Origin of the sequence: Cohnella fermenti, assembly GCF_004801405.1 — a bacterium.
In the GTDB taxonomy this organism is placed as follows: domain Bacteria; phylum Bacillota; class Bacilli; order Paenibacillales; family Paenibacillaceae; genus Cohnella; species Cohnella fermenti.
In genome coordinates this window covers 1-56,389 of sequence record NZ_SSOB01000040.1, presented here as the reverse complement: position 1 = coordinate 56,389, position 56,389 = coordinate 1, and the positions used below count along the sequence as shown (strand labels likewise).

At 59.4% G+C, this 56,389-nt stretch carries 56 protein-coding genes, 2 rRNA genes and 1 riboswitch (1 of these 59 cut by a window edge); of the genes, 5 read left to right on the top strand and 53 right to left on the bottom strand.

Going from position 1 to position 56,389, the window contains the following annotated elements:
• Positions 1–343, top strand: partial view of a sigma-70 family RNA polymerase sigma factor gene (locus E6C55_RS25140; protein ID WP_136372584.1) — the 3' end only. 623 nt of this gene lie to the left of the window's left edge; 343 of the gene's 966 nt are visible here — the last part of the coding sequence; the start codon falls outside the window, past its left edge; the stop codon is at positions 341–343.
• Positions 344–397: 54 nt separating this feature from the next.
• On the opposite strand, the gene E6C55_RS25135 is transcribed toward E6C55_RS25140, so the two are convergent.
• The 10 genes from E6C55_RS25135 to E6C55_RS25090 form a co-directional block, all read right to left on the bottom strand.
• Positions 398–1,150, bottom strand: coding sequence for an MgtC/SapB family protein (locus E6C55_RS25135; protein ID WP_136372583.1), 753 nt, complete (start codon positions 1,148–1,150; stop codon positions 398–400).
• Between the two features lie 17 nt (positions 1,151–1,167).
• Positions 1,168–2,076: an N-acetylmuramic acid 6-phosphate etherase gene (gene murQ, locus E6C55_RS25130; protein WP_136372582.1), complete on the bottom strand. Its 909-nt coding sequence runs from the start codon at positions 2,074–2,076 to the stop codon at positions 1,168–1,170.
• Positions 2,060–3,079, bottom strand: coding sequence for a BadF/BadG/BcrA/BcrD ATPase family protein (locus E6C55_RS25125; RefSeq protein WP_136372581.1), 1,020 nt, complete (start codon positions 3,077–3,079; stop codon positions 2,060–2,062). The genes murQ and E6C55_RS25125 overlap by 17 nt, the downstream gene beginning before the upstream one ends.
• A 4-nt stretch (positions 3,080–3,083) precedes the next feature.
• Positions 3,084–3,863: an HAD family hydrolase gene (locus E6C55_RS25120; RefSeq protein ID WP_168735872.1), complete on the bottom strand. Its 780-nt coding sequence runs from the start codon at positions 3,861–3,863 to the stop codon at positions 3,084–3,086.
• Entirely contained in the window at positions 3,860–4,678 is an 819-nt protein-coding gene (locus E6C55_RS25115; protein WP_136372579.1) for a carbohydrate ABC transporter permease, read from the bottom strand. The genes E6C55_RS25120 and E6C55_RS25115 overlap by 4 nt, the downstream gene beginning before the upstream one ends.
• A gap of 2 nt (positions 4,679–4,680) precedes the next feature.
• Complete coding sequence (locus tag E6C55_RS25110) at positions 4,681–5,589, bottom strand: carbohydrate ABC transporter permease (protein WP_330999662.1); 909 nt, start codon at positions 5,587–5,589, stop codon at positions 4,681–4,683.
• 22 nt (positions 5,590–5,611) lie between these two features.
• A complete protein-coding gene (locus E6C55_RS25105) occupies positions 5,612–6,643 on the bottom strand; it encodes a serine hydrolase domain-containing protein (protein ID WP_136372578.1) in 1,032 nt (343 codons plus the stop codon).
• A 40-nt stretch (positions 6,644–6,683) separates the two neighbouring features.
• Complete coding sequence (locus E6C55_RS25100; RefSeq protein WP_136372577.1) at positions 6,684–8,006, bottom strand: ABC transporter substrate-binding protein; 1,323 nt, start codon at positions 8,004–8,006, stop codon at positions 6,684–6,686.
• A gap of 69 nt (positions 8,007–8,075) precedes the next feature.
• Positions 8,076–8,924: a MurR/RpiR family transcriptional regulator gene (locus E6C55_RS25095; protein WP_136372576.1), complete on the bottom strand. Its 849-nt coding sequence runs from the start codon at positions 8,922–8,924 to the stop codon at positions 8,076–8,078.
• A gap of 221 nt (positions 8,925–9,145) precedes the next feature.
• A complete protein-coding gene (locus tag E6C55_RS25090) occupies positions 9,146–10,027 on the bottom strand; it encodes an SDR family oxidoreductase (RefSeq protein ID WP_136372575.1) in 882 nt (293 codons plus the stop codon).
• Between the two features lie 616 nt (positions 10,028–10,643).
• On the opposite strand from E6C55_RS25090, the gene E6C55_RS25085 reads away from it, so the two are divergent.
• Entirely contained in the window at positions 10,644–11,720 is a 1,077-nt protein-coding gene (locus E6C55_RS25085) for a helix-turn-helix transcriptional regulator (protein WP_136372574.1), read from the top strand.
• A 127-nt stretch (positions 11,721–11,847) separates the two neighbouring features.
• Here the strand turns inward: E6C55_RS25085 and E6C55_RS25080 are convergent, their stop codons facing one another.
• The 15 genes from E6C55_RS25080 to pth all read right to left on the bottom strand — a co-directional run bounded on the left by E6C55_RS25080 (position 11,848) and on the right by pth (position 30,257).
• Positions 11,848–12,393 carry a cupin domain-containing protein gene (locus E6C55_RS25080; protein WP_136372573.1) on the bottom strand — a complete coding sequence of 182 codons (546 nt, stop codon included), beginning with the start codon at positions 12,391–12,393 and terminating at the stop codon, positions 11,848–11,850.
• Positions 12,394–12,613: 220 nt separating this feature from the next.
• Entirely contained in the window at positions 12,614–15,082 is a 2,469-nt protein-coding gene (gene spoIIE / locus E6C55_RS25075; RefSeq protein WP_230986847.1) for a stage II sporulation protein E, read from the bottom strand.
• Positions 15,083–16,262: 1,180 nt separating this feature from the next.
• Positions 16,263–16,700, bottom strand: coding sequence for a S1 domain-containing RNA-binding protein (locus E6C55_RS25070; protein WP_136372571.1), 438 nt, complete (start codon positions 16,698–16,700; stop codon positions 16,263–16,265).
• A gap of 147 nt (positions 16,701–16,847) precedes the next feature.
• The gene (locus tag E6C55_RS25065; RefSeq protein ID WP_136372570.1) at positions 16,848–17,156 is read right to left on the bottom strand and encodes an FtsB family cell division protein; all 309 of its coding nucleotides are present in this window, start codon (positions 17,154–17,156) and stop codon (positions 16,848–16,850) included.
• A gap of 146 nt (positions 17,157–17,302) precedes the next feature.
• Positions 17,303–17,896: a spore cortex biosynthesis protein YabQ gene (gene yabQ / locus E6C55_RS25060; protein WP_136372569.1), complete on the bottom strand. Its 594-nt coding sequence runs from the start codon at positions 17,894–17,896 to the stop codon at positions 17,303–17,305.
• Positions 17,893–18,174, bottom strand: a complete 282-nt coding sequence (gene yabP / locus E6C55_RS25055) for a sporulation protein YabP (protein WP_136372568.1) — start codon at positions 18,172–18,174, stop codon at positions 17,893–17,895. The genes yabQ and yabP overlap by 4 nt, the downstream gene beginning before the upstream one ends.
• A 709-nt stretch (positions 18,175–18,883) precedes the next feature.
• Positions 18,884–19,156 carry an RNA-binding S4 domain-containing protein gene (locus E6C55_RS25050; RefSeq protein ID WP_136372567.1) on the bottom strand — a complete coding sequence of 91 codons (273 nt, stop codon included), beginning with the start codon at positions 19,154–19,156 and terminating at the stop codon, positions 18,884–18,886.
• Positions 19,157–19,159: 3 nt separating this feature from the next.
• The gene (locus E6C55_RS25045; protein WP_136372566.1) at positions 19,160–19,432 is read right to left on the bottom strand and encodes an HU family DNA-binding protein; all 273 of its coding nucleotides are present in this window, start codon (positions 19,430–19,432) and stop codon (positions 19,160–19,162) included.
• A gap of 192 nt (positions 19,433–19,624) precedes the next feature.
• The gene (yabN, locus tag E6C55_RS25040) at positions 19,625–21,106 is read right to left on the bottom strand and encodes a bifunctional methyltransferase/pyrophosphohydrolase YabN (protein WP_136372565.1); all 1,482 of its coding nucleotides are present in this window, start codon (positions 21,104–21,106) and stop codon (positions 19,625–19,627) included.
• Between the two features lie 26 nt (positions 21,107–21,132).
• A complete protein-coding gene (locus E6C55_RS25035) occupies positions 21,133–22,869 on the bottom strand; it encodes a polysaccharide biosynthesis protein (protein ID WP_168735871.1) in 1,737 nt (578 codons plus the stop codon).
• A 251-nt stretch (positions 22,870–23,120) separates the two neighbouring features.
• Positions 23,121–23,663, bottom strand: coding sequence for a stage V sporulation protein T (gene spoVT / locus E6C55_RS25030; RefSeq protein WP_136372563.1), 543 nt, complete (start codon positions 23,661–23,663; stop codon positions 23,121–23,123).
• Between the two features lie 556 nt (positions 23,664–24,219).
• Positions 24,220–25,287, bottom strand: a complete 1,068-nt coding sequence (locus E6C55_RS25025) for a peptidylprolyl isomerase (RefSeq protein WP_136372562.1) — start codon at positions 25,285–25,287, stop codon at positions 24,220–24,222.
• Positions 25,274–28,798 carry a transcription-repair coupling factor gene (gene mfd, locus E6C55_RS25020; RefSeq protein ID WP_136372561.1) on the bottom strand — a complete coding sequence of 1,175 codons (3,525 nt, stop codon included), beginning with the start codon at positions 28,796–28,798 and terminating at the stop codon, positions 25,274–25,276. The genes E6C55_RS25025 and mfd overlap by 14 nt, the downstream gene beginning before the upstream one ends.
• Before the next feature lie 432 nt (positions 28,799–29,230).
• On the bottom strand, positions 29,231–29,461 hold the full coding sequence (locus tag E6C55_RS25015; RefSeq protein WP_136372560.1) for an anti-sigma-F factor Fin family protein: 231 nt from the start codon (positions 29,459–29,461) through the stop codon (positions 29,231–29,233).
• Positions 29,462–29,684: 223 nt separating this feature from the next.
• Positions 29,685–30,257 (bottom strand): aminoacyl-tRNA hydrolase, encoded by a 573-nt coding sequence (gene pth / locus E6C55_RS25010; protein ID WP_136372559.1) that lies wholly within the window; start codon positions 30,255–30,257, stop codon positions 29,685–29,687.
• Between the two features lie 172 nt (positions 30,258–30,429).
• Between pth and E6C55_RS25005 the strand changes: the two genes are divergently transcribed.
• Positions 30,430–30,630, top strand: a complete 201-nt coding sequence (locus E6C55_RS25005) for an OTU domain-containing protein (protein WP_136372558.1) — start codon at positions 30,430–30,432, stop codon at positions 30,628–30,630.
• A 107-nt stretch (positions 30,631–30,737) separates the two neighbouring features.
• Here E6C55_RS25005 and E6C55_RS25000 read toward each other — a convergent pair whose 3' ends face one another.
• From E6C55_RS25000 to E6C55_RS24930, 15 genes are all read right to left on the bottom strand, one after another.
• Entirely contained in the window at positions 30,738–31,379 is a 642-nt protein-coding gene (locus E6C55_RS25000; protein ID WP_136372557.1) for a 50S ribosomal protein L25, read from the bottom strand.
• 66 nt (positions 31,380–31,445) lie between these two features.
• Positions 31,446–32,402: a ribose-phosphate diphosphokinase gene (locus E6C55_RS24995; RefSeq protein WP_136372556.1), complete on the bottom strand. Its 957-nt coding sequence runs from the start codon at positions 32,400–32,402 to the stop codon at positions 31,446–31,448.
• A gap of 54 nt (positions 32,403–32,456) precedes the next feature.
• On the bottom strand, positions 32,457–33,851 hold the full coding sequence (gene glmU, locus E6C55_RS24990) for a bifunctional UDP-N-acetylglucosamine diphosphorylase/glucosamine-1-phosphate N-acetyltransferase GlmU (protein ID WP_136372555.1): 1,395 nt from the start codon (positions 33,849–33,851) through the stop codon (positions 32,457–32,459).
• 156 nt (positions 33,852–34,007) lie between these two features.
• Positions 34,008–34,292 carry a septation regulator SpoVG gene (gene spoVG, locus E6C55_RS24985; protein ID WP_027092136.1) on the bottom strand — a complete coding sequence of 95 codons (285 nt, stop codon included), beginning with the start codon at positions 34,290–34,292 and terminating at the stop codon, positions 34,008–34,010.
• 118 nt (positions 34,293–34,410) lie between these two features.
• Positions 34,411–34,803, bottom strand: a complete 393-nt coding sequence (locus tag E6C55_RS24980; RefSeq protein WP_136372554.1) for a RidA family protein — start codon at positions 34,801–34,803, stop codon at positions 34,411–34,413.
• Positions 34,800–35,645: a pur operon repressor gene (gene purR / locus E6C55_RS24975; RefSeq protein ID WP_136372553.1), complete on the bottom strand. Its 846-nt coding sequence runs from the start codon at positions 35,643–35,645 to the stop codon at positions 34,800–34,802. The genes E6C55_RS24980 and purR overlap by 4 nt, the downstream gene beginning before the upstream one ends.
• Before the next feature lie 129 nt (positions 35,646–35,774).
• Entirely contained in the window at positions 35,775–36,635 is an 861-nt protein-coding gene (ispE, locus tag E6C55_RS24970; RefSeq protein WP_269145560.1) for a 4-(cytidine 5'-diphospho)-2-C-methyl-D-erythritol kinase, read from the bottom strand.
• 195 nt (positions 36,636–36,830) lie between these two features.
• Entirely contained in the window at positions 36,831–37,010 is a 180-nt protein-coding gene (locus E6C55_RS24965) for a small, acid-soluble spore protein, alpha/beta type (RefSeq protein ID WP_126958680.1), read from the bottom strand.
• 145 nt (positions 37,011–37,155) lie between these two features.
• Positions 37,156–37,431 carry a biofilm formation stimulator Veg gene (gene veg, locus E6C55_RS24960; RefSeq protein ID WP_136372552.1) on the bottom strand — a complete coding sequence of 92 codons (276 nt, stop codon included), beginning with the start codon at positions 37,429–37,431 and terminating at the stop codon, positions 37,156–37,158.
• 140 nt (positions 37,432–37,571) lie between these two features.
• On the bottom strand, positions 37,572–38,441 hold the full coding sequence (gene yabG, locus E6C55_RS24955) for a sporulation peptidase YabG (RefSeq protein ID WP_136372551.1): 870 nt from the start codon (positions 38,439–38,441) through the stop codon (positions 37,572–37,574).
• An 83-nt stretch (positions 38,442–38,524) separates the two neighbouring features.
• Entirely contained in the window at positions 38,525–39,421 is an 897-nt protein-coding gene (rsmA, locus tag E6C55_RS24950) for a 16S rRNA (adenine(1518)-N(6)/adenine(1519)-N(6))-dimethyltransferase RsmA (protein ID WP_136372550.1), read from the bottom strand.
• Positions 39,422–39,426: 5 nt separating this feature from the next.
• Positions 39,427–39,978, bottom strand: a complete 552-nt coding sequence (gene rnmV, locus E6C55_RS24945; protein WP_136372604.1) for a ribonuclease M5 — start codon at positions 39,976–39,978, stop codon at positions 39,427–39,429.
• A gap of 247 nt (positions 39,979–40,225) precedes the next feature.
• Positions 40,226–41,374, bottom strand: a complete 1,149-nt coding sequence (locus E6C55_RS24940) for a 3D domain-containing protein (protein WP_136372549.1) — start codon at positions 41,372–41,374, stop codon at positions 40,226–40,228.
• A gap of 274 nt (positions 41,375–41,648) precedes the next feature.
• Positions 41,649–41,846: riboswitch (cyclic di-AMP (ydaO/yuaA leader) on the bottom strand.
• 178 nt (positions 41,847–42,024) lie between these two features.
• Positions 42,025–42,798: a TatD family hydrolase gene (locus E6C55_RS24935; RefSeq protein WP_136372548.1), complete on the bottom strand. Its 774-nt coding sequence runs from the start codon at positions 42,796–42,798 to the stop codon at positions 42,025–42,027.
• Positions 42,799–42,836: 38 nt separating this feature from the next.
• Positions 42,837–44,129 (bottom strand): HD domain-containing protein, encoded by a 1,293-nt coding sequence (locus E6C55_RS24930; RefSeq protein ID WP_136372547.1) that lies wholly within the window; start codon positions 44,127–44,129, stop codon positions 42,837–42,839.
• Between the two features lie 354 nt (positions 44,130–44,483).
• Between E6C55_RS24930 and E6C55_RS24925 the strand changes: the two genes are divergently transcribed.
• The gene (locus tag E6C55_RS24925; RefSeq protein WP_136372546.1) at positions 44,484–44,738 is read left to right on the top strand and encodes an AbrB/MazE/SpoVT family DNA-binding domain-containing protein; all 255 of its coding nucleotides are present in this window, start codon (positions 44,484–44,486) and stop codon (positions 44,736–44,738) included.
• A 127-nt stretch (positions 44,739–44,865) separates the two neighbouring features.
• On the opposite strand, the gene rsmI is transcribed toward E6C55_RS24925, so the two are convergent.
• From rsmI to E6C55_RS24870, 11 genes are all read right to left on the bottom strand, one after another.
• Positions 44,866–45,810, bottom strand: a complete 945-nt coding sequence (gene rsmI / locus E6C55_RS24920) for a 16S rRNA (cytidine(1402)-2'-O)-methyltransferase (protein ID WP_136372545.1) — start codon at positions 45,808–45,810, stop codon at positions 44,866–44,868.
• Positions 45,807–46,679, bottom strand: a complete 873-nt coding sequence (locus E6C55_RS24915; RefSeq protein WP_136372603.1) for a tRNA1(Val) (adenine(37)-N6)-methyltransferase — start codon at positions 46,677–46,679, stop codon at positions 45,807–45,809. The genes rsmI and E6C55_RS24915 overlap by 4 nt, the downstream gene beginning before the upstream one ends.
• A gap of 1,093 nt (positions 46,680–47,772) precedes the next feature.
• Complete coding sequence (locus tag E6C55_RS24910) at positions 47,773–48,153, bottom strand: initiation-control protein YabA (protein ID WP_136372544.1); 381 nt, start codon at positions 48,151–48,153, stop codon at positions 47,773–47,775.
• Positions 48,154–48,193: 40 nt separating this feature from the next.
• On the bottom strand, positions 48,194–48,994 hold the full coding sequence (locus tag E6C55_RS24905; RefSeq protein WP_136372543.1) for a PSP1 domain-containing protein: 801 nt from the start codon (positions 48,992–48,994) through the stop codon (positions 48,194–48,196).
• A gap of 3 nt (positions 48,995–48,997) precedes the next feature.
• Positions 48,998–49,975 (bottom strand): DNA polymerase III subunit delta', encoded by a 978-nt coding sequence (gene holB / locus E6C55_RS24900; RefSeq protein ID WP_136372542.1) that lies wholly within the window; start codon positions 49,973–49,975, stop codon positions 48,998–49,000.
• 110 nt (positions 49,976–50,085) lie between these two features.
• Entirely contained in the window at positions 50,086–50,529 is a 444-nt protein-coding gene (locus E6C55_RS24895; protein ID WP_136372541.1) for a YaaR family protein, read from the bottom strand.
• A gap of 22 nt (positions 50,530–50,551) precedes the next feature.
• A complete protein-coding gene (locus tag E6C55_RS24890) occupies positions 50,552–50,881 on the bottom strand; it encodes a cyclic-di-AMP receptor (protein ID WP_136372540.1) in 330 nt (109 codons plus the stop codon).
• Between the two features lie 114 nt (positions 50,882–50,995).
• Entirely contained in the window at positions 50,996–51,643 is a 648-nt protein-coding gene (tmk, locus tag E6C55_RS24885) for a dTMP kinase (protein WP_136372539.1), read from the bottom strand.
• A 48-nt stretch (positions 51,644–51,691) separates the two neighbouring features.
• Entirely contained in the window at positions 51,692–53,170 is a 1,479-nt protein-coding gene (wsfD, locus tag E6C55_RS24880) for a glycan biosynthesis hexose transferase WsfD (RefSeq protein ID WP_136372538.1), read from the bottom strand.
• A gap of 46 nt (positions 53,171–53,216) precedes the next feature.
• On the bottom strand, positions 53,217–54,677 hold the full coding sequence (locus E6C55_RS24875) for an aminotransferase class I/II-fold pyridoxal phosphate-dependent enzyme (RefSeq protein WP_136372537.1): 1,461 nt from the start codon (positions 54,675–54,677) through the stop codon (positions 53,217–53,219).
• Between the two features lie 103 nt (positions 54,678–54,780).
• Positions 54,781–54,966 carry a sigma factor G inhibitor Gin gene (locus E6C55_RS24870; RefSeq protein WP_136372536.1) on the bottom strand — a complete coding sequence of 62 codons (186 nt, stop codon included), beginning with the start codon at positions 54,964–54,966 and terminating at the stop codon, positions 54,781–54,783.
• 152 nt (positions 54,967–55,118) lie between these two features.
• Here E6C55_RS24870 and E6C55_RS24865 point away from each other — a divergent pair, with 152 nt between their 5' ends.
• Complete coding sequence (locus E6C55_RS24865; protein ID WP_136372535.1) at positions 55,119–55,628, top strand: transposase; 510 nt, start codon at positions 55,119–55,121, stop codon at positions 55,626–55,628.
• Positions 55,629–56,065: 437 nt separating this feature from the next.
• Here E6C55_RS24865 and rrf read toward each other — a convergent pair.
• Both rrf and E6C55_RS24855 read right to left on the bottom strand, forming a co-directional pair.
• Positions 56,066–56,182: ribosomal RNA gene (rrf, locus tag E6C55_RS24860) — 5S ribosomal RNA — on the bottom strand.
• A 106-nt stretch (positions 56,183–56,288) separates the two neighbouring features.
• Positions 56,289–56,389: ribosomal RNA gene (locus tag E6C55_RS24855) — 23S ribosomal RNA — on the bottom strand; the annotation flags it as partial.

Genomic DNA, 56,389 nt, shown 5'->3' with positions numbered 1-56,389 from the left:
GATCGAGGAGCTCGCGGCCTTGCTGACGGAAGACGCCATTCTGCTGATGGACGGGGGCGGACGCGTTCATTCGGCGATCAACCCGATCTACGGCAGGGGCCGCGCGCTTGCCTTGCTCAAGGCGATGTTCTCCAACTCGCTTGCGGGAGCCCGCTTCGAGTTCGTCGACGCCAAGGAGGCAGGCCCCGCAATCGCCGCCTGGCAGGGGGACCGGCTTGCCGCCTTCCTGATGTTCGATTGGAGAGAGCGTGAAGAGCAGGGCGAAGGAATGCTCCTCCGCCATCTCTTCACGATTTACAACCCCGACAAGCTGGCGCTGCTCGGGCTTCCCCGGACGGAGTAGGCGGATACGGCAACGAGGAACGGCCTGCTCGGCCCGTTCCTCGCTGCTGCTGCGTTATTTGGCCGCGGCGGCCATCACCGCGCCCAGACCGAGCGCCTCGATCTTCGTCACGTCCTCCATCCGGCCGATCGACTCGACCGCTTCAAGAAGCGCTTCCTGACGGACGCCCTTCAGCTTGATCTCCAGCTTGTACTCCCGCGCCGCTTCATCCGGACCGCCCGCCTTGCGCGACGATTCGAGCTTCAATCGCGAGATCGGAAGGCTGCGCTCCGACAAGGCGGCCGTGATCGATCCGACCGAAGCGGTCCCGTTCGCGATTCTGATCTCGAGGCTGCAGATCCGGCGGTTGCGGAGCAGCCGCTTCTCCCACTTGTTCAGCATGTAGAGGCTGACCAGCACGAGGAACGTGCAGAGCAGCGCGGCGCTGTAGTACCCGGCGCCGACGCACAAGCCGATGGCCGCGACCGTCCAGATCGAAGCGGCCGTCGTGAGCCCCTTGATCATGTCGCCGTTGCGCAGAATCGCTCCCGCTCCGAGGAATCCGATGCCGCTGATGACCTGAGCGGCAAGGCGGGCGGGGTCCACCTGCACGTTCGGCTCCCCGACGAAGGCCGAGAAGCCGTACAGCGACATGAGCATGATCGTCGCCGAGCCGAGACAGACCAGAATGTGAGTGCGGAAGCCGGCCGCGTGATTGTGCCATTCGCGCTCGATGCCGATGAGGCCCCCGAGCACCGCGGCCAGAACCATGCGAATGGCCAGATGATCAAGCGAGAGCTCCCATATGCTGCTGCCCTGCGCCAGCATGAGCGTCCCCCCTTCCGCTATCGCTCGAGTCTGGCGAACGCCTTGCCGAAGTGACCGTTCGTCTCCAGCAGCGCTTGCTTCGCTTCGCCTGCGCCGACCCCGAACTTCAGCATCAGGATCGCGACCCTCGCATCGCCTTCCGCCGCCTCGGCATACTCTCTCGCCGTCGCTTCGTCGCAGCCGGTTCCCCTCTGAACGATGCGAACAACGCGTTCCCGCAGCTTGGCATTGGTCGCCTGAACGTTAACCATAAGATTGCCGTATACTTTGCCCAAGCGGATCATCAGCGTTGTCGTCATCATGTTCAGCGCCATCTTGGTGGCGGTGCCCGCCTTCAGCCGGGTAGAGCCGGTCACGATCTCCGGCCCGACGGGAATCTCGATCGGGAAGCGGGCCTCCTTGCTCATCGGAGCGTCGCTGTTGCAGCTCAGGCTGACGGTTGCGGCCCCGATCCGATTCGCCTCCCGCAGCGCTCCGATCACATACGGCGTACTGCCGCTGGCGGCGATTCCGACGAGCACATCCTTGTCCGTCAGCACGGCCGCGATCTCCTTCCGGCCCGCCTCCGGATCATCCTCCGCGTTCTCGATCGAACGCGTGATGGCCCGCTCGCCTCCGGCGATAATGCCGACGACCAGCTCCGGATCGACGCCGAACGTCGGAGGGCATTCGGAAGCGTCGAGAATGCCGAGACGGCCGCTCGTTCCCGCTCCGATATAGAACAGCCTTCCTCCGTTCTCAACGGCCTCCACGACGGCTTCGATTGCCGAAGCAATCTCGGGCAGCGCCCGCTGAACGGAATCCGCCACGGTTCGATCTTCCTCGTTCATCAGTTGTACAATCTCCGCGACAGACAGCCGGTCCAGTTGGCGCGAACGTTCATTGATCTGTTCGGTTACCGGTATATCGTTAACGGATGGTTTCATCACTGAATTCCCCTTCTGTTGCGCAATGTTGACTTACTCTATTGATAATGTCCGGCGATAAGGCGATTCCCGCCCGCATAAGCGCCATATAATAGCTTCCCGCCACGGGAAGAACCTTCAAGGATAGCAGCTCCAGTCCAATTCCGCGAAGCTCCGGCCGGTTCCCGAACCGGCTGCGGAGCCCCTCGTCCCGGAAGACGCCTCCGGTGACGATAAGCGGGAGCGTCTCCTCTCCGGCCCGCAGACTGGCCGCAACCGGAACGACGAGAGCCGCCAGCGCCGCGGCAGCCCCGTCCGCGATTCTCGACGCCGTCAAATCTCCGGCGCGGGCGGCCGCAAGAACAAGAGGCGCGATCGCGGCGATTGTCGTGCGCGGGTTATCCGCTTCGTATACGGACGTGATCAGTCCTTCCGGATGGGCTGCGCCGAACCGTTCCAGGATGAGACCGGTCAGCGCCGTCGCTTCTTCCCGGCCGTCGTGCGCCTTCAGCACGGCTGTCAGCGCCTGCCTTCCCAGGTCGAAGCCGCTTCCCTCGTCGCCGAGCAGATACCCCCATCCGCCGGAGCGGACATATCGTCCGGATTCGGGGTCGAAGCCGCAGCAGATCGACCCCGTGCCGGAGATGAGCACCATGCCCTTCGCGCCTTGGGTTCCGGCCATCAACGCCGTTGCGGCATCGTTGAACACATCGATGCGAACGCCGGGAGCAAGCTCGGCGGCCAGATGCTCCGCGACCCGCTTCTTATCCTCCGGGCGATCCCCGCCCGCAAGGCCGAGCGCGATTCCTGCGATGTCCGCAATCGGCCGCCCCGCACGCTCCAGCCCTTCGCGAACAAGCCGCGACAGCTCGGCTCTGACCTCATCCCACGGCCGCGACTTCAGATTGGAGCTCGATCCGCCGACAATGGACACAATCCTCCCCTCGCCGTCGCCGACGAGCAGCGTTGTCTTCGTGCCGCCCCCGTCGACGCCCAGGAACAGCCCGCTTCCCTTGCTCGCCATCGCGTCAGCTCCCTTCGCTGTCCGCCAGGCATTCGGCGAGTTCGCTTAAGTCTCGAATCGCGTACGTCGGAACGAATGGCGCGATATCTTGAACGGGAGCGCCGCTCTCCTTCTCCGCCAAGCTGTGCAGAACGGGAAGAAGCGCCGTGCTGTTCGCCCGCTCCTTCGGAGAGAGCGGGATCAGTTCCTCCGGCAGCCGACGGTGAATGAGCGCCGAAGGAACGCCGAGGCTCCGGGCGAAGGCGACATCGTGGTCCAGCCTGTCCCCGACATGCAACACGATCTTGTCGCCGCTTGGCAGCGCATCGGCCATTCTCGCGTCCGGCTTGGCATACCCCGAGCGGTCCGGCGTTACGATCTCGTCGAGTCTTGCGGCCAAGCCGAGCGCTTCCATGACGGGATACTGATACTTGTAATAGCCGTTGGTGACCGCGGCAAGCGAATAGCCCTCTCTCTTAAGCCGCTCAAGCGCAGGCAGGATGGTATCGTCCAGTAAAAAAATTTTCGGAGCAATGCTGTGCCGCACAACCATCTCCACAATATCGACCGCGCGCTTCACGCCCAGTTCCCCCAGCAGCCCCGCGACGATCGCGTCCCAGTCGTAGGCGTCCACGATTCGCCCGTCGGCCATCAGGCGCTCGTGCTCGGCCATCAGCTTCTCCTTCATTCCGCAAGCAGAGCCGGTCTCCATCGAGACCAACTCCTCCACTTCGGGGAATATGGCTCCCGCGAACGGATTCTGCATCAACGTGCCGTCCAGGTCGAACGTAATCCAGCGCCTCATGACTTCACCGCCCCTGCGGTCAAGCCTTCGATGAATTGCCGGGACGCGAACAGGAACGCGATAATCATCGGCAAGGAGGAGAGCGTCAGCCCGCTGAACAGAAGGTTCCATTGTGTGTCGAATTCTCCGAACAGGCTGAGCATGCCAAGCGGAATCGTCCCCTTCTCCGTCGTCTTGATAAAGATGAGCGGATAGAAGAAGTCGTTCCACACCTTGATCAGATCGGTGATGGCGACCGTCGCCATGGCCGGCCTCATCAGCGGCACGACGATCTTATAGTACACCTGGAAGTTGTTGCAGCCGTCGATGCGCGCGCTCTGATCGAGATCCTTCGGCAGCGTGCTGAAGAAGCCGTAGAACAGGAATACCGCGAACGAGATATGGCCGGCTACGTACACCACGATCAGCCCCTGCAGCGAATCGAGCATATGGAGCTTCATCATCTGCATGTAGAGCGGAGAGATGGCCAGCTTCATCGGCAGCATCAGGCCGAGCATGAAGAAGAACAGAACCGCGCCGTTCCAGCGGAACTTGAAGCGCGCCAGGTAGAAGGCCGCCATTGAAGAAATCAGCAGAATGACGAGCACCGAAGCGACGCTGACGATGATGCTGTTCAAGAGATATTCCGAGAAGTTCACTTTATGCCATACGTCGACGAAGTTGTCGAACTTGAAGCTCTTCGGCAAGGCGAGCGGAGAGGACGTAATCTCCTTCCTCGTCTTGAATGACGACATGAACATGAGGAAGATCGGATACAGCGACAGGAACGTGAACAGTCCGAGAACGACGTATTTGGCCAGTTGCTTCAGCTTCATGGTTAGTAGTCCACCTCTTTCCGTCGGAAAAGAAACATGGAGATGGCGGTCGCCCCGGAGATCAGCAGAAGCAGCACGACGGCAAGCGCGGAACCGAGTCCGATCGAATCGCCTCCTCCGGCAGTGCCGAACATGAGACGGTAGAAGAACAGGGCGAGCACGTCGGTCGAGTAATACGGGCCTCCGGAAGTGCCTTGCATCGCGTAGATCAGCTCGAACGATTCGAACGCCGAGATGAAGGTCAGGATCGTCATGATCATGATCGACGGCAGCGAGAGCGGCACTGTGATTCGGAACAATAAGGTAAGACCTTCGGCCCGATCGATCTTGGCCGCGTCATAGATTTCGCCGGAGATGGATTGCAGGCCCACGAGGAAGATGAGCACCGCGAAGCCGAATTCCGCCCAGCCGTCTATCAGGATGACGGACAGCAGCGCCGTGTCGGGATCGCCAAGCCACGGGCGGGCCAGGCTCGACAAGCCGACGGCTTTAAGCGCCGTGTTGAGAGCCCCATAGGTCGGATTCAGGATAAGGCTGAACAGATACCCGATGACGATAACCGAGAGAAGCTTTGGAAGGAAGAAGACGGTCTTGAAGAACTCCTTGCCCTTGAGCTTGCTGTTGATCAGCAGGGCGAGCGCGTAGGCGACGACGAGCTTGACCGGGATCAGAACGAGGAAGATCAGCACGTTGTGCCACAATGCTCTGTTGAACGTCTCCTTGTACGGAGATTCCGTGAACAAACGGACGAAGTTGTCGATTCCAATAAAGTCTCCCCGGAGCAGCCCCTTCCACGAGTAGAAGCTGTTCAGAAGTGCCGAGCCGATCGGGTAGATCATGAATCCGACATAGAACACGAGCGCCGGAAGCAGGAACAGATGAATCATGTGCTTTGAAGACAGGCCTCTCACCGGCTTCGCCTCCTTGTAGTAGTCAATCCCCGAGCAGGTCGGCCCGGATCTGATCGTGCAGCTTGCGGCGAAGCGCGCGAATGGGCGTCTGTCGGCCGTAATGGACGGCATTGGTCAGCCAGACGACGCTTAGTTGCGCCTTGGGATCGACCCACAGGCTCGTTCCCGTAAATCCGGTATGGCCGAAGCTTCCGGCGGACCAGTTCGTTCCGCAGCTTGGCGGAACGAGATCCGCGTCATGCAGCAGCTCCCAGCCGAGTCCTCTTCCCCCGAACGGGTCGCGGAAGCATTCCGCGACCCATTCGGGGGACAGAGGTCCCTTGGGGGATGGGTGAAGCCAGTATTGCAAATAAGTCGATAAGTCGGCGGCGGTGGAGAAGAGGCCGGCGCTGCCCGAGACGCCCCCGAGCGCGAAGCTCTTCTCGTCGTGAACCTGGCCGACCAGGAAGGAGGAGCCAAGCTTCTCCGTCGCGGCCGCCCGGGCGGGAAGCCCCTCGAGCTGCGTGGCGAAGCCTGTATTGTTCATCCCGAGCGGAGCGAATATCCGCCGGCGGGCAGCCCGATCAAGCGGCTCCCCGCCGGCTCGCTCAGCCAGTATGCCGAGCGCGATCATGCCGAGATCGCTGTATGTCGCCCGGCTGCCCGGCTCGCTTGTCAGTGGGGCCTCCCATACGGATCGGAGAACATCCGTGCCCGAGGCATCCCTCGGAACGGGAGCCAGGTCGGCCGGCAAGCCGGACGTATGCTGAAGCAGGTGGCGAATCGTCACCTCGGGGTGCCGGAACTCCTCAACGTGGCTGCCGACCGGATCGTCCAGACCGAGCGATCCTTCCTGCGCAAGAGACAGCACGACGGGAAGGGTCGCAACGACCTTGGTCAGCGATGCCAGATCGAACAGAGTCGCTTGCTCGATCGGCTGAACGGATTCGTTGTTTGAGTAAGCCCCGTACGACTTGGAGAACCGGAATCCGCCGGGAGCCGCAATATTCAGCACGCCGCCGGGCAGAAATCCGTCCCGAACCCAGTCGGCCGCAAGCTTGTCGAAGTCGAACACGCGATCAGCACCTCCAGGGAACTTCCCGACTCGTTGGCTTTTACGATTGGGGCTTGAACCACTTCGCCACGGAAGCCTGGAAGTCTTCCGCTACCTGCTGCGGCGTCAGCTTGCCCAGGTACATGCCCTGGAGCGAATCCTCGAACGTCGTCTTCGAGGTCGGAGCGCCCTGGTTGAAGCTCGCCAGGATGAGATAAGGAGTCGCTTGCGTCTCGTTCAGCTTGGCCATGCTCTGCAGAAGAGCGTTGCTCGGCTCGACGCCGGCGATCGGGCTGACGCGGGTGAGCTGCTCGCTGAAGGTCTGGCCGAACGACTTGGAGGCGACGAATTCCAGGAACTTGAGCGCTTCCTCCTGGTGCTTCGAGCTCTTCGCCACCGCGTAAGAGCCGTCGACCCAGGCGACGATATTGGCCGGCTCGCCCTTGCTCGGCGCGAAGCCCGGAATGAAGTCCACGTCGAAGTCGATCTCGTTCGCCTCGAATGTCTCGAGACGGTGGCTGCCGTTGATGTACATCGCGGCTTCGTGCGTGTAGAACATCGCCTGCGCGTCCTTGTCCTCGATCGCGATGAAGTCCTTCGGGAAGTACTCCTCAAGATCCTTCATGCGCTGGATGGAGTCGACGAAGCGGGAGTCGGTGAAGTCGGTCTTGCCGGAGATGACCTCTTCCGCGAATTCGTTGCCGCCATAGGCGCTGTTGCCGACGACCGCGTGCGTCATGGACAGCAGATAGCCGGCCTTGCCGGATTGGGCGATCGGCGTAATTCCCTTGGCCTTCAACTGCTCGCAGACGGCGAGGAATTCCTCGTACGTCTCCGGAACGGCGATGCCGTTCTCTTCAAACAGATTCTTATTGTAGAAAATAACCGCGTTGCTGAGCATGAACGGAACGCCGTAGACGTTGCCGTCGCTGCCCCTGGCCGCATCTAGGTACGAATCCGGGATCTGATCGAGACCGGCCAGACCGTCGACCGGCGTGAGGTAGTCCGCGTCGGCAAGGGCGATGGCCGCATCATAGGGGCGCAGTTGGAGAATATCGACGCCGGTTCCCGACTGCAGCGTGTTGTTCAGAATCGTGTTGTACTCGGTCGACTTAAACGGCTTGAACTCGACCTCGATATTCGGGTTCGTCTTGTTGAACTCGGCGATGATCGCCGCATAGCCGTCCGCATCCTCCGGACGCCAGCTGTACATCGTCAGCTTGACCTTCTCTCCGCTGCCGGAATCGACGGCGGCGGGACTGCCCTCGGAGCTTGCGCTTGCGCCGGGCGAAGCGGAATCGTTCGCATTGTTCCCGCCGCAGGCGGCGAGGACGACGCTCGTCGTCAACAACAGGCTGGTTCCCAACATCCACTTGCTCTTCATTTCGTTAGCCCTCCCTAAGATGATGTTATAGGTTAACATAAAGCGGTTGATGCCATAACCGGGAACGACCTACCTCTTGTTCCGGACTGCCTTGCGCGTCTTCTCGAGCGCCCGAACGTGGCGCTCGTGGTCGCCGCGGGCAATCCCCACATACAGAATGTCGATGACATTGAGTTGTGCGATGCGCGAAGCCATCGCCCCGCTGCGAATGCTGTTCTCGAGCGAACTGGTGAACAGGTTGATGTCCGCCGCCGCTGCGACCGGACTGCTGCCGAATCGAGTCAGCGAGATCGTGGTCGCCCCATTCTGTCTTGCGATCTCGAGCGAATCGATGACATCGAGCGTCTGGCCGGAATACGAGATTCCGAAGGCAACGTCGCGCTCGTCCATGTTGGCGGCAAGAGTCGTTTGCTCGTCAAGGCCGAGTCCGGTCTCGCACCAATAATTGATACGGGTGAGCTTCTGCTTCAAATCCATCGCGATGACCGCGGAAGCGCCTACGCCGAAGACCGCGATCTTCTTCGCGCCGCTCATCGCCCGAATCGCCTTCTCCAGCTCCTCGCTCGACAACACCGTTAGGGTGTCCTGAATCGACCTCATGTTGTTGTGAGAGATCGAAGCGACCAGATCGGAGACAGTGCCGTCAATGTGAATCTCCTGATAGGAATCGATCGGCTCCGAGCCCTCGGACAAATCCGCGGCTATTCTCAGCTTCAATTCCTGGAAGCCCTTGAAGTTGAGCGAGCGACATAACCTGATGATGGTAGCTTCGCTGACATCAGCCATCGAAGCGACGCGCTGAACCGACGAATTCACCACTTCCTCCGGATGTTCGACAATGTACTCGGCTGCTTTTTTCTCCGTTGGCTTTAAGCTCGAGATCGCCGACCTTAGGCTGACCAGGCCGCCTTTGAGCATAGTATCCCCTTCTCCCTGACCTCCGACATGAATGACAGAATTTCTTACATCATTATTATATAATAATATTTCATGATGTAAATATATTTTTGTAATTTTATTTCACGATAGGCGTGCAAAACCGTCTGCCGCTTCTATAAGACGCCCGAGAGGCTTATGCCGGACACGAAGCGGGAGCAGGGGCTCCCGCTTCGAATCCCCAGCCCGTCCGCCGCCGACGCTCAATCATAGAACCCTTGCTCCTTCGCGTACCGGCCCCAGTGCGGGCGTCTTCCGTCGACATCGGAGAAGCCGTATTCGTCGGACAGGTCCCAGGACGTCAGAGCCTTTCCCGACTTGGCCGCGACAGCCGGGTCGGCCGCCAGCTCCGCGATCGCTCTCCCCACGAAGTAAGGCGTCTCCGACATGATGAAGTTAGGATCGATCTTCGCCGCATCCCTCCAATTGCCCTCGGTCACGCCGAAGTGGTCCAGCATCGCCTCCGACCTCAGGAACCCCGGCGTAACGGCAAGCGCGGAGACGCCGGTTCCGCCGAGGTCGGCCGCCATCGCTTCCGCCAGATGGATCGCCGACACCTTCGCCAGGCTGTAGTAGAGATTGCCTCGATAGCGATAATCCCACCCGTCCGTCACTTCCACGATCAGGCCCTTGCCCCTGGCGATCAGAAGGGGGGCCGCATAGCGGCTCGTGATCATGTGTGTCCAGACGGACCGCTTCTGGATAAGCAGGCCGTTCGGCAGATCATGCTCCCAGAACTTCTTGCCCCAATCCGAGAGCGGGTCCCCGCCCCAGATATCGTTCACCAGCACGTCCAGTCTCCCGCCCTGCTCGTCCGCCACCCGCTCGAACAGCCGCTTCACTTGCGCCTCGTCGGTGTGATCGGTCCGAACCGCGATCCCCGTGCCTCCCTTGGCCGTCACCCGCTCCGCCGTCTCCTCGATCGTCTCGCTCCTCCCCATATCCGACAAGCCTTCCCTCGAGCTTCTTCCCGTACAGTAGACGATGGCTCCCGCCTCGCCCAGCGACTCCGCGATCGCCCTTCCCGCTCCTCGCGTCGCTCCGGCCACAACGGCCACTTGCCCTGCCAATGCCTTCGGCTTCATCCGTTCTCCATCTCCCTTCATCGGTGAACCATATTCCGTTACAGTCCCTATCATAAGCGGCCATATACGACATCTTCTGTCCTATTTGGATGCTATAATGGAGGGGCGATGTAGAGGCAGCGGGCGGTGCAGAGGTAGAGAGCGGTGTAGGGGTAGAGAGCGGTGCAAGGATAGAGAGCGGTGCAGGGGCAGAGAGCGGTGCAAGGATAGAGAGCGGTGCAGGGGCAGAGAGCGGTGCAAGGATAGAGAGCGGTGCAGAGCAGAGGGACGGTGCAGAGAACGATACGAGTTGTCGGCCGGCAGCCCCCCCTTTTTCCGGTTTTATATGAATTTTCACATTCGTCGGCTTGGATCGGCGCGAATCGCGGGGTTTTATGTGATTTTTCGCATACATAAGGGAATTCGAGCCGGGATTTCCTCCACGAATGTGATTTTTCGCATATAATCGCCCAAACTGCCCGTTCGAGCTGCGCCAATGTGATTTTTCACATAAAAATCCGCCATGCGGTGATTTCACCGGCTTTAATCGGCGGATGTGGGCCATCGGATGGGTGATGCAGCCCCCCAACCGAACAAAAAGTGGTGAATTTCCGACCATCGAGAAGGAGAGCCGATCATGAGAGCAGACCGACTGTTGACCATCCTGCTTGTTCTGCAGTCGAACGGCCGGGCGACCGTCCGCGAGCTGGCGCGGCAACTGGAGGTGTCCGAACGCACGGTCCAGAGAGACATGGAGGCGCTGTGCATGAGCGGGATTCCGCTCACGGCGGAGCGCGGCGCGGGCGGGGGATGGTCTCTCCCGGAAGGATACCGGACCCGGCTCACCGGCCTCACCTCGGCCGAGATTCAGGCGCTGCTCGTGCTGCAGACGTCCAGCGTCGTGCGGGAGCTTGCCCTGGGCGGCGCCAGCGGCTCGGCGCTCGCCAAGCTGCTGTCCGCGCTGCCCGTCGCCCAACGCTCGGAGGCCGAGCTTATCCGGCAGCGCCTGCACATCGACATGCAGGGCTGGCACGAGCCGCGCGCCTCCGCTCCCTTGCTGCCGATCGTTCAACAGGCCGTATGGGAAGGGCGCAAGCTGCGAATCCGCTATGGTTCTCCCGTCGACAACAATCGGGACGACAAGCGGGAGAAGGAGCGGATTGTGTGCCCCTGGGGGCTCGTGGCGAAGCTGAACACCTGGTACTTCGTCGCCGGGCCGGACAGCTTGGAGTCAAGCTCCGGGGACGGTCCGGGAGAGAACTCGAGAGCTGGCGAAGAGGGAGCACCGCCGTACGTAGAGGAGTTGCGAACCTATCGGGTCTCGCGGCTCCTGGAAGCGGAATGCCTGGAGGAGCGCTTCGAGGCGCCCGCCGGCTTCGATCTGGCCGACTGGTGGGAACGATCCACCGCGCGGTTCAAGGAATCGCTCCCTTGGCTCCCCGCCGTCGTTCGAATCAAGGGAGAGAGCTGGAAGCGATTCTCGGAGGAGCGATATGTGCGAGTCGGCAGCGTGCTCCCGGAAGCCGACGGGTGGAGGAACGCGCACGTCGAATTCCATACGCTCGATTCGGCTCGGGAGCTGTTGCTCGGCTACGGCGACTCCGCCGTCGCGCTCGCCCCGGCCGAGCTGGCGGACGCCATCCGGCAGACGGCGGCGAACCTTGTCCGGCTGTATGGAAGCGTTGATCCTGAACGAAGGGGAGAAGCGACCTAATGTTCTCCGAGCCCGCCTACTGCCTCCAACCCGACTGCCCTCCCGCAGCAGCAGCCCGAACAGCTTGAACAGGCCGCGAATGGGCGGCCTGCTCCTATTCGTCAACAGCGATGCGGCGAGACACTCGTCAGGCCGTCTCCTCATCGCCGACCGGCTGAAGTCTCCTTGCGGCGGATCGCCAATAATCAAGCAAGGGACCGTCCGCGCCGTGCACCGGGTCGGTGTCCGGCAGAGGAACCCGCGCGATCTCCGCCAGCGCAAGCAGCCTCTCTCCGTCCTCGGACGTCCATAGGTTCCACTTCATTCCGCGGGGATACGCCCCGACCACCTGGAAGTCGGCACTCGCCGAGATCCGCTTATGGCCTGTTCCCGCGGGGAGCGCCAGCACATCGCCGGCCCTCAGCTCCACATCGTGCCCATTCTCCCCGCCAAGCCTCAGAATCGCCCTCCCTTGAACGACTCCGAGCGCCTCGTGGGCATTCGTATGGTAATGATGGTATTCGTACACGCCTCCCTTCCAGCTATTCAGCCATTCATGCCGATTGAATACGCCTTCGATCCGGCTCGCATTGCCTTTGAAGGCTCCTTCATACAGGATCACCGGAAGCACGGGGTTGTTCGGTGCTGCCCTATCTTCCTTGAAGCTCATAATAAAGACATCCCTCATGCCCATCGGATCTCTCCCTCCTAATCGCGATATCCGCTTCCTGACAATTGTATTAAGGTCCCCGGGCCTGCATGCATTCTTGGCCGCAGGCGCGCAAGATAATGTGGAATTGCTCGTTCGACCTCTTGCCCAACTTCGGAACCGTGTACCCGCCCCAACTCTTTTTCCCCATATACTTGTTGTTCGTCCCATCCCGCTCCAACACAAGCCTGATCGTCCTCATCCTCTAGCTCACCGTCCTTGGTCGCTCTTGGCGATGGATTCCCGGCCAGCGGAAGGAAGCCCATTCCGGCTGATGCCGGGTCACGCGAGTCACGATAACCGTCATGTCGTCCCGAATGCCGCCGCCCCCCGGATATTGGCGAAGGGCCGTATCCAGAAGCGTGTCGGCCAGCTCCTGCGGATCTTCCGTGGCGATCTCCTGAAGCACCCTCTTGACCCACAGCTCCTTGTTGACGGCATGGCCCGGCGCATCCAGAATTCCGTCCGTCATCATAATCAGCGTATCCCCCGGCTGCAGGTCCACCTGCAGAACGTCGATCTCGATATCGTGCAGGATGCCGATCGGGAGATTGCCGGCGGAGACGGGGATGACCTCCTTCCCTCGCTTGATGAAGCTCGGCGACGATCCGATCTTCAGCATGGTCGCCTGCGCGGTATGAAGGTCGATGAGCGCCAGGTCGACCGTCGCGAACATCTCCTCCGGGGAGCGCAGCAGCAGGACGGAATTGACCGACTTGACGGCCAATCGCTCGTTGATGCCGGATTGGAGCAACTGTTCGAGCATATGAAGCGCTGCGCTGCTCTCCATTCTCGCCCTCGCCCCGTTGCCCATCCCGTCGCTCAGCGAGACGGCGAACTTGCCGCTCCCAAGCTCGATCATGCTGAAGCTGTCTCCCGACAGCCAGCCTCCGTCCTTGGCCGCCCCGGCGACTCCCGTCTCCACCTCGAACGCCTTCGCGGAGGCGAACGTCACCCACGTCCGCCCTCCTCCCGCAGGGTCGGTCCGCTCGCTCGTCACCGTGATGCTCTCGCCGAGAATGTCGCTCAGCAGAGGGGCGATGACCTTGCGGCACTCGTCGAAGCCGGGGCGGAACGAATGAATCAGTTCGATCTCGATATGTCCCTCCTCCAGACTGATCATCTCCGCACTGATAATGTCCAAGCCTAACCGATCCAACTCCTCCCGTATTTGTTCGTCGTGGCGGACGAGCTCCTTCGCTTCCCGCCGGATCTCCTTGACCAGGTCGTCCATGACCTGGGATACGCCCGACAACTGATCGGCCACGAGCAGGCGGCTGTCCTGCAGTTGCTTGTGCCATTGCAGGTCGTGGCGGTACAGGTCGTATTGCCGCTTCAGCACCTCCAATACTTGCGGGGTCTTCACGCAATGGCGGGACCACGCCTTGGGAATCTTCGAAGGAGACAGATCCGGCTCCGCCTCGATCGCGCTCATCATGTCGGTCATCAGCTTATACGTCTGGAAAAACTGGTTGTCCCAGCACTGGCCGAACCGATGGCAGCTCTTGCAACTGTTCTCGTGCACCGCGCTGACGAAGTGGTCGAAGTCCTGGCTCTGGCGGGCCGCGTCCCCTGCGTAGGTGATCTGGCGGAAGCTTCGGGAGAGCTGCCGGAACACCTCCGAGAACCGCTCGACCCGTTCGGCGGTCAGGTCCCTCACTTTCTTCGCGTAATCCTGCTGGTTGCGGGCATAATCCGCAGTGCCCGGAACATATCTTGCTATATAGTGAACGAGCGAGCGCGGAGTTGCGAGCAGCAGGACGGATGCGGCAACCGTCGCCCATACCGACAGCATGGTGTCCTCCGCGCGGCCCGAGTATAGCGCGAGCATGGACGTGCCGAGCAGCATCCCGAAGACGGTCGCCGCCTTGCCGCCTTCGCGGATCAGGCCGGCCAGCAGCCCTCCGAAGGCGAGCAGCCCGATCTGCCCCACAAGGCTGAGATCGGACAGGCTGAGGACAATGCCCGCCACCACGCCGGACACGCAGCCCATCAGCGGACCGCCGGCCAGCGCGAACAGCAGGACGATGTACCGGGAGAACGCCTGATCGACCCCGATGCCCTCGATCGTCCAGCCGACGAGCCCTGTCATGGCCGAAGCGAGCAGAATCATCGCCCCGATCCACTCCTCGCTCTTCAGCCCGATCTTCCGGTTCTTCTTCGAGAGCACCGGAATGGCGTGAAGCAGCAGCAGGGTAAGCACCGTCGACAGAGCGGCCTCGACGGCGGTAAGCGCGTAAGGCAGCCACTCCTTCGAATCCGTCATGACCGTATGGAACAGCCGGACAAGCAGCGTCGCCGCGAAGACGACGACCGGCGCGTGCACGATCTCGACCCGCTCGTACGCCTCCAGCCCCCGGTACAGCAAGTACACGATCGCGACCTCCGCGAAGATGACCGCCGGCGAAGGCGCCGGGGACCAGAAGCTGCCGGCGATCGCGGCAAGCGCCGCCCAGGTGGCATATTCCCTTCGCTTGTACAGAACGACCGCATAGAAAGCGACGGCGAACGGCGCCATTCCTTCCAGCATAACCGCCCTGCCCAGCAGGAACCCGATCATCATGACGCCAAGCAGCCACTGCTTCCGTCCCAGCCACTCCAGGCTGGCGGTCCAAGCTCCCTTCCATCCCCTCGCGCGGGGGTTCTCTCGATCGGGCTTTATCGCGGGCTTCATCGGCTCTCGTCTTTTTGCCCCGAACCAACGCCTTCTCCGGATGCGACTCTCTTCCGTAGAATTCGATTGCGGACGAGGAATAAACGGAACGACGGACGGCTTGACCATGGACAGGCACCTCTTTTTCCTTTTTTGAGTGTGCCTCTTATTATAGGAGCGGCATTTATGAAAGTTTGTCAGAAGCCGCCTGCTTGGCAGAAGTTTTTTCCGACAGGGAGCAGGGGGGCGGGACGACGCTATTCGCGAATCCCGAGATCCCTTGTCCGGCAAGGGCTCTCGCCGTTTCGCATACCGCTCGCGAAGCCGGATCGAGGGCTTAATCTGTCGGCATTACGTTCCATTCCGACAACAAGACTCGCAATCGATAAAGCGTTTGCAACACGTCCATTGCCGGAAGACCGCGAAACCTCTCCTCTTTTCTCCCCCTCCGAACGATCTATTTTTGCGCGCGGGATGTCCAGAATTGGGGCAGCGATCGACGAACGAGCGGCGGGCCGATGGTGGACGGGTTGGGGCGGGTGGTGGAAGGTGGCGGAAGGGTTGCGGACGAGGGGCAGAAGGGTTGAGACGAGATGCGGGAGGGTGGCGGACGAGTTGGAGCAGGTTAGAGCAGGTTACTGAAGGACTGCAGACGAGTTGGGACGAGCTGCGGAAGGGTGGGAACGGGGGCGGACTGACGGGGGGCTGCTGGTGGACTGGTTACGGACCGCTGGTGAGTTGGAGCGCGGGCCTGGCGGGAACACATCAGATGGAGCGAGGTGGCTCAGTTGCGGTTTGCCGCCTGGAATTTGGGATTTTATATGATTTTTCACATTCATCGGAATGGAGGAGGGGGCAATCGCAGCGTTTTATGTGATTTTTGGCATACATTCGGCAACTCGAGCCAGAATTTTCTCCATTTATGCTATTTTTCACATAGAACCGCCCAAACTGCCCACTATCGAGCCTCGCCAATGTGAATTTTCACATAAAACCCTGGACCCCCCGGCGGCTTCGGCAACCTTCGTCCCTCCGGTCATCGCTCGAACGGGGCGCCACGGCTCAGCCGACAACCTTCAGCGGCGGAAGCGGCCCTCGATAGGGCGGCGTTGTTGTACATCTGCGGCTATAAGCGCGACAAAAAACCCGGACCCCTTCCGGGCCCGGATCTTCCGCATTCTATATCGAAGGAGCACGCAGATTAGGAACGACGTCCGCCGCGGCCACCCCTCTTGGATTCGGTATTCTTCTTGTAGCTGGTCAATCTCTCTTCACTGTCCTTGAGGAACCGGGATAGCTTGTCATCGAAGGTAGCTCGGCCAGCTCCGCTTGGCTTGAAGGGGCGACCGCCCCGATCGCCGCGCGGTCCGCGTGGGGGTTGCTGTTGCTGCAATTCCGGAGGCTTATCCACCGCTTGACGGATGGACAGTCCGATCTTGCCGTCCTTGTCGACATTGATTACCTTGACAGTGACGACGTCATTAATCTTCAGATGCTCATGAACGTCCTTGACATAGCTATCGGCGATCTCCGAGATATGCACGAGGCCCGTAACGCCTCCCGACAGATCCACGAACGCTCCGAAGTGCGTGATGCCAGTGACCTTACCCTCCAATTTGGAGCCCACTTCAATGGCCATAAAAACCGATGTTCCTCCCTGAACATAAGTGTGCCGAGCGAATTATAAGTCCGGCTATGCCGATTATAACCGATCCGGAAAAGCAAGGTCAACCGACGTTCGCCCTCATCAGAGCCCGTCTTGCGGCATTAAGCCTTCATATGGCCATTATTGCTCGACCTGAATCGATTTCTCTCCGGGAAGCCTCATTCCTTGCTCCTTGCGGGCGATCTGGCCGACGTATTCCGGATCGTTAAGCCGAGCGATCTCCTGCTTGAGCGACAAGTTCTTCGCCTGGGCATCGCTCAACTGCTTCTTCGCTTCGACCAACTGTCCGGTCCGTTCGGTCGCTTGATTGTATTGAACAACCAAGGTGTACGCGGCCCAGCTCATAAAGAGGACAACAACCGTCAGGAGAAGCTTGAGCCGTCTGCGCAATCCAACCGATGCCGCCGATGCCGCCGTATTCGATGCCACGTTCCAAGCTCCCCCCTCTGTCCACCTTATTCCATAAATCAATCGCGAGATGTCCGATCGACGATGTAGGTGGAAATAGTATACCACAGCTCACAAGTCGAAAATATCCTTCTTGCGTCACGGTTACGCTCCGAATGTTGTCGATTCTAGGACTTGCGCCGGAATACTTCCTTGATCTGGCGCCACTTGTCCCGTGCCCTTCCCGCCCACCGGACGGCCGGACTCAGCATCCTCCGCACAGGCAGGAGCCTTGTCCATAGCCAGCGCCCCAGTCCTCCGAGAGGCTTCGCCAGCAGCCGCAACGTCCACAGCACAATCACCGCCGTCACGATGAACAGCGTCTCCATGATCCAGGCGAGCACGCGCGTAAGCCACAGCAGCGGAACGATAACGATCGCCCTAACCGTTCGCCACACCCCAAGCGCCGTTTGCTCCACAACCCGGAACAGGAAGCGGATAACCTTGAGGACTTTCGGGCTGAGCAGGGCGAAATAACCCGAGATCCCGATTCCGATCCCGAGGAACACGTATACCCGCACTTCGCCGAAGTTGCTGTTAAGGAGGGTGTGGAACACCATGAACGTCGCAAGCATCCAATAAGCGATATCGAAGCCGGGAATCATCCAGCGGCTCACCGAGAACCGATAACAGGCAACCCGATAGGCATCGAAGAACACACCCATGGCGAGTCCGCACAGGAGCATGGCCCCGATCGTATTCCAATGCATCGCCGCGTTCACTTGAACAACTTCCCGAACAGCCCCTTGGACTTCCCGGCCGTATTCCCGTCGAGGTAGACGAGGGAATGGATGAATCCTTCGATCGTGACCATCCCCTGCTCCAGGCTTAGATTCTTCATGTGAAGATTCTGCCCGCGCACCGTGAGGAACCCGCATTCCGTCTCCAGAAGAAACTCCTCATTGTCGAAGCTCTCCACGTTGCTTACGCCGGTGATGTCCATGACCTTGCGATTCAGCATCCGGATCTCCTGCCGCTTCGCGTTCTTGCCTTGCTCCATGGCACGTCCCCTCCTTATGAGACTAGCTTATGGAAGGGAGATCGGAATTAGAACAGACAGTCCCGTTCCCTTAATACCCCGTTGGAATAGAAGTGAAACCGAGCGTATGGGGGGAAAAGAAAGGCGTCGGAGCGGCCGCATTTTGCGCGGAGGGGCGGAGGGGATGGTGGGAGCGCGATACCCGAGAGGATAACGCGGCGCCGGGGCACAGCATCCGGGCGGGCGGTTGAGAGGAAGGCGCGGGCGCGATAATCGAGGCGGGAGATTGAGAAGATGGGAGATTGAGGGGAAGGGCCGGCGGCGGGACGCGATGTTCGAGGAGTGCCCTCGAGAGGATGGCCCGGCATGGAGGCCCCCGGAGGAAGGGACGAGGCGCGATATATGCGAAAAATCACATAGATTGGGCACGGGGAGTGGGTGCGAGGCGCGATATATGTGAAAAATCACATAGATTGGGCACGGGGAGTGGGTGCGAGGCGCGATATATGTGAAAAACCACATAGATTGGGCGCGGGGAGGGGGTGCGAGGCGCGATATATGTGAAAAACCACATAGATTGGGTCCGGAGAGGGCTGCGAGGCGGAATGTATGCGAAAAATCACATAGATTTGGCGCGGGGAGGGAACGAGGCCGGGGATAGGTGTGGAAAATCGCAAAAAACCCGCCTCCAAGCGGCCGAGCGGCCGGCTGGGGCGGGTTTCTCCTTCTGCTACAGCAGAGGCTCGCTCTTGCGAGTCTCCTCCTTCAGGATCGTGTACATCGCTTCCGCGTTTTCCTTCCGGGCCGAATCCGCGGTCTGCTCGATCCTTACGGTCAGAATTTTCTGGCCGAAGCCGATCTCGAGCGTGTCTCCGACTTTCACGACACTTCCCGGCTTCGCTTCCCTTCCGTTGAGAAGGACGCGCCCTTGATCGGACACGTCCTTCGCGACGGTGCGGCGCTTGATGAGGCGCGACACCTTCAGGTATTTATCGAGGCGCATCGATTACTTGACGGCATCCTTCAGCTTGTTGCCGGCCTTGAACGCAGGAACCTTGGAAGCTGCGATCTCGATCGTCTTGCCCGTTTGCGGGTTGCGGCCCACACGGCCGGAACGGCTGCGGGTCTCGAACGTGCCGAAGCCGATCAGTTGAACCTTGTCGCCCTTGGCGAGAGCATCGGATACTTCGCCCAGGAAGCCGTTCAGCACGGATTCGACATCCTTCTTCGTCAAGCCGCTCTTGTCGGCGATGTTGTTGATCAGGTCTGTCTTGTTCATAATAAAAATACCTCCCAAAAATATGGTTGAATTGTTGGCCCAAACGCCTTGGGGCGCATGGAATCTCAGGTTTGCAGCGACTCGATGAATAGTATTCTGTCCTCTGTTAAAAAAATCCTGCTTCTTCACAAAAAAAATCGCGAAATATGATGAAATGCCTAGAATGATGCGGTCAGAAGGTCCTACAGCCCGTTATTCGCGGCCTTTGGCCTGCTGCCACCATTCTTCCATCTCTGTTAAATCAGTCTCGTCAAAAGAGCGATCTCTTATACGTAATTGCTCTTCGATATATTGGAATCGAGAGACAAACTTACGATTGGTATTCGCTAGAGCTTCCTCCGGATCGGACTTGATGAATCTCGAGACGTTGACGACCGCGAACAGCAGGTCGCCCAGCTCTTCCTTCTGACGATCCTTGGATTCGCCGGAGACGGACTGCTTCAGCTCGGCCAGCTCTTCCTCTACCTTCGCAAGCGCGCCGGACAAGTCCGGCCAATCGAAGCCGACGGAAGCCGCCTTCTTCTGCAGCTTGAACGATCTCGGCAAGGCGGGCAGATCCTTCGGCATTCCATCCAGCAGGGACGTGCGCTCCGCGATGCCCTTGCGCTTCTTCTCTTCCGCCTTCATCGCCTCCCAGTTGCGCAGAGCGTCCTCCGCGTCCTGGGCGTTCTCTCCCCCGAACACATGCGGGTGGCGGAAGATCAGCTTGTCGTTCAGCTCCGCAAGCACATCGAACGCGTCGAACGAGCCGAGCTCTTCTTCCATCTGGCTGTGAAGAAGCACTTGCAGAATAACGTCGCCGAACTCTTCCCTCATGCCGTCGGGGTCGTCGTTGTCGAGCGCTTCGATCGCCTCGAACGTCTCCTCGATGAAGTTCTTGCGGATCGAGGAGTGCGTCTGCTCGCGATCCCACGGGCAGCCTTCCGGGCTGCGAAGGATCGAGACGATCTCGTGCAGCCGCTCGAACGAGCGGCGGCGAAGGCTCGGGTCATCGCTTGCGGCGACGTAGACGAGGGTCAGGTTGCCGTAGCTGTCCAGCCGATCCAGCTCGTGCAGCGGAATCCGGCGGATTCTCTCCTCGCCGGGTACGCCGAGCGATTGGCCGACAACGACCGGATGGTCGTCCGGATAGACGTTCATGAGGCTCAGTTTCACGTCCGAGGCGGTGAACTCGTCGTAGACTTGGCCGATGACCGTGTGAAGCTGCGGGCGAAGGAGCTCGCGGCGAAGCTCGGAAGCGTCGAGGAGCTGGAAGCCCTCGATCGGATCGAAGCCAAGCCGGACGAACGCCTCGTCGAGGAAGCTCTCGCCGCCGAGCACCTCAAGCGAGACGCCTCGCTCCGGGCTGCGGGCGCGCAGCAACTGAACCGTTCGTTCCGCGACCATCGGGTGACCGGGAACGGCGTAAATAATCCTACCAGAAGGATGCTCATTCGCCAAGTTCAGCAGCTTATCCGCAATGGCGTCGTACACTTCCTCGAAGCCGTCCAGGCTCTCGTAGAGAGCGTCGAACGTCTCGAAGACGATGCCGCGGGCGGCCAGATCGAATATAGCCGGATGCTCGCCCGTGCGGGCGAACCGCAAGGAAGAGCCCTCCAGCCGCTTCAGGATGCCTAGCGTTAATTGATCTTCGCCGCCGGAGCCAAGTCCGACGATCGTAATGGAGGGGGACATCGTCCATCATCCTTCCCTGTCTGGTCTCATGGATTCAGGTCTTCATAGCGCCCGGCGCGCAGGCGAAGCAGCAGGCGGTCGACTCGCGAACCGGCGCCGCAGCCGGGCAGCGCCCGCCATTCGCGCGGAGCGACGGCGCCGCCGGCGACGAGCGCCGCGGCGAACGCCGCAGCGCCTGCCGCAATGCTCGGCAGCGCAGTCAACAGCGCGGCGGCGCGCGGCGCAAGGCCGCGCGTAAGCCCCTCCAGCAGCGCCGCGAGCAAGCCCGCGGCCGCCGCCATGGCGGCCAGCGCGAGCGCGAGCCGCCAAGCTCCGCGCGCGGGCGAGCCCGCCGCCGCAGCGCCAGCCGTGCCTGCGCCAGCCGCAACGGCGCGCGGCGGCAGGCGACGGCGCAGTGCGAGCGCGTTCAGCAGCGCGGCAGCACCGTACGCCGCGAGCGCGGCAAGCGCAGCGCCGCCGATGCCGAGGCTCGGCGCCAGCAGCGCGTTGAGCGCCGCCTTGAGCAGCACCGCGACGGCGAGATTGAGCGCGGGCGAGCGAAGATCGCCCAGCCCTTGAAGCAGCGAGGCGTACACGGCCTGAAGCGTGCCGCCGAGAGCCGCGAACGCCAGCAGCGCCATCGCCGCCGTGCCGCGGTCGTCGGCGAACAGCATCACGTTGATCGGTCGCGCCAGAATCGCCAGTCCGATCGCTGCGGCAGCGCCGAACAGCCAGCCGAGCCGAAGCGCGAATGCCGCCTGCTCCCGCTCGCCGGTTCGATCGCCGCGCGTCCGCGCCGCCGTCATCGCCGGAACGAGCGCGCCGCCGGCGGCACCCGCCGCCATGACGATCAACTGCAGCAGCGCGATGCCGCGATTGTACTCGCCGAACGAAGCCATCGCCTCGCCGGCCGTCGCGCCTGCGCTCTGCAGCAAGCGAGGCAGCGTGAACGCGTCGATCAGCCCGAACAGCGGGGCGACGACGGAGCTGGCCGCGATCGGCAGCGCAACGGCGGCGATCCGGCGGAGCAACGCAAGCCGCGCCTCCCCGTATTCCGAATTCCCTCCGCTCCGCTTCCCGCCGCCGCTCTTCCCCGGCTTCCCGCCCTCCCCGCTCGCCCGCCGCCGCTCCCGCAGGAGCCACGCGGCGATGGCCGCCAGCCCCGCGGCTCCTCCGACCGCGAGGCCGCCATGCACGGCGGCGGCCGTCGCGCCCGGCGACCAAGCCCGCTCGATCGCCCACAGCAGGGCGATCAGCATGAACGCGACGCGGGCCGTCTGCTCCGCGAGCTGGGACGCCGCCGGGCCGACCATGCGCAGCCGGCCCTGGGAATAGCCGCGCAGCGCCGCCGTCATCGGCGCGAAGAGCAGCGCCAGCGATGACGCGCGGATGGCGTCTGCCGCCTCGCTCACGCCCATCCAGCGCGCGAACGCGTCCGCTCCGAGGAACAGAATCGCGAACGCGGCCAGGCCGCTGCCCGAGAGCAGGGCGAGCGAGCTGCGGAGCACCCTGCGGGCGCCCGCCGAGTCGCCCGCCGCTTCCCGCTCCGCGACAAGCGCGGATACCGCGATCGGGACGCCGGCCGACGCGAGCGTCATCCACATGACCGCCAGCGAATAGACGGCGCTGTACAGGCCGAATACCTGATCGCCCGCCAGGTTCTGCAGCGGGATCTTCTGAAGCGTGCCAATCAGCTTCGAGAGCAGCGCGGCCCCTCCCAGAATCGCCGCTCCCCGCCACACGACCGAGCCTCCGGCGGACGCTTCCCTCCTGTCCGTCTTCATGGCGCGTTCCTTTCCCCGATAACTAACGCAAAGATTGGGTAACCATCCACGAAGCATTATACCACAGTCGGCGCTTATGTCTCGTCCCGCCTCCCGCCGGAGGCGCCCATCCTCGCATGAACGCCCGCCACCATGGAAAAAAGCTCCGCCGACAAGGGTGAGAACACCTCCGGGAAGCTTTTTTACGCGGATTGGATGATCTGGTATCGCTTCCATCCTGTCCGGATCGATACCCGAGCGAGCCGAATTGCTTATTGTTCCATCTGCTTGGCCAGGAAGCCCGCGGCCGTCTCGACCATCTTGCTCTCCATCTCGCCCATCTTCACGCCGTCGTCCTTGCTGATCAGAATAACCGTGCCGATCGGGTCGCCGCCCGCGACGATCGGAGCCATCGCGAACGAGCTGAACGTCTCGGCGGTATCGCGCAGAATTTCGAAGCTGCCGGATTGGGATTCGACGATAATTTTGCGATTGTCCATGCAGTTCTCGAGCAAGCCGCCTACGGGCTTGTCCATGTATTCCTTCTTCGAGGCGCCGGCCACGGCAATGAACGTATCCCGATCCGAGATAATGGCCGTGTGCCCCGTGCTCTCGTGCAACGACTCGGCGTATTCCTTGGCGAAGTCGCCCAGCTCGCCTATCGGCGAATACTTCTTGAGAATAACTTCCCCATCCCGATCGACGAAGATCTCGAGCGGATCTCCTTCGCGAATGCGGAGCGTGCGGCGAATTTCCTTTGGAATAACGACCCGACCGAGGTCATCAATGCGACGTACAATCCCGGTTGCTTTCATAGCTCGTGTTGCCCCACTTTCTTGGATGTAATAAACCCTGGAATCAGCCTGCCGCTTACGGACGAATACTCGCGCAAGGCTTGTATGACGAACCGTTGACCGTTGGTTGGAGAAGCGACCTTGAACTTGGGCATAGTATTCAACCCCTCCCAATTTCTTATGCGTTTGCCCTCCGATGGGGATAATCGTCAGCCGCGGCCGGAAGCTCCTGCCTGGAGCCGAATTCGGGCTTTCCTTCCATCGCCGGTTCCATTATTTGTGGTACGGCCGACACCGCCGCACAGCCGTTGTCCGCCCCTTAAGCAATTCGGAAGACGTTCCCGGATTGAGGGGGCCGAAGACATGCGTTGGGGGGAAAATCCGGCTATCGAGGGGGAGCGGTGCCTTGCCGAACAAGCTGCCTGAATATATGCAGTAACGATTACCCCAAACTTGTGCGGGTGAATCACATTGCCGACAAAAATATATTCGTGGTGTCCCGGCCCTCTCGCAGCTACAAACGGCCCCGGGATCGAAGAGCGATCCCGGGGCCGTTCATTTAACGCCGCAACCGTGCTTATTGACTTGCCGAAGCGGAAGCCGACGGCGATGCGCTCGGGGAAGCCGACGGGCTCTCCGAAGCGGCAGCGCTGGCCTGCGGAACGTCCGTGCTCGTGATCAAGCCCGGCAGCTCGTCCGACATGAACTTGTCGACGATCTCGCCGCTGAGCGTCGAACGGATCGTCTCCTTCGATTCTTCAAGCGTTTTGGTGCCGCGCTCTTCCACCATAATGACGTGGTAGCCGTAGTCGGTCTTGACCGGATCGCCGATCTCCTTGATCGGCTGCGTCTCGGCCGCATTCTTGAATTCTTCCACCCATTGGCTCGGGTCGACCTTCTCGTAGAGACCGCCGTTCTCCGAAGAGCCGGTGTCGTCGGAATACTCCTTCGCCAGCTCCGTCCAGTCGCCGCCGGCCACGAGCTTCTGCTTGACCTCTTGAGCCAGCTTCAGCGCGTCGGCATCCTCGCGGGTGTTGCCGTCCTTGTCGGTGAAGCCGATCAGGATATGGCGAACCGTCGCATAATTGAACGAGTCTTTGTTCTCGTCGTAGTATGCGGAGACCTGGTCGTCCGTCACCTTCAGATCGGCGTCCGTTGTCGCGATCAGTTGGGTCGTAATGAAGCCCTTCATGTCGTCATAGCTCAGATCGCCTTCCTTCATGGTCGCTTCGACGGATGTCTTCGTATCCGCATCCGATTCGATCGCTTCCTTCAGTTGGTCGAACTGCGAGTTCGCTTCTTCCGTCCCCTTCGTCTTCGCTTCCTCGGTTGCGCGATCGCTCAGGATCTTCATGCCGATGTAAGACGTCAGGATGCCTTCCTGCACCGAATCCTCGTCCACGATGCTTGCGTAATACGGGTTAACGACCTTGATGAAGGTCTTGTACTTCGTGAATTCGCTTGCAGTTACTTGTCCGCCTTCGTACTCGGCAACGATCTTGTTCGGATCGGAGGAGTTGTTCTCGTCGTTGTTGCTGCTGTTGCTGTTCTTATCCTTCCCGCAGGCAGCGAGGCAGACGAGCAGCGCAACGGCCAGCAGCAAGATTGCGTACCGGCTGTATGAGCTGCGCTTACGGTGCGACATCCTGTAATTCCCCCTTGATCTTGGTCACTTCCTTGTATTGTACCAGAAACTCTTCGACAAATGCCAACATGGAATCGTCGTCCATTCCGCGAACGAATAATTTCATTGTCGGCTGGGGAGCTGTTCCTTGAAGCTGCAGCTTCCCTTTAAGCTTCTGCTCGAGCGCCTTCAGCTTCTTGTCGTCGATCTGTCCGCTCCGGCGGGTCTCGACCTTAAGCAGCACCTCGTCGCCGCGCTTCTGAATCGATTCGATGCCGAACTGGCGGCCGTATACCTTCAGCCGGGCAACCGCAAGCAGGTTAAGAACCGACTTCGGCGGATCTCCGAAGCGGTCGGTCAGCTCTTCGAAGATATCGTGCACATCGTCGAGCGCGGCGGCGGCCGCAACCTTCTTGTAAATCTCGATCTTCTGAATGCTGTCGTAGATATATTCCGGAGGCAGGTAAGCGTCCACTCCGAGATCGAGCTGCGTGTTGACCGGGATGTCGGCCTGCTCCTGATTGCCGAACTGCTCCAGCTTGCGCGCCTGAATCTCTTCCGCAAGCATCTGCGAATAGAGGTCGAAGCCGACCGAAGCGATGAAGCCGGACTGTTCGCCGCCCAAGAGGTTGCCCGCTCCGCGAATCGACAGGTCGCGCATCGCAATCTTGAAGCCGGACCCGAGCTCCGTGAACTCCTTGATCGACTGAAGCCGCTTCTCGGCCACCTCGTTCAGCACCTTGTCGCGCTGATAGGTGAAGTAAGCGTAAGCGATCCGGTTCGAGCGGCCTACCCGTCCCCGAAGCTGATAGAGCTGGGACAAGCCCATCTTGTCCGCATCGTGAACGATCAGCGTGTTGACGTTCGGGATATCGACGCCCGTCTCGATAATGCTTGTGCTGACGAGCACATCGGATTCGCCATCCAGGAAGTCGAGAATCGTCCGCTCGAGCTCCTGCTCCGACATCTGCCCGTGCGCCACGGCGACGCGGGCGTTCGGGACGAGCGCATTGATCTGCTCGGCCATCTGGTAGATGCCCTGCACCCGATTGAAGAGGAAGTACACCTGGCCTTCGCGCGCCAGTTCCCGCTCGATCGCCTCGCGAACGAGCGTCGGACTGTATTCGACGACATACGTCTGCACCGGGAAGCGGTTCTCCGGCGGCGTCTCGATGACGGACAGGTCCCGCACCCCGAGCATCGACATGTGCAGCGTGCGCGGAATCGGCGTCGCCGTCAGCGTCAGGACGTCAACATTCGTCTTCAGCCGCTTCAGCTTCTCCTTGTGGGAGACGCCGAACCGCTGCTCCTCGTCGACGATCAGCAGGCCCAGATCCTTGAATACGAGGTCCTGGGAGAGCAAGCGATGGGTGCCGATGACGACATCGACCGTCCCCGCCTTCACGCCCTTGATCGTCTCGGTCTGCTCCTTCCGCGAGCGGAAGCGGCTCAGCACCCGAATCTGGAACGGGTAGCCCGCGAATCGTTCGCGGAACGTCTCGAAGTGCTGCTGGGCCAGAATCGTCGTCGGAACGAGCACCGCCACCTGCTTGCCCTCGATCGCCGCCTTGAACGCCGCCCGTACCGCCACCTCTGTTTTCCCATAGCCGACATCCCCGCAGAGCAGACGATCCATCGGCCGGGCAAGCTGCATGTCCTTCTTGATCTCTTCGATCGCTCGCAATTGGTCGGGCGTCTCGTCGTAAGGGAACATCGCCTCGAACTCCTGCTGGTACGCCGTGTCCTCGCCGAACGAGAAGCCGACCGTCGCCTGCCGCTCCGCATACAGCTTGATCAGATCGTCGGCGATGTCCTTGACGGAGGAACGGGCCTTCGACTTCGCCCTTGTCCACTCGGCGCCGCCGAGCTTGCTGACCTTCGGCTCCTTCTCGTCGGAACCGACATACTTCTGGATCAGGTCGAACTGCTCGACCGGGATGGAGAGACGGTCTCCCGCCGCGTACACAACATGAAGATAGTCTTTATGGATGCCGTTGATCTCAAGCGTGCCGATGCCCAGATACTTGCCGATGCCATGGTTCTGGTGAACGACGTAATCGCCCACCTTGAGCTCGGTGTAGCTCTTGAGGCGCTCCGCATTGTCCATCCGGCGGTCGACTCGGCGCGCCTTGCGCTGCTTCTGCGTGAACATCTCGCCTTCGGTAATGACGACGAGCTTCACGGAAGGCATCTCGAAGCCGCTCTGCAGGTTGCCCTCCGAGATATCCGGAATCTCGATATGGTAATCCTCCAGCACCCGGCGCATCCGGTCCGCCCGCTCCGCGTTGCCCGCGAGCATCACGATGTGGCTGCCGCTCTTGCGCCAGCGCTCCATCTCCGTCTTGAGCACGTTCATCTGCCCGTGGAAGTTCTGCATCGACCGGCAGACGGAGCTGACGATATTCTGCGGCTGCGTATGCGGTATCTGACGGACGAAGAGGGCGAGATAGACGGTCTGGAACGCCTTCGGATACAGACTCTGCTCCGCGCCGAGCGCAAGCACGAAGCCCGGCAGCGACTTGCCCTGCTGGAGCAGGTGAGTCGTCCACTCCATCTCGTCCCGCTCGAGCTGCCGCGCGGTCTCGCCCAGACGGTTCGGCTCATCCATCAGCAGGATCGTGTCCTTCGGAACGTAATCCAAGAGAGTCTGTCTCTCCGGATAGAGAAGCGAGATATATTTATAGATTTCAGAGAAGTAGACGTTCTGTCTCATCAGGTCGATTTCCCGGGCAATCTCGCTGCGCAGCTTCTCCTTCGCCTGACGATCGGCCATCTTGGAGAGCTGAATGTCCAGCAGCTCGCTCGCATGCTGCGCCGCGTTCGCGAATCTCCTGGAATCGGCGATAATCTCGCGGCAAGGGCGCACCTGGAACGAATCGAGCTTGTCGACGGAACGCTGGTCGGCCGGGTCGAACGTCCGGATCGAGTCGATCTCGTCGTCGAACCATTCGACGCGCACGGCAACGGGCGAGGTCAGCGGGTAGAAGTCGGCGATGCCGCCGCGCACGCTTAAGTGCCCCTTCTGCTCGACGCGGTCGACGCGCTCATACCCGAGCCCGATCATTCTCTCGAGGAACTCGTTCATCGGGAGAGAATCTCCGACCTTGAGGGAGATCATCGCCTGCGCGATGGTCATGCGGTCCGGCTGGAACCGGCGTACGCCGGAGAAGGGCACGACAATAACCCCGCGGAAGCCTCCAGCGAGTTGAATCAGAACGTCCATGCGTCTGGCCGATGTCTCGGGACTTGAGATTGCTGTCTCCGCGGCGATAAGCTCGTTGGCCGGATAGATCAGAACCTCGTCCTCGGACAAGCATTCCTGCAGATCCTCCGCCATCTTCTGCGCGGAGAACATGTTGTGCGTCACGACGAGCAACGGTCTCTGAAGCTCGCGATACATCGCGGCGATCATGACCTGCCGGGCGGAGCCCGACAGCCCGGCGACGAGCTGCTCGCGCATGCCGCCCCGGACCCCGTTCAGGACGGAGACCAGTTCGGGGTCCGTAGCGAACGTATTGATAAGAGCCCTCATTGCGTTTCCCCTTTCACTATCTGACACCAAGCATCGCCCGCCCCTGCGTTCCCGACGAGGGGTTCGCTGGAAGCGAGCGCAATGATTATGCTGCGTATATCCGTCTCGGAAGCTGCAGAGTGCGACGCGCTTGCGGGCGCCGACTCCCCCTCCGGAATGGAGAACCCTGATGTAATTCTGCCCGGTTCATTCCTGCCCGACTTAACCCTGCCCGGCTCATTGCCGCCTGACTTAGCCCGCCCGCTAACCCTCTGCCCGCCCGCTCCTGCTGACTTATCCCTATCTAAATATTCCGAGCAGGCCGGAAGGTTCCTCGTGGATCGCTTCCGGCGGTTATGCCTATGTCTGCTCCTGAGCCTGGGGCTGTGCCTCTGCAATATCCAAAAAGAAGCCCCGGCACATGCCAAGGCCTCGCTATCGCTCGATAAGGATTCATTGGAGCGGATTGGATTGAAGCACCAGTTCGGGATGACTGTCCAAGGTCTGACTGCAGTATTCGCAGATGACTTGCACGGTCGCGTCTCCGTTGGAATTATACGATATTATACGCTTTCGCTCTTCGGGGGTCAAGAAATGGAAGCCCAGCCGGTAATCCTCCACCTGCACGGAATCCAAGCTCCCGAGCGGCATCCGACAATGCCTGCACACGTAGTTCACCGCCATATATGTATGCCTCCTGAAGGTAAGGTATGCGGGCACGGCCTTGATTGCGCTGCCGAACGCGATTCTATTCGCGATTCCGGCTGCGATTCCGCCCGCGGTCCTGGCCGCATTACCTTCAGTATGCCCGGATAGGAAGTACATTAAGCGTCCGCCGCGAATCTCCCTGTCCCTCTTCCTCTGCCGCTCCTGAGCCCCTTGTCCAAGCTCCGCGCCGCTCCGCCCGTCAGTCGCCCGACTTGCCGTTGTACTTCGCCATGGATTGATCGAACGGATGGGACAGCGCGAATTCGATCGCATCGCACGCCTCCTCGATCATCCGCTTCAGCTCGGCCTGCTCCGCCTTGGCGAACGGCGCGAGCACGAAGTCGACGACCGGCTGCCCGTTCCTCGGTCGGGAGATGCCCATGCGCACGCGATTGAACGTCTGGGTGCCGACGTGCTGGATGATCGACTTGATCCCGTTATGGCCTCCTGCGCTGCCCTGGTAACGCAGCCGAATCCGGCCGATCTCCGTGTCCAGGTCGTCGTAGACGACAATCATGTCCTCCAGCTTCGCCTTATAGTAATCCATGAACGCCCGAACCGACTCGCCCGACAGATTCATGTACGTCATCGGCTTGAGCAGCGCCACCTTCGCGCCTTCGACCCGCGCTTCGCCGATCAGCCCCTTGCACTTGCTCTGGCTGACGCTTGCTCCCCATCGCCGGGCCAGTTCGTCGACGACCATGAATCCGGCATTATGCCTTGTCGCTTCGTAAGCGGAACCGGGATTGCCCAATCCCACTATCCATCTCATACGAATATTCCCCCGCTCTTCGTGAATAGAATGTCATCGTTGCCCGGCTGAAGTCTCGATCGTTCTTCGAAAAACGTTCTTCGAAAAAAATTTTCGCCGCTGCAACGATTCGCCGTGCTGCCGTGTCATTAGTAATACAACCATTAATCCGATCGAAAGAGGGTATCGATTGATGTACCTGAACGGACAGATGATCTTCGACGATTGCCACTTCCTCGAGCATATGGCCGCGGACGTCCCGATCCAAGTGTACCGGGGCACCATCCACAAGGACATCGGCTTCATCGAATATTATGGCAAAGAATTCGTCAAGGTCAACAGCATCTTGTACAGCCGCAAGCAATTTACCTTCATCTCCCGGCCCGGCTATTAACGCTTGCGTAGAAAATCAAAAGGAGTGCGGAACGTGTCAATCGTTCCGCACTCCTGTCGTTAAGCGGTCCGCGAGACTGTCTCGGGGAGGGAAGAGGCTTCGTTCGCTTAGTCCTTCTCCACGGCTGCCGCGGCGCGAGCGTGATTCTCCTTCTCTTCGGCCGCATCGTCCATGGCATCCAGCTCTTCCTCGCTGCGCTCCTTCTGAGGAGCGAGGACGGCGACGACAACCGCTTCCGGTTCGGATACCGCACGCACTCCCGCCGGCAGCTTCAGATCGGCTACCGTGATATGATCGCCGATTCCGAGCGAGCCGATATCGACGGAGATCGATGCCGGCAGATTCTTCGCCACGCACTCCACCTCAAGCTCGTGCAGGATGGCCTGCAGCATGCCGCCTTCCTTCTCCCCTGCGCTCGTTCCCTGAAGATCCAATCTTACGAACGTTTGAATCGTCTCGTTCAGGTTCACGTGACGGAAGTCCGCATGAAGGACTTGTCCGCTCAGCGGATCGCGCTGCAGGTCCGACAGCAAGACGGACTTGTTCCCTTGGGCCGGAACCTCCAGCTCGAGGATGCTTCTCGCATTGCCTCGCAGCAAGGCCATGAATTCCTTGCCGTCGAGCGAGATCGCGGAGCCCGCCATATCCTTGCCGTAGATGACGCCTGGAATCTTCCCTTGCTTCCTCAGATGACGCAAGGCGCTCTTCGTAGACGGCTGGCGTGCTTCGGCGTGTAACGTCATACTCATTAGGTAATCCCTCCAGACGGTGATATACCTATTAGTACCCGTTAGCGCCCCGGACTAAACATTCCGTCAGATGTGCGGCTCGAACAGCTTGCTGATCGATTGCTGCTCGTGGATGCGGACAATCGCTTCCGCGATGAGCGGCGCGACCGACAGCACGCGCAGCTTGGTCGATGCCGAAGGGTCCCTCAGCGGGATCGTATCGGTGACGACGACCTCGCTGATCGGCGCCGCTTCAAGGCGCTCCAGCGCATGGCCGGACAGCACCGGGTGCGTGCAGCAGCAGTAAATCTCGCGGGCTCCGGCCTTCATAAGAGCTTCGGCCGCCAGACAGATCGTGCCGGCGGTGTCGATGATGTCGTCGATCAGAATCGCCGTGCGTCCGGAGACATCGCCGATAATGTTCATGACTTCGACGACGTTCGGCTCCGGCCGGCGCTTGTCGATGATCGCAAGCGGCGCCTGCAGCTCGTCGGCCAGCCGGCGGGCGCGCACGACGCCGCCGTGGTCGGGCGATACGACGACCGGGGCAAGCAGTCCCTTGCCCTGGAAGTAGTCTCCAAGAATCGGGACTCCGAGCAGGTGGTCGACGGGGATGTCGAAGAAGCCTTGAATCTGCATCGCGTGCAGGTCCATCGCGATAACGCGATGGGCTCCGGCCGTCTCGATCAGGTTGGCGACGAGCTTCGCCGTGATCGGGTCGCGGGAACGCGCCTTGCGATCCTGACGGGCATAGCCGTAGTAGGGAACGACCACGTTGATCGTCTTGGCCGACGCCCGCTTCAGGGCATCGACCATAACAAGAAGCTCCATCAGATGCTCGTTGACCGGCTGCGAGGTCGATTGCACGACATAGACGTCGCTTCCGCGAACGCTATCGTTTAACCGAATATGAATCTCGCCGTCGCTGAACCTTCTCATCTCCGCATCGCCGAGCTTGATTCCAATGTTGCGCGCGATCGCTTCTGCTAGTCTTGGATTGGAATTGCCGGAGAACAGCTTGAGAGTCGAATCTGGGTAAGACATGACGCACCGCCTTAATTACGTTTGGATTATAGGAGTTAATACGCCGTTAACGGCTTATTGTTTCTTTTCTTTCTGTGCTTTCGCGCGGGCGCGAAGCTTATCCGCATAGCCCGGCTTGTTCACCTGCCGCTCGCGGGCGATGGCGACGTCCCCCGCTCCCACGTTCTGGGTAACGGTAGAGCCCGCGACGACGTAAGCCCCGTCGCCTACGGTGACGGGAGCTATCAAGTTGACGTTGCTGCCGATGAAGGCCTGATCTCCGATCACGGTTCTCGACTTATTATAACCATCGTAATTGGCCGTAATCGCGCCGCAGCCGATGTTCACGCCCGCTCCGACGCTGGCGTCTCCGACGTAGCTCAGGTGAGGGATCTTGCTGCCCTCCCCGACGACGGCGTTCTTGACCTCGACGAAGTCGCCGATCTTCACGCCCGCAGCCAGCTTCGTTCCCGGGCGCAGGAAGGCGAACGGACCGACCGAGCAGCCCGCTCCGAGCTCGGCGCCGTCCGTCACGGATTGGCGAATCGTCGTGCCGTCCGCAACCGTCGTGTCCTTCAGCTCCGCAGAAGGACCGATGACGCAATCCGAGCCGATCGTCGTGCGGCCCTTCAGCACGGTTCCCGGATAGATCACCGTGTCCGCTCCGATTTCGACCTCGGATTCGATGTAGGTGTGCTCCGGATCGATAAGAGTGACCCCGTTCGTCTGATGAGCCCTGGCGATTCGGCGGCGCATCAGGCGCTCCGCCTCGCCCAGCGCGATGCGGTCGTTGACCCCGATCGCCTCCGCCGGGTCCTGCGACTTGTACGCCGAGATGCGCTCTCCCTGCTTCTGCAGAATCCCGATGACGTCGGTCAGGTAATATTCTCCCTGCGCGTTCTGATTGGTTACTTGAGCCAGAGCCGCGAACAGCTTGCGGTTATCGAAGCAGTAGGTGCCGGTATTAATCTCCCGAATGGACGCCTGTTCCGGCGTGCAGTCCTTCTGCTCGACAATGCCGACCACCTCGCCGGACGCCCCGCGGACGATGCGGCCGTATCCCGTCGGCTCTTCAAGCTCTGCGGTCAGAATCGTCGCCGCAGAGCCTTCCTGCCCGTGAAGCCGCACAAGCGCCTCCAGCGTCTCCGCCGTGACGAGCGGCGTGTCGCCGCAGACGACGAGCGCGATTCCGTCCGCATCCCCCAACTGAGGCTTCGTCTGGAGCACCGCGTGGCCCGTTCCCAATTGCTCGGCCTGCAGCGCGTACTCCGCGGCATCGCCGAGATGCGCCATCACCGCTTCGGCCCCATGGCCGACGATGACAACCGTCCGCTCGCAGGACGCCTTCTTCACCGCCTCCACGACATGGCTCACCATCGGCTTGCCGCAGACGGGATGCAGCACCTTATATAATTTGGATTTCATGCGTTTGCCCTGACCGGCCGCCAGCACGATAGCCACTCTTCTCAAGCAACGAGACCTCCTTCGTTTACGTTACACGCGCTTAAGACTGCAATCTCTAAAGTTTAGCTTATTCCGGGGAAAATGAAAAGAGAGCCCCGTACAGGCTCTCTCGCAGCAAAATCTCTTAATGTCTCTCTATGATTCCTGTTACGATGATTCCTGTTACGCGCCTTCGACCAAGACTTCTTCGTCTTGAGCAGCCCGTTCGTACTCCGCCAGAACGGCGGACTGGATTTTCTCGCGTGTGCCGGAGGAAATGGGGTGAGCAATGTCGCGGAATTCTCCGTCCGGAGTCCGCTTGCTCGGCATGGCCACGAACATTCCATTGTTGCCGTCAATGACTCGAATGTCGTGAACGACAAACTCGTTATCGATGGTAATGGAAGCAATGGCCTTCATGCGCCCCTCGGAATTAACGCGGCGGAGCCTCACATCTGTAATTTGCACTTGTGTTCACCACCTTTGTCCCTTCGGAAGACTTGGTGTAATATTCCACATTACCGTGCAAATTCCTTCTTTTTATTGGAAAAATGATAGCCGAATTTGAAATTATTTTTTGCTCGGTTTATCCTTCGACAGGGATTGTCGAAATCACCTCTATTTCGACAAGAACATCCCTCGGAAGCCGCGCCACTTCAACGGTCGAGCGTGCCGGAGTGTGCTCGGAGAAGTACGTTCCGTACACCGAATTAAACGTCGCGAATTGGTTCATGTCCTTCAGGAAGACGGTCGTCTTGACGACGTTGCGGAAGTCCGCCCCGACGCTGGCAAGAACGGCCTTCAGGTTGGCGAGTACCTGGTGCGTCTGCTCCTCGATGCCGCCTTCCACAAGAGTGCCGGCGGGCGTCAGCGGGATCTGCCCCGAGGTGAACAGCAGGTCGCCGACGCGAACCGCTTGCGCGTAAGGGCCGATGGCGGCCGGTGCCGCGTCCGTAGAGATCGTTCCGAATAAGGTCATTGTTGTTCCTCCTTGGTCTCTTTAAAGAAGTTGCCGGGCTGAACCGTAATGTGGCGGGTCTTCAGGTCGACCTCCGTAAGCCGGGCCAGCGAGACGTAATCGTGAAGCAGCCGTTCTTCGTTGTCGACCTCGCCGGATTCCACGAAGACGCCGACGCCGGCGACGACCGCACGGAATTCGTGCAGCAGATCGATCATTCCCTGCACCGTTCCTCCCGCCTTCATGAAGTCGTCGATGATGAGCACCCGGGATTGCTCCCGAAGCCCGCGGCGCGCGAGCGACATCGTCTGAATTCGTTTGTTGGAGCCGGAGACGTAGTTGATGCTGACGACCGATCCTTCCGTCACCTTGTGATCGCGCCGGACGATAACGACCGGGACGTTCAGATACAGCGACGTGGCGTAGGCGAGCGGAATCCCCTTCGTCTCGACGGTCATGATGGCATCGATCTCGCGGTCGGCGAACGCGGTGGCGAACATCTGGCCCGCCTCTTGAAGCAACGCCGGCTGACCGAGCAAGTCGGTCATGTATAAGTAGCCCCCCGGAAGCAGCCGATCGGGCTGCTCCAGTTGGCGGCACATCTCCTTGACCTTCTCAAGCGCGGCCTCTTTGTCGCACCGCGGGATGAAGCGAACCCCTCCGGCCGCGCCGGCGAGCGTGTGCAGATCCCCGATTCCTTCCCCTTCGAACACTTCCTTGATGATGGCCAGATCCTCGCTGATCGAAGACTTGGCCGATTGATAACGATCGGCGAAGGCTGTAAGAGATATTAACGTATGGGGACGGGCCAGTAAGTATTGCGTCATCTCTACAAGCCGAGCGCTTCGTTTCAACTTTTTCACAAATTTTCTCTCCCGTCCAAAAACCGAATAATTTAACGCAATCATAACATCTTTATCCGGTTTTGGGCAAGGCTCCGTCGCCCGACATGATAATTTATCTAACATTGATCGGATTCATGAGGAATCTCCCTATGTCAGCAGCCTCACCACGTAAACTTCCTTGCAGAATCCGCGTAATCCGTTGTAGATTCGCGACACCTTCGATTCCTTGGACACCAGACCGAACACCGTCGGCCCGCTTCCGGACATCAGGACGCCGTCGGCGCCGAGCTTCGTCATGACTTCCTTGATCTGCCGCACTTCCGAATACTTCGGCAGCGTCACCGATTCCAATACGTTGCCGAGTCCGGCACACACGTCCTGGAACGATTGCCTGCGAATCGCATCCACCATTCCCGGGATGGAAGGATGGCGCTCGATCTCGGCGGCTCGCAGCTTGCCGTATACGTCAGCGGTGGAGACGTTGATCGGAGGCTTGGCAAGCACGACCCAGCATTGCGGAGGGCTCTCGATCGATTCGAGCTTCTCGCCCCTTCCCGTTGCGATCGCCGTGCCGCCGCGAATGCAGAAGGGCACGTCGGAGCCCAGCTCCGCTCCGAGCGCCTCCAGCTCGCGAACGGACAGCCCCAGCCCCCAGAGTCGGTTGAGCCCGCGCAGCGTCGCCGCCGCATCGCTGCTTCCGCCCGCAAGGCCCGCCGCCACCGGAATTTGTTTGTCCAGATGAATATAAACTCCGCGCTCCACGCCGCAGCGGTCCTTGATCAGCCTGGCCGCCTGGAAGGCCAAGTTCTTCTCGTCAAGGGGGATGAAGCCGGCGTGGCTGGAGAGAACGATCTGATCGCGGGGAAGCTCGTACATCTCCAGCCGGTCCGCCAGATCCACCATCGTCATGATCATCTCGACCTCGTGGAACCCGTCTTCCCGCTTCCGGAGCACATCGAGCAATAAGTTAATTTTGGCCGGGGCCTTCTCGTATATTTTCATCATCATCACCTGTTGGACTATCCATTCTTGTTCTCGCGCAGAAAGCTTTACATATTATAACAAACCCCCGGGAGAAATGCGATTTCGCCCATGGCTCCACCCAAGCAAGGCAGATCAAGGGCATGACAAAACGGCGCTCTCCCCGAGAGAAGAGCGCCGCCGTCTCATCCGTTTATCCCGGCAAGCGCGGACGTTCGATCGTTACGGCTTGCGGGAAGCGGCCTGCTCGGCGATCTGGATCGCCCGCTTGACCATGTTCCCGGCATCCTTCGCCCGGATGCCTCCCCAGCCTTCGTTCTGAACGGTGTTGTAGAAGCCAAGATCCTTCGCCAGCTCCGCCTTGAATTCCTCGGACATGGTGCTTCTTCTTCTCCGGCTCATCGCCGCCGCCCCTTTCGCCTCGCGAGTATGGATCGCCGCAACGGCTCCTGCCCGGTAGTCTTCCCGCCCCGCTCCATAATCATTCCAAGAAACAAAACGGACAGCCTGCGCTTCTTCGCGCGGCTGCCCAATAAACCGAATCCTGTCAGTGCGACATGAAATTGATCCGAACCTGACCTTCGTCATTGCAGACCATCACTTCGACCGATTCGGTCAGAATATCTGCATAGCTGTAGGAGACGCGCTTGAACGCGTTCTGCTCCTGATCCAGCTTGACGATAAAAACCGAAGGGTAAATCTCTTCCAGCACGCCGGTACGTTCTACGGTCTTGCGGCGGCCACCATTGGCGCGGAGCATGATTTTGGAACCGACATGGGGTTCCAAGCTTCGCTTGATCTCGATAAGCGCGTTCTTACCCATGATCCACTACCACCTCTTTCTCTGTAAATTATAACAAAAAAAGAGGGGTCTTGTCAAATGAACAAATATTATAAGGCCGACGCTCATTGTTGTCAACGGTGTTTTTCTCTAATTTTCGCTCAAGACCGCAAAAATTCCATTTACCCGAGGCTGACGTTCGACGTCAGCGCCTTCAAGTTCGGCACTCCGATCCGGTATCTTCCCATCGTCTCGATCCCGCCCACGCCCTGCATGCCGCTGATCGTATGGGCGATCACGTCCTCGACGTTGATCGTCTCGCGGAACGGCGTGAACGCGGCGCGCACGGCGACGTAGACCGGGTCGAGGGCATGGATCATGATTCGGCCGGGGGAGCTGGCGAAGTTCGCTCCGGAGCCGAGCAGCGCCTCGAAGTGCGATTGGCACGCCCCCGCCACGACGACCAGGGAATCCTTGTGCTTCTCGTACTCGCGGGCAACATTCACGGCTTGGACGAAATTCGTCGAGTTCTTGTAGCTGCTAAGCTTATGCCAGTCCTCGCGCTGCTTAAGAACGCCGTCATGTCCGGTGACGACGACGATGTCCGGGCGCACCTTGGGAAGCAGCCTCATCAGCACCTGCGGCATCTGGGACTCGTGGCAGTGAGTTCCTTCCGCCGGAACCCGAAGCTGCTGGTAGACGGCAAGACTCTTCTGCAGGTAATTCGCATCCCCGTCCAGATGGAGAACCTTGCCGGGCATCTCGAAGTACGGCCGCCTGTCCGCACCAAGCAGCGGAGCCAGATGCGACAAGCCGATGCTCGCCCTCTCGTCCCTCATGCGCTTCAGGGACTCGCTTGCCTGGATGCGCGCCCGCTTCGTCCCTCCGAGCTCGTCCGGGTTCCGCACCGATTCGAGATCGTCAATGGGCGAATCGGCCAGCAGCCGGTAATCCGTCCCGCGCAAGAGCGCCGTTCGTGCGAATACGGCATCGACGCGGAACAACATATCGCCGCCATAGGATTTGCGGACAACCAGTTCTCCCTGCTTCATGGGCAAATCACCTCTAAGCCTATCGTATGGAGGCGATAGGCACATGGTGCACAGTTATCCGAATCCCGGCCGATTCGCGTCGGTCAGACGACTCCAGCTTCCAGGAGAGCGTCGGTCAGCACTGCGTATTCCTGCAGGGTCAGCGTCTCTCCCCTGCGTTCCGGCTTGATCCCGCAGCCCTCCAGCAGCGCTCCGAGCTCCTGCTTCCGGTCCTTGCCCGCGAGCAGCGACAGGTTGTTCTGCAGCGTCTTGCGGCGCTGGGCGAATGCGGCGTGAACGACCTTGAAGAACGCCGCTTCGTCGCGGACGATCACCGCCGGCTCGGGGCGGCGCTTCAGCTTGATGACCGCCGAATCGACATTCGGCGCCGGGATGAAGGAGCCGGACGGAACGATGCACACAAGCCGCGGCTCGCAGTAATACTGAACCGCGATGCTGAGCGTGCCGTAGTCCTTGCCGCCGGGAGCCGCAGCCATCCGTTCGGCGACCTCCTTCTGGACCATGACGACGATGCTCTCGAGCGGCAGCCCTTCCTCGAGCAGCTTCATGATGATCGGGGTCGTGACGTAATACGGCAGGTTCGCGACGACGCTGACTTGCTCGCAGGCGGCGAACTGCTCCTCCCACAGCGCGGGCAGGTCCGTCTTCAGCACGTCGCCATGAACGATCGCCACGTTGTCGCGTCCTTCCATCACGTCCCGCAGAATCGGAATCAGCCGCGTGTCGATCTCGACGGCGGCGACTCGCCCCGCCTCGTCGGCGAGACGCTCCGTGAGCGCCCCGATGCCCGGGCCGATCTCAAGCGCTCCCTTGGCGGGATTCAGCTCCGCGGCGGCAACAATCTTGTCGAGAATATTCTTATCGACCAGGAAGTTCTGGCCAAGGCTCTTCTTGAAGGTGAAGCCGTGCTTGCGGATAATATCCTTGGTCCGGTTCGGCGTCGCGATGTCGGCTCTGGCCCGAAGGTTCGATGAGGTCATGTTCGTCAGATCCCTTCCCTCTCCAATTGTTCCAAGGCATGGAGGAACTCCTGCCTTGTGATGCGGAAGCTCACGCAGCGCTTGAAGAACTGCTTGCCGTTCGCGTAGCCGATGCCGAGCAGCTCGCCCATTCGCTCCCGGCGCCTCGACGCCGAAGCGTGGACGATAAGGCCGGCGCCAAGCAGATCGCTCCACTCGATCTCGGGCGCCGCTCCGGCGCCTTCCGCCGGCGAGGGGACTCCGCCCCGCACCCGCTCCAGCGCACGAATGATCGCCTCGTCCGAGGCGTGCTCGACGCCGATCCCGTCCTTGCCCCTCGCCTCGTCCTTCAGCAGGAAGGCGTGCTTGCAAGCCGGCACCCGCTCGGCCACGATCTTGCGAATCCGCTCGCCGGGAGAATCGGGATCGGTCAGCACGATCACGCCGCGCCGCTCCTGAGCGAGCTCGATCCGCTTCAGCACGGCCTCGCCGATCGCCGAGCCTCCCGTCTCGATCGTATCGGCCTCCACCGCGCGGCGGATCGCCGCCGTGTCCTCCTTGCCCTCCACCACGATCATCTCTTGTATCGTCAGTCTTGCCACGTCTCTTCCGCCTTCCGTTCATCCGTTCCTTATCGTTGGCCCGTTGCCAGTATTATAACAGAAACGGCGCCAACAAAAAGAAGAGGCCGATATCGGCCCCTTCCCCGGCCATATCCGCCGGCTTCCGCTTGTATAACGATCGATGTGCTGCAAGGGTGGCATCCCCATGAAACTTAAAGCGTTCGGCGATCGGGCCGTCCTCTGTTGCGGCCTCGCCTCCGGGTTAGTCGGAGGTCGGCTTTACGGGTCCGATCACATACACGGTATAACCGCGCTTCAAACCGAACTTATTCGCGTAGCTCTCGCTGTCGAAGTAAACATCGATCTTCTTGCCTTTAATCGCACTTCCGGTATCCTCGGCGCGGCGCAAGCCGATGCCTTCGATGTACACCCACCAACCGAGCGGAATGACGTCCGGATCGACCGAGATCGTCCGTCCTTCCGATACGGTGGTGCCGGAAGCCGTAATCCCGTAACCGGGATCGCCCTTGTCCTTGCCTGTCGATTCGGGACCGGCCGTATACGCCGTCAGAACGACGTTGCTCAGCACGCTCTTCACCTTGACCTGCGTCCCGTTCACGGTCACCGTCTTGGCTTCCGCATTCGCGCTGTAGGACAGGGTCGTGACGGCCGCCTTCTTCTTCGTCCCGACCGCTACGATCTTCTGCACGCTCGGCTCGACAACCGTCTTGGACACCATTCGGTCGCTGACGAGCTCGCCGTCCTCGTACACCTTCTCGAACTGCTTGACGACAATTCCTTGTTTGCCGGTCTGAACGACCTTCTTCGTCCCGACCTCAAGGCTGTTGTCGTTCTTCTCCACAATCGTGAACGGAACCTCCAAGCGAGCTTCCTTCACTTCCTTCTTCACGCGGATGATGCGAATCTTCATGCCGTCGTACACCTTCGTGTCAATCGACGGATAAAGCCGATCGTCCGCACCGAGCGACAGATTCAAGGATGCGAGCACATCCCCGACCGTCTCCTCGGTCGTATATTCGATGACGTCCTTCCCATCCGCCAGGAGGTTCACTCCCGCCGCGCGATCGATGACGATCGTACTGCCGTCGCTGAGCGGTGTCGCCAGCGGCGCCGATAATTCATCGTGCGGACCTACGGTGATGCTATGCTCCTTCAGGAGCGATTGCACATCGGAATTACGTGTTTGGATGACGGTTGATTTCCCGCCGTCCACGACGGTCACGCTCATGGCGGACGCGCCGTGCAGCAGCATTAGAAACAAGATGGTCATAGCAAAAGAGAGAATTACGCTCAGAAGAACCAAGCGCAAGTGCCCATGCTTCCATCGCGCTGCGATAAGCTTGCCGGTCGGTCTTCGATCATGGGTGTCCCCTAATGGAACTGAGCCCATTTTCTCGTTCCTCCTTCATAGCCCCGCCGTCGACTGTTACGCATGATTGTCAGACGCGACTATCCATGTATGATAACGGCGTGGATATCCATACGATGCGGCAATCGCATGGACGTGCGTCGCCTTGCCCAGTTCTGCGGTTCCCGGTGCCGACTCAAGGTCTCCCTTCGGGTCTAAGGTTGGACGCGCAACAAAAAAAGCCTTCGATCAGACAGAGGATCTGTTCGTGGCTTCCGCTTGTGTACGAGTCAAAGGGAATTGGGCAGCACGAGGTGACCTCTCTCTACCACGCTTACGAGGTTAGCTGTCGGGTTCGGACGAAGAGAGTCGCCCTAATCAATCGATACATGAATCGCTATATCAATCGATATTCACCCCAAGATTGCTCGCCTGCTTCCGACCGAATCAGAACGATTCGTCCTCCGCAGCGGGTCCCCCGTTCTCCTCATCGGAGATTAAGCGTACTGGAAAAGGGATGCCATATTCAAACTTCTGATTGTGATGATAACCCCTCGGCGCTTCAGGTGTAAAGAAGGGTCAAAGGGCGAATTTGACCCGTTTTCGGTGAATTTTATCTCCAATGGGCGTTTTGATGAGCAAATATCAGTTTTATCGGATAAAGGGTTTCATTTTCTTCGAATGTTACCGTTTTATCTCGCAAGTCCAAAACACTCCAAGCTATTTCGCATCGTTAAATTCCCTATATCTTCCACTGAAATCCCTTTTATTTCCGCTGCCGCCTCTGCAACGAGACGCACGTAAGCGGGCTCATTTCGCTTCCCGCGATGGGGGTGAGGAGTCAAATATGGGGCGTCCGTCTCGATCAATAATCGGTCGTTCGGAACCTTCTCCAGCACCTCTTTGGGAACCTTCGCATTCTTGAATGTGACCGGTCCGCCGAAGGAAATATAGAAGTTCATATCGAGGCATTGTTTGGCAATTTCCCAGCTTCCGGAGAAGCAATGCATGATGCCCCCGACCTCGGATGCCCCCTCTTCCTGGAGCAATCGGACCACATCCGCATGAGCGTCCCGATTGTGAATGACGATCGGCTTCTTAAGCCGCTTGGCCAGGCGAATCTGCTCGCGGAACACAAGCTGCTGGATGTCTTTGGGAGACGTGTCCCAGTAGTAATCCAGCCCGATCTCGCCGATCGCTACCACTTTCGGATGAGCGCACAGCCTCTCGATCCAGGCGAGGTCCTCCTCCAGCTTCATGTCGATCGCATCCGTCGGATGCCAGCCGACCGCCGCGTAGATAAACGGGTACTTCTCGGCCAGTTCCATCGTGGTCGGGATCGTCTCGCGGTTGAAGCCGATGTTGACGATCTTCTCGACTCCCGCCGCTCTGGCGCGTTCGATCATCTCCTCGCGATCCTCGTCGAATTTAGGGGAATCCATATGTGCATGAGTGTCGAATAACATGTCCGATTTCGTCTCCTTTGCGCTTCTTGTTGCTTCTATTATAAACGCAGCAGCTCCCGGGTATAGGGCTTAAGTCGATCCGCCTTCTCGCGAAGCGGTTCTTCCGGGTAGTAGATGTAGTACTTGCCGCGGTGGATGCCCGCAATCGAGCGGATAATGTCTGATTTCGCGGAGATCTCGGTCATCTGGTCCTTGTCGTCAAGCAGCAGGATCGGCGGCTTCTCGGAAGCTCCCGCTTCGGTCCCCGGCTTGTACAAGTCATAGGGCAGATCGACCACCGTATCCGTCTCCAGGTGGTACTCGGGATGGAGCCCAAGCGTGACCCATTCCCTCCTCAGTTCCTCCACGAGCTCCGGGTCCATTTTCTCCAATTGAACATATTTATACAACCGCCGGTCCAGGAACCTTCGACACAGATCCGAGAGCAGTTCATCCTTCTCGCGCGCCCACTCGCCGAACGCGGTGAACGCCGCATTGTCGTCCAGAGACAGATAAGCTTCCACGTCCAGTTCGCCTTGAAGCAGCTTCTTGAGCGATCCCAGCATGAACTCGAAGCGGTAACCGCTCTGATGAAGCTCGACGGCCCTTCGGAAAATCTTCTTAAGAATAATATCCGAGCTGCGAGTAACGGGGTGGAAATAAATCTGCCAATACATCTGGTAGCGCGACATCAGATAGTCCTCGACCGCATGCATGCCGCTCTCCTTGACGACGATCCGCCCTTGATGCGGCCGGAGAACACGAAGAATCCGATCGAGATCGAACGTTCCGTAATTAACCCCGGTGAAGTAGGCGTCCCGAAGCAAATAATCCATTCGGTCGGCGTCCATCTGACTGGACACGAGGCTGACAACGATCGGCTTGTCATACGTCTTGCGGATCACCGAGGCTACCTTCTGAGGGAGCTGCTCGTCCGCTTCCCGCAGCACGCGATTGATCTCCGTCTGTCCGAGAACGATGGCGCACGTCCATTCCTCGTGATCGGTGTCGAACACCTGCTCAATAGCATGGGAGAACGGTCCGTGTCCGACATCGTGCAACAAAGAAGCGCATAAACTTACCATTTTCTCCCCTTGCGGCCAATCTTTATATCCGTTACGCTCAAATTGGTTAATAATTTTGCGCGTGATCTCATAGACGCCCAGAGAATGGGAGAATCGACTATGCTCCGCGCCATGGAATGTCAGATATGTCGTCCCGAGCTGGCGAATCCTCCTCAAACGTTGGAATTCCGGCGTATTGATCAGCTTCCAGATCGTCGCGTCCTGCACGTAGATGGAATGATGAACCGGGTCCTTGAATACCTTCTCCTCATCGAGCGGTCGGAACATAGACAGCACCTCCGTAATCCATAATTTTTACAATCCATAATTTTCTTGTCCCTAAATCGACAAAAAACCGAAACTATTGTCGAATGTTGTCGTTATATGTAATGGGACTTTCATCCCTATTATTTGGACCATTTTCGTTTTAGTACCTGTTTTGTTTCTTGTATTTAAAGGGGTTTGTCGGATTTTCTTGGCAGCACGGCAATATCTCGGTTGACTTATCTGGGAATGGTTGGTATGATTATAGGCAGTTAATCGAGAATTTTGTCGAATGCTGACGAATTCACTTTCGTCCGTGTTGCACGTTTGCTAGAAGCTTTTGTCTTTATTTTACCTTGAGGAGAGGAAGTTTTCCAAATGATGAAGTCAACTGGTATTGTTCGTAAGGTGGACGAGCTCGGACGCGTCGTTATTCCGATCGAGCTGCGTCGTACGCTGGGCATCGGAGAGAAGGACGCGCTCGAGATTTATGTGGATGGGGAGCGCATCATGCTGAAGAAGTATGAACCTGCCTGTATCTTCTGCGGCAACGCAGAGAGCGTGATCTACTTCAAAGGCAAAATTGTTTGCCGAGAATGCTTGAAGGATTTGCCTGCACCTGTGACAAATTAAAGAAGTGTGCTATAATAGAAAACGAAAGTCTAAAATTTGTTAATTCTAACCTTTTTATATCTCCTTGCACCCCTCCCGTTTTTGCTCGGGAGGGATTTTTTTGTTGTTATCCACATGTGGATAACGTTCACTCTTCTTGATCCAGCAGCGCTTGATAGACGTCCCGGCGCGACAGGCCGCGATCTCTCGCCGCCAAGCGCATCGCTTCCTTCCGGCTGCCCGAATCGGCTTCGTACTTATCCACATGTTCGGCAAGCGACAGCGACGACCACCATGCCTCGGCTGCGGAGCCTGTCCCGGCGCCGCCGGACCGTTGTCCCTGCCCATCGGACTCCGCTGCGGCCCCTTCGAGCAACAGCACGCATTCGCCGAGCGGCGGCACTTCCTCAAGGTGCCGGAGACAGGCATCGACCGTGCCCCGCACGACCTCCTCGTACCGCTTCGTCAGCTCGCGCACGATCGCCATCCGCCGATGCCCCCATCTCGAGGAGATCGCCTCGAGCGTCTTCTTCAGCCGGTGAGGGGCTTCATAGAGAATGACGGTGCCGGGCTCCGAGCCGATTCCGTCCAGGAACCGCTCCATTCCCTTGCGATCGCGCGGCGGGAAGCCGGCGAACAGGAACCGGTCCGTCGGCAGCGCGGAGACGATCAGGGCCGACAACGCCGCATTCGCCCCCGGAATCGGCACGACGGGAATGCCCAGGGCCGCCGCCTCGGCGACCAGATCGGCACCGGGATCGGAGATGGCAGGCAGCCCCGCATCGCTGATCAAGGCGATGCTGCTTCCCTCGGAGAGAAGACGCAGCAGCTCCGGCCCGCTCGCTTCTTTATTGTGCTCGTGGTAGCTGACGAGCCGCTTGCCGATCTCGAAGTGGGTCAGCAGCTTGCGCGACTGCCGGGTGTCCTCCGCCGCGATCAGATCGACCTCCTTCAAGGTGCGGATCGCGCGGAATGTCATGTCCTCGAGGTTGCCGATCGGGGTGGCGACCAGATAGAGCGTTCCCGGCTTCTCGCGGGAAGCGAAGCTCTTCTGTACCTGTACAGTGCTCTGTTGCGTGTCCGATGCGCTCATTGCGATTCCGCCTCCGTCCGCTCGTCGTTGTTGCCGTGATCGGCCAATTCGCTTCTTCTTCCATAGAAGACGTCCAGCAGCTCCTGCGTATACTCCCTCTCTCTATGGTAGACAATGAGCGGAGGAAGCAGACGGATCTCCGGCTTGCCTTCCTTGAGCGCCTCGATCAACACCATATTCGCTTCGCTCTCCGCATGGGAGTGGATGAAGCGCAGCCGCTTCGGCTCGAGCCGATTCCTTCGCAGCGCCTCCATGATCTCGGCCAGCCGCGACGGGCGATGGACCATCGCGACGCGGCCTCCCCGCTTCACCAGCCGCGAGCAAGCCGCTGCGACGTCCTCAAGCGTGCAGCCGAGCTCGTGGCGCGCCATCGCCTGGTGGATGTTCTCCTTCCGTTCCCCGGACTTCACCGGCATGTAGGGCGGATTCACCGTCACCGCGTCGTAGAGGCCCTCCGGACTGTCGAATTGCTTCAAGTCCGCCCGCACAATCGCGATCCGCTCCGCAAGCCCGTTAAGCGCCACGCTCCGCTTCGCCATGTCGGCGAGACGCGGCTGAATCTCGACGCCATCGATCCGGGCGGCCGTCCGGGTCGAGAGCAACAACGGAATGACCCCGTTGCCCGTACACAGATCAAGCACCCGCCCGCGAGGCGGCACCGTCGCGAACCTCGCGAGCAGAACCGCATCCAGCGAGAAGCTGAACACCTCCTGGCTCTGAATAATCTTCAGCTCGTATGTCAGCAGATCGTCCAGCCGCTCTCCCGGCTTCAGGAGGGCTCTCTGCTGCGCCTCGGCCTCCCGGTTGCCCCATCTTCCCGTATCGTTATCGTTATCCGCACGGCCCGCTTCCCCGGCCCCGTTCGGCATCGTCGCCACCTTACCGCCGCCTTCCCGTCGCTTTCTTTGCTTCCTTTGCTTTCGTCGCTTTCGTCGCTTTCTTCGCTTTCTCTTCGTTCTCTCTTCATGCCCACAAGCTTACCCGATCTTATGGCGAATTGCCACGTGTTCCACTCGAAGCCCTCTTCCTCATCCTGCCGATCACCGCCGGTCTCCGCGTATTTCTCTGTACCTGTCCCTCGATTCTTCCCTATCCTTCTCGAATCTTCCCTATCCTTCTCGATTCTTCCCTATCTCCATCCGTCTCGGTCCCCTATTCTGCTCTATCTTTCTCGACCCTCCATCCAACTCTCTCCTTCTCGGTTCCTCAATCCCTCGATCCTGCTCTATCCCTCTTGATCCTTCCTTATCCTGCGATTTCCCCGCCAAGCGATTCCCCTCTCCGGCCCCTGAGGCTTTTGAGGATGGTTTTTGAGGATGGTTTTTGAGGATGGTTTTTGCCATTTGTTGCCTACCCACCACCATCCAACCCACAATTTGCGATTTTATGTGATTTTTCACATTCGTCGGCCTCGGATCGAGGGTAATTGCGGCGTTTTATGCGATTTTTAGCATATATACGATACTTCGGGTCGAAATTTTCTCCATGTATGCTATTTTTCACATATAATCGTCCAAACTGCCCGTTATCAAGCTGCACGAATGTGAATTTTCACATAAATTGCTCGACCCAGCGGCTTAGACAGTGTCCACACGCTTCGGCGGCTTCCATAGCGCTTCCATAGCTGCAGCTTCGACAGCCTTCCATAGCTTCCGCGACTTCAACTTCCTCAACTCCCGCAACTTCGACGAATTCGCAGCTCCCATAGCCTCTGTGGCTCCTACTGCTCCCGCAACCTCAGCAACCTCCACAGCTCCGCTGCTCCGCGCCCCCTACAGCCTCCGCAGCTCCACCGATTTCGCCACGCTCCCTAACGACGCAGAAGAAGCTTAGGCGTCGACGTTCCGCCGCCCATGCGTTCACCGGCCTATACTTACCCACGGCAGTCCCCAAAAAAAAGCGCCGCCCCTCCACCTGTCCCGTGGAAGTTCAGCGCGTGCTTCGCAAGGCCCCGCAGAGCCATTACTTGCTTAAGAAGGAGAGGCAGAACAAGCAGTCGCCTTCCATTCGCAGATGCCCGTAATAAACGTTGCAAATATGAAATCCTTCATGATAAAGCCGAGCCAGGTTGTCGTACCCTTCCCCGACGCCGTGCGGCGCGCCGGCCGCTTCTTTGGCTTGTCCTGCGGCAACGGCTTGCTCGGCCGTCGGTTCCCCGTGATGAGCAGCGTAGTCGCTCTCGCGCTTCAATACCTTGCGCAGTTGCTCATTCTCGATGATAAGCTGCTGATTATGCTCCAGCAGTTCCTTGATCCTCTCCTTAAGAGAACCGAACTCGGTCTGGGCATGGAGCAACTGCGCCTCAAGTTCTTCCATACGTTGGAAAATGTCATTCATCAACAGCTTACACCTCGAACATCAGGTTGTATCAGTGTCGAAACGGTTATTTGACCACGACATCCTCAAACGATAATTCCTTCACTCTGCCGAGGTCGAACAATTGGACGTGCACCATGCGATTGCCTACGTTCAAACCGACGACTTTACCTTCACCGAACGAGGTAATGACGATCTTGCCAACCGCTGGCATCTCTTCTCTTGCGCTCTCATAATTGTCATGCTCGTACTTCAGGCAACACATCAATCGCCCGCACAGACCCGATATCTTCGTCGGGTTGAGGGACAGGTTCTGATCCTTCGCCATCTTGATCGAGACGGGCTCGAAGTCTCCCAACCAAGAAGAGCAGCACAGAATCCGTCCGCACGGGCCGATTCCGCCCAGCATCTTCGCTTCATCGCGCACGCCGATCTGCCGCAATTCGATGCGTGTCCGGAAGACTCCCGCCAAGTCCTTGACGAGTTCCCGGAAGTCGACGCGGCCTTCGGCCGTGAAGTAGAAGATGATCTTGTTGCGATCGAACGTGTATTCCACGTCGACCAGCTTCATCTTCAACTGATGATCCTTGATCTTCTGCAACCCTATCGCGAAGGCGTTCTTCGCCGCATTCCGGTTCTCTTCGACGGCACGGGCGTCTTGATCCCCCGCAACCCGAATGACCTTCTTGAGCGGCAGCACCACGTCGTCTTCTCCTACGGTCTTCGGGCCGATGACCACCTGTCCGTATTCGACTCCGCGAGCCGTCTCCACGATGACGCTCTGATCCTTGGATATCGAATGCTCGGCGGGATCGAAATAGTAGACCTTGCCCGCCTTCTTGAAGCGGACACCGACAACGTCGTACACTATTTATCCCTCCCGCGACTTAACCAGAAATTGCTCGAGGGCCAACTGCGGCTGCACGTGAGCCTTGATTCGGCGAGCCGCCGTCATAGCCCCTTCCATCGCCGCCAGGTGGCTGTCCAGGCTGCGGCTCCACGCATGCCTCGCCATCCACTCCGCCTGGTCCGAGAAGACGATCCTATTCTCTCGGCCGGTGATGATGTAAATCATATCTCTATACCACAAGGCAAACATCTGCAGCAAGGTATCTGTATGTTCGGCGAGATCCGTCTTGAACACCTGCTGCTGCGCCGTCAGCAGAGCGGCAGGGAACTTCGACGAATTCTCCTTCCCCAATTGTATCACTACGTTTCGAGTTTCTGCAAACCAATTCTCTTGGCAGAGCGCCCTTGCCGCATCGATTCCCGACGTCATATGCACCGCCGCACGGGCAAGCAGCGCCGGCTTGCCTTCGGCCACGAGCAATTGCTCCAGCTCGTCCGGATCTCCAGGGACGAAGGACACCAATTGGCTTCTCGAGAGAATGGTCGGAAGCACCGACTGGGCGCTTGGCGCAAGAAGCATCGCGACAATCGGGGAGGCCGGCTCCTCGAGGAACTTGAGCAAGCTGTTCGCCGCCGGCGTCGTCATCGTCTCCGCGCCTTCGATGATGTACACCTTCCGCCCCGCTCCCGCACTCCGGAAGGACAATTCCTTCTGCAGCTCCCGCACCTGCTCGATCTTCACCGTCGCTCCGTCAGGCTCAACCAGATGCAGATCCGGGTGGTTGCCGTGCAGCACCTTCCGGCACGCCAGGCATTCCCCGCAAGCGTCGGTGCCTTGCCTCTCGCAGAACAACGTCTGGGCGAACGCCAGGGCCATCGCCTTCTTCCCGCTTCCTTGCGGGCCTGCGAACAAGTAAGCGTGGGCGATCTTGCCGGTGCGCAGCGAATTGTGCAGCAGCGCCTTCGCCCGGCGTTGGCCCGGCACTTCTTGAATGGCCATCTGTGAAGTCTCCCCCTTGCAGTCGTGCAATATAACAACGGCAAGACCGCTCGCGATCGTTCGACCAGGTCCAATCGACAATCGCGCAGACGGCCTTGCCAGCATCTCCATCAGAACACCAAATTAATCAGCAAGCCGCGAATTTCCCCAACCTTCTCAAGCAGCTCCAAGCGGCCCTCTTCCGTCTCCAGAAGCTCCTCGCCCATGGCAATCAGCAGGGAATCGACCTCTTCGAGCACCTTGTACCGCTTGCCCCGGCCGCGCCGGTCCCAGCCCTTCGTCTCCTTGAGCTTGATTCCCCGCCGCAGCGTATCCTCAAGGAAGCTCTTCACCATCAGGCGATACTGCTTCAGCTCGCGCAAGGTCATGGAGCGCATCAGACGATCGCCCTGAGCTCCGATCTCCACCAGCTTGCGGTTCAATTCCTCGATCGTCCGGCTCTCCTCTTGATGCTGCATGAAGTCGCCGAACGTCTGGGCTTGCGCCTGGCGGTTCGGCGTATCGTTGCGCACCAGAGTATTGTTGAAGGTCCGGAATCCGGGTTCGATCTTCATTCCCTATCACCACGCCGCTTCGTTAGAAATGTTCGAACCTCTCGACCGGCATCACGAATACGGCAGCGCCCCCAACCTGGACTTCCACGGGGAACGGAATGTATGAGTCCGCAGCTCCGCTTACTGGGGATACCGGCGTCACAAGCTGATCGCGAATCTTGCAATTGGATCTGATGACATCGAGCACCTGCTGAATTCTCTCATCCTCGACGCCGATCAGGAACGTCGTATTGCCTGCGCGAAGGAATCCCCCCGTACTGGCCAGCTTCGTTGCGCGGAATCCTTCCTTGATGAGAGCGTTCGACAATCTGCTGCTATCCTTATCCTGAATGACGGCAATCAACAGCTTCATCTGCCTGTCCCTCCTTCAGTTATCGGCAATCATTTTCTACTTTCTACTACTACTATAAATAATTAGACACGTTACGGTCAGAATCCTCTTCTTCCGTCACACGAATATCGAAGATTAGGACATCCGGGACTTCCGCTCCAGGAAGGAATCCAACTCTCGCTTCATCGCTTCCAGCACTTCCTCTACCGTCCGATTCGCGTCGATGCGAACGATGCGGTCCGGGAACCGCTCCGCGATCATAAGGTATCCTTCCCTGACCCGCTGATGGAAGCCGAGAGCCTCCAGGTCGAGCCGGTTCACCTCCCGGTTCTTGTTCGCGTTGATGCGCGCAAGTCCGAGCTCGGGGTCCACATCGAGGAATAACGTCAAGTCCGGGAACGTATCCTCGATCGCGAATTGATTGATGGCCAGAATCCGGTCGATGCCGATGCCGCGGGCATACCCTTGATACGCCAGGCTGCTGTCGATAAACCGATCGCACAGAATCGTTCTGCCCGCCTCAAGCGTCGGAACGATCTTCTCCACGAAGTGCTGCCTTCGCGATGCCGCATAGAGAAGCGCTTCGGTGCGCGCGTCCATCCGTATGTTGTTCTTATCGAGAATGACGGAGCGAATCTGCTCCGCGATCGCGATCCCCCCGGGCTCGCGCGACATGACCACCTCGATTCCTTTGCTTGCCAAGTATTCGGCGGCCATCGACAGCACCGTCGACTTGCCGGCCCCTTCATTGCCTTCCACCGATAGCAGATATCCTCGCGTCATGAACGAATGTCCCATCCTTGCATCGTCAAGTTCTGCTTCTATTATATACTATTCGACTTCCGCGCGCCCCATTTGTTCCAGCTTCCGGCCCAGTCCGTACAACACGGCGAACACAAGCACGATAAGCATCATATCGAACGTGACATTGAACAGGAACAAGTGCTTGCCGAGGTCGGCTTCTCCGTCTCCGATCAACGGAATAACGAACGAGAATGCCCCGCAGACGGCCACGGCGCCGAGCGTCTCGAACGCGAGCCTGGCGCGCGGAGCGCGGCTTCTCAGCCAGCCTGCGCCAACAATTGCCATGTAGCCTGCATAGATGGCGAAGAACCATCCGAGGCGATTCGGCATTCGATCATGCTTGAATTCGCTCCATGCGCTGAAGCGGTAATCGATCGCCCCCTTCGGCTTGCCCGACTGCGCCCCGTAATTTCCCAGGTAATAAGGCCGAATCGCCGTCCCTTCCCGCGCCGCCTTCTTCATTTTATCGATGAGACGCCAAGGATGTTCCGCATAGAATGCCGCTACTGTCCGATGGCTTAACCGGCTCAGAACCTCCCGTTCAAGCGTCGGGTCCCTCTGTGGAATAACGGTATCCTGCTGAAAATAATTCGTTCCGGCAAGAACGCCATACTTGGGAGGAATCCCTAACTCTCTCAGGTCGTCGGCAAGCGAAGGGGAATCCTTGAGCACTCCGTAGAAGATGGATTGGTACAGGTTCGTGTGGACGAGCCGATGCGGAGCTGCCGCCATCATCGCAAGCGTGCCGACCGCGAGAACAAGCGCCCCGGCCCGCGTCGCTTGCCGCCACCCGGCCGTCCGCTTCAGAAGCTGCATTCGCCAGGCAAGAACGGCGAAGAGCAAGCCAAGCGGCGCATATTGGATCTTCGCGGTCGCGACGGCGAGCGCCGCGCAGACGAACAGAACAAGCAGCTTGTACGGCGGGCTGTCGCTCTCCGCAAGCGCGAGAGCCGCCGCGACGGCCAGCAGCAAGCCCACCATTGCATAGGGCTCCCCGAAGAACGATTGGAAGTAAGCGAGATACCCGATATCGCAGAAGACGAGCAGCAGAATCAGGCTCATCGTCAGAGCCAATAGCGCGGTTGCGCGGCGGCTGCGAAGACTCGGAAGGTGGCGGATAAGAAGCGTAAGCGCCGCCAGAAGGGCTATCGCGTAGAGCAGCCCCAGGGAGCGGATGTCGTAGATCGGCTCCAGCAGGAAGCGCGAGAGCAGCCCCGACAGCGCAACGAGAAGAACGTGCGTGGACACATAGCCGCCAGTGCCATAGGAGCCGTATGCATAGTGGGAATGAGTATGGTAGAAGTAACGTGCGCCATACGTCTCGGCGGGATCGAGCGGCTTGATTCCCGAAGCGCCCATCACCCGGGCGAAATCCCCATTGTCGGCGACCCCGACGATTGGGGGGATCATCATCAGAACAACGATCAGGAGGCAAGCGATCAGAGCCGCAGCCCTTCCGACCGCGAGGCGAACATCATCTTCCGAACGATTCGGATTCCGGTTCATGGGGGACGAGATTTCTCCTTTTGGAACTCCCTGCCCCTCCGAACCGCTAGTCCCGTACGATGACGCGAATCCGCTCCAGCCGAGGGTCCTCGGCTCCTTGAATACGGGCCCCTTGAAGCCTCCATTGCTGAAGGCGGCGAATCGCCCCAAGGGTCACCGCTTCTCCCGGATACAGCTCCGGGATTCCCGGAGGGTAGGGAATCACCCATTCGCCGCAGAGACGCCCCTCCGCTTCCTCAAGGGCGACGAGTTCCGTGGGCAGAGTGCCGCGAGAGAACGCTACGGGAGACGAGATCAGGCTGTCTGCGGGCTCGATCGGGGACAGGGAGTTTTTTACCGAATAGGATCGCCCTGCAAGCCCGAATTTATGAATAATTGCCGCTGCCGCATTCGCGAGCCGATCCCCATCCTCCGCCTTCGTGCCGGTCCCCAGCGCAAGCACGACATAACGGTCGTCCGCCATCTCGGCCAAGCAGCCCAACGCCTCCAGCTCGTCCCGCAGCGCTAAGCCCGACAGCGTGCCGGTCGCATCGGTCAGCACGACCTTAAGCGGATCTGCACGCCAGAGAGGGCTCGCAAGCGGAAGCGTGCGAATCGGCGACCCTTCCAGGCCGCCCCTGATCCTCTCCGCGGCGCGCAGCGCCTCCCGGAACAGCCCGCTGCCTTCGCTGTCCACCTGCCACCGGGCCAGATCCAGCGAAGCCATAATCGGGTAGGAGGGGCTGGAGCTCTGCACCATCCGCAGCGCTTGGCGAATAGCTTGGCGATCGATCCGCTCCCCCTGCAGATGCAGATAAGCTCCCATCGTCATCGCCGACAGCATCTTGTGCGCCGATTGCACGACCGCATCCGCCCCCAGGCTGAGTGCGCTTGCCGGCAGAGCCGGATGTTGGCCGAAGTGAGGCCCGTGCGCCTCATCCACCAGCACCGGAATGCCGCAGCGATGGGCGTGCTCGATAGCCCCGCGCAGATCCGAAGCGTGGCCGTAATAGTTCGGGTTGCTCAGCAGAATCCCCTTCGCTTCCGGATAGCGGCCGAGCGCCTCCGCAACCGTACCGGCCGAGGGCGCCAACGCGAGCCCCGTCTCCGGATCGATCTCCGGGGTCAGGAACACCGCTCTCGCTCCGGCCAGAATCAATCCGTGAATAACGGACTTATGGACGTTCCGTTGGACAAGAAGAAGCTCCCCTGGCGCGCAGGAGCCGAGAATCATCGCCAGATTGCCCGCCGTGCTGCCCCCGACGAGCAAGCAGCTCGTCTCGGCGCCGAAGCATTCCGCAACGAGCCGTTCCGCCTCCGCAATCACTCCTTCCGGATGATGCAGATCGTCCGTATCTGACAGCTCCGTGACGTCGATCGCGAGCAGCTCCCGGTAGATCGACGCCTTATCCGAGACATACCCGATCCCGCGCTGCTTATGCCCCGGAACGTGGAAGCTGGACGCGTTCCGCTGGGCATGAAGCAGCAGCGCCTCGTACAAAGGAGCCCCCGTCTCTTTTCCGCCCATTGCCGCCACGCCCCTTTTGCCACATATCTCGATCTATTATACCAGACAAAAAAACCGTCCGCTCCCAGCTCGGAAGCGACGGTCTTATCGGTACATCCTTCGTTCATACGTGGTATCGGACCGCAATCTGCCGCAGCCGATGCACGAAGAACGGATACTTCTCATCTTCGACTCTTGTCTGGACCATCTCCGCCTCGCATGCGAGACAAATAAATTCGTTCACGATATGAATGCCTTCTTCTTTCGGCTGGCCGCAGACGATACAGGTTTCCACTCGATCCTGATCCATTGCCATCCCTGCTTTCTATGCCTTATACGTGATAGTATGGGGCTTATTCTATGAAAATATACATGATTCCTAGCGGCTTCCCTCTGAATCTTAACATTTCTTCGTCTTCGACCGATAGTAATCAACAGAGCGTCTTCGTAAGGAGCATGGGAATGAACGATCCGATCATCTATCATTATAAGCTTATTCGCAAGCTGAATCTCCTTCCGGAGATGAAGGCCGCATACGTCGCAACCGCGCTCATGGGAATCGGCACCCTGGCCCTTCTGGATGGCCTGACAGGGCTGCTCTTCTCGCTGCTCGGCTTGCTTGTCATGTTCGTCGTCCATGCGATCGTCTTGAAGATCACGCTGCGAAGGGTCGAAGAGCCCGCAGAGAAAAAGTGGTTTATTCGCTTCGACCTCCCCTGGATCGGACCGCTTCCCGTGTCGGATACGAGCCTCTCGCTGTTCCGCCGCCTTCATCTGCACCTGCTGCTGGTCGGCTGCTGCGTTGCCGGCCTCTTCTATCCGTGGACAAGCTCATCCTTGGTCATCGCCCTGATCTTCTGGCATCTCTGGCTGATCGCCCCGCGCTTCTATCTGCTGATCCGGACCCGCAAGGAGCTTGGCGACGGCATCATCCGGCTGGAGGGCTCCGAAATTTCGTATTACCACCGCTAATCGCAACTTTCATCTAATCTTAAGGTTGCTATCAGCGCAATTTAATCCGGGGCCGTTAAGATAATCCCATGACCCCTTCTGATAGATATAGATTTTGCCCGCAGCCTTGATGGTTGCGGGTCTTTTTTTGCATTCGCTCCCCTGGCCGATGTCTTCTGCGATTTTATGTGGTTTTTCACATTCGTCAGGGTTGATTCGCGGCAATCGCGGCGTTTTATGTGATTTTTCGCCTATATGCGGGGGAGTCGAGGCCGAACTGCCGCTATGAATGTGGTTTTTCACATAAAACTGCCCAAATAACCGTTATCGAGCCGCGCCAATGTGAAATTTCGCATAACTGACCTCTTCGTGCAAAATGTAAAATGCCAAATGATGCAAAAAAGCACCCGTGAGGGTGCTCTTCCGCTTCTTGCTCTTCGATTCGGTCTTGCTCATCGGCTTGGCAACTTCCTACTCTCCCAGGACCCTGCGGTCCAAGTACCATCGGCGTTAGAGGGCTTAACGGTCGTGTTCGAGATGGGTACGCGTGGAACCCCTCTGCCATCATCACCAAACCAGTGCGACTTGGTTTGTCGCGTTTCAAAGCTCGCGCCTTGATAACCGGATACGAAACGAGTTAGCGTATTTAGAATCTTCTTCTTCCTACCTTGCGTCTGCTCTTAGGATAAGCCCTCGACCGATTAGTACTCGTCAGCTCCACACGTTGCCGCGCTTCCACCCCGAGCCTATCTACCTGGTGTTCTTCCAGGGGTCTTACCTAC

Excerpts from the sequence above, each read along its gene's own strand:
- E6C55_RS25135 (WP_136372583.1), bottom strand. The coding sequence starts at position 1,150 with ATGCTGGCGCAGGGCAGCAGCATATGGGAGCTCTCGCTTGATCATCTG.
- murQ (WP_136372582.1), bottom strand. The coding sequence starts at position 2,076 with ATGAAACCATCCGTTAACGATATACCGGTAACCGAACAGATCAATGAA.
- E6C55_RS25125 (WP_136372581.1), bottom strand. The coding sequence starts at position 3,079 with ATGGCGAGCAAGGGAAGCGGGCTGTTCCTGGGCGTCGACGGGGGCGGC.
- E6C55_RS25120 (WP_168735872.1), bottom strand. The coding sequence starts at position 3,863 with ATGAGGCGCTGGATTACGTTCGACCTGGACGGCACGTTGATGCAGAAT.
- E6C55_RS25115 (WP_136372579.1), bottom strand. The coding sequence starts at position 4,678 with ATGAAGCTGAAGCAACTGGCCAAATACGTCGTTCTCGGACTGTTCACG.
- E6C55_RS25100 (WP_136372577.1), bottom strand. The coding sequence starts at position 8,006 with ATGAAGAGCAAGTGGATGTTGGGAACCAGCCTGTTGTTGACGACGAGC.
- E6C55_RS25095 (WP_136372576.1), bottom strand. The coding sequence starts at position 8,924 with ATGCTCAAAGGCGGCCTGGTCAGCCTAAGGTCGGCGATCTCGAGCTTA.
- E6C55_RS25090 (WP_136372575.1), bottom strand. The coding sequence starts at position 10,027 with ATGAAGCCGAAGGCATTGGCAGGGCAAGTGGCCGTTGTGGCCGGAGCG.
- E6C55_RS25085 (WP_136372574.1), top strand. The coding sequence starts at position 10,644 with ATGAGAGCAGACCGACTGTTGACCATCCTGCTTGTTCTGCAGTCGAAC.
- E6C55_RS25080 (WP_136372573.1), bottom strand. The coding sequence starts at position 12,393 with ATGGGCATGAGGGATGTCTTTATTATGAGCTTCAAGGAAGATAGGGCA.
- spoIIE (WP_230986847.1), bottom strand. The coding sequence starts at position 15,082 with ATGAAGCCCGCGATAAAGCCCGATCGAGAGAACCCCCGCGCGAGGGGA.
- E6C55_RS25070 (WP_136372571.1), bottom strand. The coding sequence starts at position 16,700 with ATGGCCATTGAAGTGGGCTCCAAATTGGAGGGTAAGGTCACTGGCATC.
- yabP (WP_136372568.1), bottom strand. The coding sequence starts at position 18,174 with ATGGAGCAAGGCAAGAACGCGAAGCGGCAGGAGATCCGGATGCTGAAT.
- E6C55_RS25050 (WP_136372567.1), bottom strand. The coding sequence starts at position 19,156 with ATGCGCCTCGATAAATACCTGAAGGTGTCGCGCCTCATCAAGCGCCGC.
- E6C55_RS25045 (WP_136372566.1), bottom strand. The coding sequence starts at position 19,432 with ATGAACAAGACAGACCTGATCAACAACATCGCCGACAAGAGCGGCTTG.
- yabN (WP_136372565.1), bottom strand. The coding sequence starts at position 21,106 with ATGTCCCCCTCCATTACGATCGTCGGACTTGGCTCCGGCGGCGAAGAT.
- E6C55_RS25035 (WP_168735871.1), bottom strand. The coding sequence starts at position 22,869 with ATGAAGACGGACAGGAGGGAAGCGTCCGCCGGAGGCTCGGTCGTGTGG.
- spoVT (WP_136372563.1), bottom strand. The coding sequence starts at position 23,663 with ATGAAAGCAACCGGGATTGTACGTCGCATTGATGACCTCGGTCGGGTC.
- E6C55_RS25025 (WP_136372562.1), bottom strand. The coding sequence starts at position 25,287 with ATGTCGCACCGTAAGCGCAGCTCATACAGCCGGTACGCAATCTTGCTG.
- mfd (WP_136372561.1), bottom strand. The coding sequence starts at position 28,798 with ATGAGGGCTCTTATCAATACGTTCGCTACGGACCCCGAACTGGTCTCC.
- E6C55_RS25015 (WP_136372560.1), bottom strand. The coding sequence starts at position 29,461 with ATGGCGGTGAACTACGTGTGCAGGCATTGTCGGATGCCGCTCGGGAGC.
- pth (WP_136372559.1), bottom strand. The coding sequence starts at position 30,257 with ATGAGATGGATAGTGGGATTGGGCAATCCCGGTTCCGCTTACGAAGCG.
- E6C55_RS25005 (WP_136372558.1), top strand. The coding sequence starts at position 30,430 with ATGTACCTGAACGGACAGATGATCTTCGACGATTGCCACTTCCTCGAG.
- E6C55_RS25000 (WP_136372557.1), bottom strand. The coding sequence starts at position 31,379 with ATGAGTATGACGTTACACGCCGAAGCACGCCAGCCGTCTACGAAGAGC.
- E6C55_RS24995 (WP_136372556.1), bottom strand. The coding sequence starts at position 32,402 with ATGTCTTACCCAGATTCGACTCTCAAGCTGTTCTCCGGCAATTCCAAT.
- E6C55_RS24980 (WP_136372554.1), bottom strand. The coding sequence starts at position 34,803 with ATGACCTTATTCGGAACGATCTCTACGGACGCGGCACCGGCCGCCATC.
- ispE (WP_269145560.1), bottom strand. The coding sequence starts at position 36,635 with ATGATGATGAAAATATACGAGAAGGCCCCGGCCAAAATTAACTTATTG.
- E6C55_RS24965 (WP_126958680.1), bottom strand. The coding sequence starts at position 37,010 with ATGAGCCGGAGAAGAAGAAGCACCATGTCCGAGGAATTCAAGGCGGAG.
- veg (WP_136372552.1), bottom strand. The coding sequence starts at position 37,431 with ATGGGTAAGAACGCGCTTATCGAGATCAAGCGAAGCTTGGAACCCCAT.
- yabG (WP_136372551.1), bottom strand. The coding sequence starts at position 38,441 with ATGAAGCAGGGAGAACTGGTTGTCCGCAAATCCTATGGCGGCGATATG.
- rsmA (WP_136372550.1), bottom strand. The coding sequence starts at position 39,421 with ATGACCTCATCGAACCTTCGGGCCAGAGCCGACATCGCGACGCCGAAC.
- rnmV (WP_136372604.1), bottom strand. The coding sequence starts at position 39,978 with ATGATCGTGGTGGAGGGCAAGGAGGACACGGCGGCGATCCGCCGCGCG.
- E6C55_RS24940 (WP_136372549.1), bottom strand. The coding sequence starts at position 41,374 with ATGGGCTCAGTTCCATTAGGGGACACCCATGATCGAAGACCGACCGGC.
- E6C55_RS24935 (WP_136372548.1), bottom strand. The coding sequence starts at position 42,798 with ATGTTATTCGACACTCATGCACATATGGATTCCCCTAAATTCGACGAG.
- E6C55_RS24930 (WP_136372547.1), bottom strand. The coding sequence starts at position 44,129 with ATGTTCCGACCGCTCGATGAGGAGAAGGTATTCAAGGACCCGGTTCAT.
- E6C55_RS24925 (WP_136372546.1), top strand. The coding sequence starts at position 44,484 with ATGATGAAGTCAACTGGTATTGTTCGTAAGGTGGACGAGCTCGGACGC.
- rsmI (WP_136372545.1), bottom strand. The coding sequence starts at position 45,810 with ATGAGCGCATCGGACACGCAACAGAGCACTGTACAGGTACAGAAGAGC.
- E6C55_RS24915 (WP_136372603.1), bottom strand. The coding sequence starts at position 46,679 with ATGCCGAACGGGGCCGGGGAAGCGGGCCGTGCGGATAACGATAACGAT.
- holB (WP_136372542.1), bottom strand. The coding sequence starts at position 49,975 with ATGGCCATTCAAGAAGTGCCGGGCCAACGCCGGGCGAAGGCGCTGCTG.
- E6C55_RS24895 (WP_136372541.1), bottom strand. The coding sequence starts at position 50,529 with ATGAAGATCGAACCCGGATTCCGGACCTTCAACAATACTCTGGTGCGC.
- E6C55_RS24890 (WP_136372540.1), bottom strand. The coding sequence starts at position 50,881 with ATGAAGCTGTTGATTGCCGTCATTCAGGATAAGGATAGCAGCAGATTG.
- tmk (WP_136372539.1), bottom strand. The coding sequence starts at position 51,643 with ATGACGCGAGGATATCTGCTATCGGTGGAAGGCAATGAAGGGGCCGGC.
- wsfD (WP_136372538.1), bottom strand. The coding sequence starts at position 53,170 with ATGAACCGGAATCCGAATCGTTCGGAAGATGATGTTCGCCTCGCGGTC.
- E6C55_RS24875 (WP_136372537.1), bottom strand. The coding sequence starts at position 54,677 with ATGGGCGGAAAAGAGACGGGGGCTCCTTTGTACGAGGCGCTGCTGCTT.
- E6C55_RS24870 (WP_136372536.1), bottom strand. The coding sequence starts at position 54,966 with ATGGATCAGGATCGAGTGGAAACCTGTATCGTCTGCGGCCAGCCGAAA.
- E6C55_RS24865 (WP_136372535.1), top strand. The coding sequence starts at position 55,119 with ATGAACGATCCGATCATCTATCATTATAAGCTTATTCGCAAGCTGAAT.